This window comes from Burkholderia catarinensis (genome assembly GCF_001883705.2).
In the GTDB taxonomy this organism is placed as follows: Bacteria; Pseudomonadota; Gammaproteobacteria; order Burkholderiales; family Burkholderiaceae; genus Burkholderia; species Burkholderia catarinensis.
The window spans coordinates 336022-391516 of the sequence record NZ_MDEQ02000006.1; the positions used below are offsets into that span (position 1 = coordinate 336022).

Annotated in this window: 50 protein-coding genes; 17 read left to right on the forward strand and 33 right to left on the reverse strand. The window is 66.1% G+C overall.

Annotation, left to right across the window (positions count from 1 at the left end; translation table 11 throughout):
* Positions 1–589: 589 nt before the first annotated feature.
* Positions 590–1237 carry a hypothetical protein gene (locus tag BFF94_RS12570; protein WP_128850334.1) on the forward strand — a complete coding sequence of 216 codons (648 nt, stop codon included), beginning with the start codon at positions 590–592 and terminating at the stop codon, positions 1235–1237.
* Positions 1238–1322: 85 nt separating this feature from the next.
* On the opposite strand, the gene BFF94_RS12575 is transcribed toward BFF94_RS12570, so the two are convergent.
* From BFF94_RS12575 to yfiR, 7 genes are all read right to left on the reverse strand, one after another.
* Positions 1323–1544 carry a SymE family type I addiction module toxin gene (locus BFF94_RS12575; protein ID WP_128850331.1) on the reverse strand — a complete coding sequence of 74 codons (222 nt, stop codon included), beginning with the start codon at positions 1542–1544 and terminating at the stop codon, positions 1323–1325.
* Between the two features lie 607 nt (positions 1545–2151).
* Positions 2152–3894: a zinc ribbon domain-containing protein gene (locus BFF94_RS12580; protein ID WP_128850329.1), complete on the reverse strand. Its 1743-nt coding sequence runs from the start codon at positions 3892–3894 to the stop codon at positions 2152–2154.
* Positions 3891–4595: a hypothetical protein gene (locus tag BFF94_RS12585; protein ID WP_128850327.1), complete on the reverse strand. Its 705-nt coding sequence runs from the start codon at positions 4593–4595 to the stop codon at positions 3891–3893. The genes BFF94_RS12580 and BFF94_RS12585 overlap by 4 nt, the downstream gene beginning before the upstream one ends.
* A gap of 346 nt (positions 4596–4941) precedes the next feature.
* The gene (locus BFF94_RS12590; RefSeq protein WP_128850325.1) at positions 4942–5883 is read right to left on the reverse strand and encodes a hypothetical protein; all 942 of its coding nucleotides are present in this window, start codon (positions 5881–5883) and stop codon (positions 4942–4944) included.
* A gap of 534 nt (positions 5884–6417) precedes the next feature.
* Positions 6418–6933, reverse strand: coding sequence for an outer membrane lipoprotein YfiB (gene yfiB / locus BFF94_RS12595; protein WP_128850323.1), 516 nt, complete (start codon positions 6931–6933; stop codon positions 6418–6420).
* Positions 6934–7017: 84 nt separating this feature from the next.
* Positions 7018–8286: a diguanylate cyclase DgcN/YfiN gene (gene dgcN, locus BFF94_RS12600; RefSeq protein ID WP_128850321.1), complete on the reverse strand. Its 1269-nt coding sequence runs from the start codon at positions 8284–8286 to the stop codon at positions 7018–7020.
* Positions 8283–9062, reverse strand: a complete 780-nt coding sequence (gene yfiR / locus BFF94_RS12605) for a regulatory sequestration protein YfiR (RefSeq protein WP_128850319.1) — start codon at positions 9060–9062, stop codon at positions 8283–8285. The genes dgcN and yfiR overlap by 4 nt, the downstream gene beginning before the upstream one ends.
* 531 nt (positions 9063–9593) lie before the next feature.
* Here yfiR and BFF94_RS12610 point away from each other — a divergent pair.
* From BFF94_RS12610 to BFF94_RS12630, 5 genes are all read left to right on the forward strand, one after another.
* Positions 9594–10481 carry a LysR family transcriptional regulator gene (locus BFF94_RS12610; RefSeq protein WP_128850315.1) on the forward strand — a complete coding sequence of 296 codons (888 nt, stop codon included), beginning with the start codon at positions 9594–9596 and terminating at the stop codon, positions 10479–10481.
* A gap of 157 nt (positions 10482–10638) precedes the next feature.
* Positions 10639–12093, forward strand: coding sequence for an N-acyl-D-amino-acid deacylase family protein (locus BFF94_RS12615; RefSeq protein ID WP_128850312.1), 1455 nt, complete (start codon positions 10639–10641; stop codon positions 12091–12093).
* A 63-nt stretch (positions 12094–12156) separates the two neighbouring features.
* The gene (locus tag BFF94_RS12620; RefSeq protein ID WP_128850309.1) at positions 12157–13497 is read left to right on the forward strand and encodes an MFS transporter; all 1341 of its coding nucleotides are present in this window, start codon (positions 12157–12159) and stop codon (positions 13495–13497) included.
* 14 nt (positions 13498–13511) lie between these two features.
* Entirely contained in the window at positions 13512–14867 is a 1356-nt protein-coding gene (locus BFF94_RS12625) for an amidase family protein (RefSeq protein ID WP_219139410.1), read from the forward strand.
* A gap of 166 nt (positions 14868–15033) precedes the next feature.
* Positions 15034–16275 carry an NAD(P)/FAD-dependent oxidoreductase gene (locus BFF94_RS12630; protein ID WP_219139396.1) on the forward strand — a complete coding sequence of 414 codons (1242 nt, stop codon included), beginning with the start codon at positions 15034–15036 and terminating at the stop codon, positions 16273–16275.
* Positions 16276–16298: 23 nt separating this feature from the next.
* Here the strand turns inward: BFF94_RS12630 and BFF94_RS12635 are convergent, their stop codons facing one another.
* From BFF94_RS12635 to BFF94_RS12675, 9 genes are all read right to left on the reverse strand, one after another.
* Positions 16299–17066: a FadR/GntR family transcriptional regulator gene (locus BFF94_RS12635; protein ID WP_128850307.1), complete on the reverse strand. Its 768-nt coding sequence runs from the start codon at positions 17064–17066 to the stop codon at positions 16299–16301.
* 68 nt (positions 17067–17134) lie between these two features.
* Entirely contained in the window at positions 17135–18025 is an 891-nt protein-coding gene (locus tag BFF94_RS12640; RefSeq protein WP_219139397.1) for an L-fucono-1,5-lactonase, read from the reverse strand.
* Positions 18026–18088: 63 nt separating this feature from the next.
* Positions 18089–19030 carry an ABC transporter substrate-binding protein gene (locus BFF94_RS12645; RefSeq protein WP_128850305.1) on the reverse strand — a complete coding sequence of 314 codons (942 nt, stop codon included), beginning with the start codon at positions 19028–19030 and terminating at the stop codon, positions 18089–18091.
* A 70-nt stretch (positions 19031–19100) separates the two neighbouring features.
* A complete protein-coding gene (locus tag BFF94_RS12650; protein WP_128850303.1) occupies positions 19101–20138 on the reverse strand; it encodes an ABC transporter permease in 1038 nt (345 codons plus the stop codon).
* Positions 20139–20157: 19 nt separating this feature from the next.
* Entirely contained in the window at positions 20158–21696 is a 1539-nt protein-coding gene (locus tag BFF94_RS12655; RefSeq protein WP_128850301.1) for a sugar ABC transporter ATP-binding protein, read from the reverse strand.
* A gap of 12 nt (positions 21697–21708) precedes the next feature.
* On the reverse strand, positions 21709–22485 hold the full coding sequence (locus BFF94_RS12660; RefSeq protein ID WP_128850299.1) for an SDR family oxidoreductase: 777 nt from the start codon (positions 22483–22485) through the stop codon (positions 21709–21711).
* 70 nt (positions 22486–22555) lie between these two features.
* On the reverse strand, positions 22556–23833 hold the full coding sequence (locus BFF94_RS12665; RefSeq protein WP_128850297.1) for an L-fuconate dehydratase: 1278 nt from the start codon (positions 23831–23833) through the stop codon (positions 22556–22558).
* A 23-nt stretch (positions 23834–23856) separates the two neighbouring features.
* The gene (locus BFF94_RS12670) at positions 23857–24699 is read right to left on the reverse strand and encodes an ureidoglycolate lyase (protein ID WP_128850295.1); all 843 of its coding nucleotides are present in this window, start codon (positions 24697–24699) and stop codon (positions 23857–23859) included.
* A gap of 43 nt (positions 24700–24742) precedes the next feature.
* Complete coding sequence (locus tag BFF94_RS12675; protein WP_219139398.1) at positions 24743–25507, reverse strand: SDR family oxidoreductase; 765 nt, start codon at positions 25505–25507, stop codon at positions 24743–24745.
* A gap of 660 nt (positions 25508–26167) precedes the next feature.
* Between BFF94_RS12675 and BFF94_RS12680 the strand changes: the two genes are divergently transcribed.
* The 3 genes from BFF94_RS12680 to BFF94_RS12690 all read left to right on the forward strand — a co-directional run bounded on the left by BFF94_RS12680 (position 26168) and on the right by BFF94_RS12690 (position 28129).
* Complete coding sequence (locus BFF94_RS12680; RefSeq protein WP_128850293.1) at positions 26168–26458, forward strand: DUF3331 domain-containing protein; 291 nt, start codon at positions 26168–26170, stop codon at positions 26456–26458.
* A gap of 167 nt (positions 26459–26625) precedes the next feature.
* On the forward strand, positions 26626–27612 hold the full coding sequence (locus BFF94_RS12685) for an oxidoreductase (protein ID WP_128850291.1): 987 nt from the start codon (positions 26626–26628) through the stop codon (positions 27610–27612).
* A 214-nt stretch (positions 27613–27826) separates the two neighbouring features.
* Positions 27827–28129, forward strand: a complete 303-nt coding sequence (locus BFF94_RS12690; protein WP_128850289.1) for a DUF4148 domain-containing protein — start codon at positions 27827–27829, stop codon at positions 28127–28129.
* Positions 28130–28306: 177 nt separating this feature from the next.
* Here the strand turns inward: BFF94_RS12690 and BFF94_RS12695 are convergent, their stop codons facing one another.
* From BFF94_RS12695 to BFF94_RS12720, 6 genes are all read right to left on the reverse strand, one after another.
* The gene (locus tag BFF94_RS12695) at positions 28307–29503 is read right to left on the reverse strand and encodes a TauD/TfdA family dioxygenase (RefSeq protein ID WP_128850287.1); all 1197 of its coding nucleotides are present in this window, start codon (positions 29501–29503) and stop codon (positions 28307–28309) included.
* Between the two features lie 22 nt (positions 29504–29525).
* On the reverse strand, positions 29526–30491 hold the full coding sequence (locus tag BFF94_RS12700) for an alpha/beta hydrolase (protein WP_219139399.1): 966 nt from the start codon (positions 30489–30491) through the stop codon (positions 29526–29528).
* A 33-nt stretch (positions 30492–30524) separates the two neighbouring features.
* The gene (locus tag BFF94_RS12705; protein ID WP_128843564.1) at positions 30525–31013 is read right to left on the reverse strand and encodes a thioesterase family protein; all 489 of its coding nucleotides are present in this window, start codon (positions 31011–31013) and stop codon (positions 30525–30527) included.
* A 2-nt stretch (positions 31014–31015) separates the two neighbouring features.
* On the reverse strand, positions 31016–31981 hold the full coding sequence (locus BFF94_RS12710) for an L-carnitine dehydrogenase (protein WP_128843565.1): 966 nt from the start codon (positions 31979–31981) through the stop codon (positions 31016–31018).
* Between the two features lie 84 nt (positions 31982–32065).
* On the reverse strand, positions 32066–32995 hold the full coding sequence (gene cdhC / locus BFF94_RS12715) for a 3-dehydrocarnitine:acetyl-CoA trimethylamine transferase CdhC (RefSeq protein WP_122170219.1): 930 nt from the start codon (positions 32993–32995) through the stop codon (positions 32066–32068).
* Between the two features lie 79 nt (positions 32996–33074).
* Positions 33075–34028, reverse strand: a complete 954-nt coding sequence (locus BFF94_RS12720) for a choline ABC transporter substrate-binding protein (RefSeq protein WP_128843566.1) — start codon at positions 34026–34028, stop codon at positions 33075–33077.
* A 467-nt stretch (positions 34029–34495) separates the two neighbouring features.
* Here BFF94_RS12720 and BFF94_RS12725 point away from each other — a divergent pair, with 467 nt between their 5' ends.
* From BFF94_RS12725 to BFF94_RS12745, 5 genes are all read left to right on the forward strand, one after another.
* Entirely contained in the window at positions 34496–35440 is a 945-nt protein-coding gene (locus tag BFF94_RS12725) for a GlxA family transcriptional regulator (RefSeq protein WP_128843567.1), read from the forward strand.
* Between the two features lie 185 nt (positions 35441–35625).
* Positions 35626–35790: a hypothetical protein gene (locus BFF94_RS12730; RefSeq protein WP_158061963.1), complete on the forward strand. Its 165-nt coding sequence runs from the start codon at positions 35626–35628 to the stop codon at positions 35788–35790.
* A gap of 138 nt (positions 35791–35928) precedes the next feature.
* Positions 35929–37641, forward strand: a complete 1713-nt coding sequence (locus tag BFF94_RS12735) for a M36 family metallopeptidase (protein ID WP_219139400.1) — start codon at positions 35929–35931, stop codon at positions 37639–37641.
* A 78-nt stretch (positions 37642–37719) separates the two neighbouring features.
* A complete protein-coding gene (locus BFF94_RS12740; RefSeq protein ID WP_128843568.1) occupies positions 37720–38973 on the forward strand; it encodes a M20/M25/M40 family metallo-hydrolase in 1254 nt (417 codons plus the stop codon).
* Positions 38974–39215: 242 nt separating this feature from the next.
* Complete coding sequence (locus BFF94_RS12745; protein WP_128843569.1) at positions 39216–39578, forward strand: YbjQ family protein; 363 nt, start codon at positions 39216–39218, stop codon at positions 39576–39578.
* A gap of 6 nt (positions 39579–39584) precedes the next feature.
* On the opposite strand, the gene BFF94_RS12750 is transcribed toward BFF94_RS12745, so the two are convergent.
* The 4 genes from BFF94_RS12750 to betC form a co-directional block, all read right to left on the reverse strand.
* Positions 39585–40835, reverse strand: coding sequence for an MFS transporter (locus tag BFF94_RS12750; RefSeq protein ID WP_219139401.1), 1251 nt, complete (start codon positions 40833–40835; stop codon positions 39585–39587).
* Between the two features lie 268 nt (positions 40836–41103).
* Positions 41104–42243 (reverse strand): porin, encoded by a 1140-nt coding sequence (locus BFF94_RS12755; protein WP_128841287.1) that lies wholly within the window; start codon positions 42241–42243, stop codon positions 41104–41106.
* A gap of 257 nt (positions 42244–42500) precedes the next feature.
* The gene (gene choX / locus BFF94_RS12760) at positions 42501–43466 is read right to left on the reverse strand and encodes a choline ABC transporter substrate-binding protein (protein ID WP_219139402.1); all 966 of its coding nucleotides are present in this window, start codon (positions 43464–43466) and stop codon (positions 42501–42503) included.
* Positions 43467–43511: 45 nt separating this feature from the next.
* Complete coding sequence (betC, locus tag BFF94_RS12765; protein WP_219139403.1) at positions 43512–45047, reverse strand: choline-sulfatase; 1536 nt, start codon at positions 45045–45047, stop codon at positions 43512–43514.
* A 262-nt stretch (positions 45048–45309) separates the two neighbouring features.
* Between betC and BFF94_RS12770 the strand changes: the two genes are divergently transcribed.
* Entirely contained in the window at positions 45310–46215 is a 906-nt protein-coding gene (locus BFF94_RS12770) for a choline sulfate utilization transcriptional regulator (RefSeq protein WP_219139404.1), read from the forward strand.
* A gap of 170 nt (positions 46216–46385) precedes the next feature.
* A complete protein-coding gene (gene purU, locus BFF94_RS12775) occupies positions 46386–47270 on the forward strand; it encodes a formyltetrahydrofolate deformylase (protein ID WP_128841284.1) in 885 nt (294 codons plus the stop codon).
* Positions 47271–47327: 57 nt separating this feature from the next.
* Here purU and BFF94_RS12780 read toward each other — a convergent pair whose 3' ends face one another.
* The 6 genes from BFF94_RS12780 to BFF94_RS12805 form a co-directional block, all read right to left on the reverse strand.
* Positions 47328–47981, reverse strand: coding sequence for a nucleoside/nucleotide kinase family protein (locus tag BFF94_RS12780; RefSeq protein WP_246637288.1), 654 nt, complete (start codon positions 47979–47981; stop codon positions 47328–47330).
* Entirely contained in the window at positions 47978–48871 is an 894-nt protein-coding gene (locus BFF94_RS12785) for a sugar phosphate isomerase/epimerase family protein (protein WP_128841283.1), read from the reverse strand. The genes BFF94_RS12780 and BFF94_RS12785 overlap by 4 nt, the downstream gene beginning before the upstream one ends.
* On the reverse strand, positions 48868–49926 hold the full coding sequence (locus BFF94_RS12790; RefSeq protein ID WP_219139405.1) for an ABC transporter permease: 1059 nt from the start codon (positions 49924–49926) through the stop codon (positions 48868–48870). Before BFF94_RS12790 ends, BFF94_RS12785 begins: the two co-directional genes overlap by 4 nt.
* Complete coding sequence (locus BFF94_RS12795; protein ID WP_128841282.1) at positions 49923–50936, reverse strand: ABC transporter permease; 1014 nt, start codon at positions 50934–50936, stop codon at positions 49923–49925. Before BFF94_RS12795 ends, BFF94_RS12790 begins: the two co-directional genes overlap by 4 nt.
* Positions 50929–52488 (reverse strand): sugar ABC transporter ATP-binding protein, encoded by a 1560-nt coding sequence (locus BFF94_RS12800; protein WP_128841281.1) that lies wholly within the window; start codon positions 52486–52488, stop codon positions 50929–50931. Before BFF94_RS12800 ends, BFF94_RS12795 begins: the two co-directional genes overlap by 8 nt.
* An 84-nt stretch (positions 52489–52572) precedes the next feature.
* Complete coding sequence (locus BFF94_RS12805) at positions 52573–53565, reverse strand: substrate-binding domain-containing protein (RefSeq protein WP_128841280.1); 993 nt, start codon at positions 53563–53565, stop codon at positions 52573–52575.
* 212 nt (positions 53566–53777) lie between these two features.
* Between BFF94_RS12805 and BFF94_RS12810 the strand changes: the two genes are divergently transcribed.
* Complete coding sequence (locus tag BFF94_RS12810; protein ID WP_219139406.1) at positions 53778–54851, forward strand: substrate-binding domain-containing protein; 1074 nt, start codon at positions 53778–53780, stop codon at positions 54849–54851.
* A 131-nt stretch (positions 54852–54982) separates the two neighbouring features.
* Here the strand turns inward: BFF94_RS12810 and BFF94_RS12815 are convergent.
* On the reverse strand, positions 54983–55495 hold a 513-nt coding region (locus BFF94_RS12815; RefSeq protein ID WP_219139407.1), incomplete at its 5' end, for an amino acid permease.

The following is a 55495-nucleotide window of genomic DNA, read 5'->3' on the forward strand; positions in this document are numbered from 1 at the left end:
GTCTTGCATTGCGCAAGCGTTTCGCCTGCCCCGCTTGCCAAATCGCTGGTTCGGAGGGATGGTCCGACAGCCGTTGGCAAGGCAGTCGAAATTATATGAGCGTTTTTAAATCGTCTGTCAAAAATGCCGAGGGACCGAGGGAAAACACGTAGGTTTTTCGGGGTAGGTGGTGGCGACGGGGGCGCAACCTGGTGGGGGTGGGAACGTTTGCTGCGGGTGCTATTTGGTTGCTATGGGGTGGGTCGATTTGGTTGGTTGCCTTGCTGTGTATGGCGCTCGTGGATCGTCGATTGCCTGCGGCAGGCTTTTGGTCTGCTACGGGGTCCGATCGTTGAAAATCAATCGACTGATGATTGCACGGACCGGCACCAACACGGGGCGCTCGTGCAAGGTGCACGATCTTTCTGTTTACACACAAAACTAAACATTTGGAAGCTAGTTGTTATTTTCATGAAATAATACGAATTCGCTTCTGCAATCCAGCCAGCCTTCCTGCAAGTCGCCCCCGCCGCGCCTCGCAGTCGCCTCAGGGCCGCTTCGACGCCCGTCCGTCGCCCAGCCGCCAGCCAGTGATCTGCCGTTTTTCTCAATGCATATCACCTGCTTCGGAACGCTGATGAATCACCCCTTCCGCTTTTCTTCCGCCGCCGCGATTGCGTGTGCGGTTTCTGTTTCTGCTGCCGATGCTTCGGGTCGCGATTCGCTAACCGATCGGTCGGCTGGCGCCAATGTGTTTCGCTCGGAGCGGCGTGCTGCTGCTCGGGATGATGGGCATGCGGCGCGCATGGGCCACCGTCGCTCGCAGTACGTTGCGCCCGCTGAACGCAGTCCGTTCGATACGCCTGATACGCGGCCGTTGCGGGTGTCGGGCGATACGCTCGCGCCGCAGCCTTCATCTGAACACGAATCCGATTGGGTATTGCCCGCGAACCGCGTCGCGCTCGGCGCGGGTGGCAGCGACAGTCTTGGTCGCGCGTTGCCCGGATATGAGCAGCGCGAGCAGAACTGGAATGAATACCTGCGGGCTAACGGCTCGCGGCCGGCGGGAAGTGGCGGCTCGTATGCGCCGACGCGGCCGTACGATGCCGCGCGCGGTCCGCATGGCACGCCGAATCCGTTTGATCCGTCCGTGCCGCAGCCGGAGACGCGCACGTTCTATGACAACGGCGCGGGTACGCATTGCACGGCCACCGGTGGTGCGGGGACGTCACGGTCGTCTTGCAATATCGCCTGGTGATGCACTGGGGCGGCCGGCAACGGCTGCCCTACCCGGCGCGCTGCGCGACTTCGCGCAGCGCGGCCGCATCCCGCGGCGTTGCCTCTTACAACTGCGTGATGATCAGCCTGCCCGGCTCAATGATGATCTGCGCCTTTCGGCCCGGAACAAAACACGCATCGTTGACCAGCCACATTCCACCGATCTTCATGTACGGATAAAACGTCTCCGGCCTGGGTTCCATTGTTTTCGGACTCCCCCAGGATTCCTGGATCGTTACGAAACGTTCCGTCTTCGGTGGACGTGCTTTATGATTCGGCTTAGCCATGGGCAACTCCTGTCTAGTTGGCTGTGGTTAGCGGGTCGTGAGTGTTCCTAGCACTTGCGGCCCGCGCTCGTTTACCGCGGTGGTTTGATGGTTCGGATTCCTCCTTTGTTGGTGGGTCGATGTAACGAATTCGACAGTGATCAGAGCACGCAGCGTATCCATTCGCGCGCACACGACGTGAACGCGATCATCATTCGTTGGACATTGCCTATTAGACCACCGTCGACGCCTACTTGGCTGCACGTTAGCCATTAGGTATAGGCACACGACTTCATCTGTGACCGAAGTCATTCGCGAGATGATGGCGATGGAGAACGTGAACCGAGGTGAACGTCAATCGGCCTCAGCGTGCTGACGATTCGAAACAATTCGAATAAATCAGACTCACTATAGAGCGCGGTTCGATACAGAAGCGATTTTTGCTCCGTCATTTGGCCGCTTGGATAACCAAGGAAGCTGGCAGGAACGATCGCCTCTGGCATCTGCCGCGGACCTCTACCGCCCCAGAGGCGACGTTCGATGAAGCGCCGCCTTCATGACCGTAAGCGACTTGCAACGGTCATGAATCGCGTCACCCACAGCGCATGCGACGGCCACTTCTGCTGCCTCAGCCGGATATGAACTCGTCTGCGGCGTTCTTGATCATTCGCGACCGCACCTCCTTGATGTACTGAACTCGCATTAGCTCTTCCCGAGTCGCCTGCACGACATCACCTACTTTAGGGAACTCAGGCGACACTCGTTGTATCAATTTCTCGCTGACTGAAAGTTTTTGGGTGGGTTCGTCCAGCAGTCCTGCAATTATCGAACCTTGCTTTTCCACTCGCTTGCCACAAGCGCTACAAAATTTCGCGTTGGGCGTGAGGTTCGCAGAACAGTGAACGCATGATTCGGATGACGCTTGAATCTTGCTCAGGAAACCCTGAATTTCGGTGTCGTTACTGGAGAATTCACGATAATCTCGCAAGCTAATGAGATCCAGTGACTCTTTGATTTTTGCTGAGAAAAATGCACGTTCATTAATCAGAAGTGCAATGTTGACCATATACCGAAGACTTGTCTTTTGAGCCGAGTTTTTCACTGTGCCTTTATTTATCAATATGCCGGAATAGCACATGATATCCAGAGCAAGACGCAGATTCGGAGAAAGATCGCCCGGGACCGCGAAAAACGCTGCTTGAAACCGATTGACTGACTTCGATCGATTCTTTTTTGCAATCTCTGGCACGATGTAGCCACGCAAAAGATCAAGCCCTACATTCACATGCGCAGCATACTTCGGCAATCGCTTCGCGAGATTCGCATGATACGGTAGCAACTCACGCTCGACGTAATCCTGTGCAGCAAGCGATACAGCTCGATCATTCCATGCTCTACTCAGCGTCGCATTCAGAATATGAAGGAACGCCCTCGGATTCCCGCTGGACACGTCAATGCATAGGTCCAGCACTTCGCCGTGCCCAAAGACGTCTTTCCTCTTTCGTGACGCTTTCGGAAGTCGTTTATCGACGATGTCGCGAAATTGAGAGCGATACAGTCGCTTCCCGTGTCCCGCAGGATCATATCGATCAAGCGGCAAAACGATCGCATCTTGACCAACTTCGAAATTCCTTCCGTAGCTAGTCACTGTAGGATAAACCGCTGCCTTGCAAGAAATAATACCGCCATGCACGAGTTTGAAAATTTCGAAAAAAGTCTCCTGCTGTGATGGTATGAAGGTGTGCGCCGCCTCATCGAATAGAAAAACAATTCTTTCTAGGTGAAATTGACGAACAACATCCTTGAGAACCTCGGAGAGTGAGGCGGGATCAAATAACTTGTCCAGGAAGTCACTGCCAATTTCGTTCAGCACGGCGTCTTTGTCGTCTGCAAATGCGAGTTTTTGCAGTTGATGCAGCTTTTCCGTCAGAAAAGTGCCGGTCTTTTCGACGCTTGCAATTCCAAAGACCTGCTTATAGGGATCCGCGGTGCCCGCGCCACTGAGAAGTTCATGTACGATGAGCTTTTCATGTAATGCTTGTAGAATTTTTGTGTTTACCCATATCTGGAATGCACTCTTCTGCCCTGCCGCGATACCCTCGAGAAGGGTGCTAGTCTTGAAGTTTACGTAAACGCCGAGAACGCGATTATTTCTGAATGTCGCGTCGAGTTCGATTTCAGTGTATCGAAGGAGGGTGCTCTTACCGACGCCTCGTGCGCCTTGGAGAAGATGGGCGCCCGCTGACTTCAAGCTGTCAATTATGCGACGTTCAAAATCGGCAACCACGGAGAGGTCTTTGACTTCTTGCGACTGCAAATCCTCTGATCTCGCTGCCTCAAGATACTCATTCGCGTTTGATTGGCTTCTCATGATTGTAGTCTATCCTTAATCTTCGGATCAATCTTTTCAGCGTGTTCGAGGGCAAGGGGAAACCGACAAAAAATCAAAACCAGTAGCCCTTTGTGAATCGTATCCTGCAAGCTCAACACATTCTGCAAATGCGGAGCACTAAATCGAAATGCGTCGTCAACAGTTGTTTCAAAATTGTAAGGCTTGGGATGAACAACGTTGCTCAGTTCGCTATATGCTGACCGCAGGGAAAGAATCGTTTTGCGATAGTTAGTGACATCAATCTTGGAAGCGTGTGACAAAAAGGTGATATAACCTTCGCTTCCGAGCGTAGATTCAAGCTCGGAGAAGGAGATATCCTTGTCGTTAGAATTCCAGTCCCAGAATTTTGCTGGATTGTCATAATATGCAAGAACTACGTAGCCTAGTTCGAGCATACGACGAAGAAGAACTCTTGCAGGTGTATCAAGCCCAGAGAAAGCGAGATAGGTAGCGCATACGCCGTCCGCGAACACTTCTTTAAGATATTGCGCCAGGAGTTTCTCATGTACAGCGGAATCTTTCTTCCCGTACAAGAACTCGCTCACATGGAAGAAAAGAGCGGGCAGGGCGTCTGCCGGCCGCATTTCACGTGTGTAAGCGATTGCCTCAGCTTGGTTTCCGGCAAATTTCGCGTGCAGCGCGGCCAGGATCGTCTCAAGTTCTACGCTCTTCGTATCCACCAATTCCTCTCTAGCGCGGTGACTGGCTTTTAATGATTTGACCACACTATAACGGCACGACAAGACAAATCTTTAGCTCAGCTAGACGGACGACCGCACAGGTCGGATGCCCTTGGGCATCTGGCCGGTTTCAGACTTTACCCGTCTTTCCAGTGATGGCTGCGTGCAATGGGCCAGCGGCGGCAATTGGCCGACTACTGCCGGAGGCGATCGGTCGTAGCCAACCCGTTGCCGCCGGTCGGGGCGTTGAAGTTCCACGGGCGCCGGGGCGAAACAGTCATTCCAGACCTTAGATCGCGGATAGCTCATCGGTTTTACCGGTCACTATTTCACATTAATCGAGCAATTACTTAGCCACCACTTCCTTCAGCGCACGCATGAGTCTCTTTGCCTCACGATCTCTCGACAAATGATGCCGCCTCAACCATATAATTAGATTATTTAAGACTTCTGGGTGCTGTATCTCTCGTGCAATCTTCTGAAGCTTTACCTCGCTAGTTCTCTGCAAGTCGTAACCGAATTTGTTGATATAGGCAGCCAATATCAAGTGTAGTGCAGCCAGTCTATCCCATCTGTAGCGGTTTTCATTTTTTTGCAGACCATCGAAGAAATTCAAAACTGGCAGCGTGTCGGCCAACGCGTATTGCTCCGAGCGAAACATGTCATAGGACACGACTTTGCCGTCAACCCAGCACGGCTTAGTGTAAACTCGAAGACCGTCAGAGAAGAAGTGATCTCGTTGAATTGACACATCGTACTGAAGACCATCAAATAGGCTAACATCTGTAATCACCCAACGCATGATTGACAGGTATTTGATGAACGCGTAGTCGGTCTTTCGTGCGATAGCAGTATCCAAGAGGATAGCCTCTGCATCGGCTTCGAGTATCAATGTGAACAGACTAAGAAAACGGTAGACCGTACTAGTAAAATAATATCCGTCGCCACTCGCTGACGTCTCTTTAGTCATCCATCCGCTTTGCCAGTTCGAATAGAGATTCCACTGGCGATTTGTCAACTGAACCGCTTCGCGAAGAATACGACCTTTGTAGCGCGCGATGAGCTCCCGGCTTGCCTTCTTTTGTTCATATTCATAATCCAGATTCGCCTTGTGGCGATTTTCGCCACGCTTGAATATATAGTTAACAGCTGCGGACACGACGAGAGAGATAACCCCTGCACCTATCGCTGTTGTCGGTGTGTTTATCAGGTTAATGATTTCTTTCGGCATTCTTTTGTAAGCCCCGATGTGGTCACGGTCGCAATAATATCTTGTTCTCGCAGGCATGACCCTTGATCGGGCTCGCGTATGTCCGTAGCGCAGCCGCTGGACTCCGGTCCAGCGAGAAGAACCAGTTTCGCCGCAGTCATAAGGTCACAAGGCATCGACGCGCGTGCCTGCGGTTCAAGGAAGCCGCCCCACGAGTAGATTGCAGTCGACGACCATCTCGTCGCGGTCTGATTGCGTCCAACGGGCCGCGGGGATTACTCGCAACCCGGTCCAGCACAATTTTGCTATTCTCGCTGCCTCAATGGGAGACGACCGGTACTGGCATTAGCGGCAAATCTGCGAGTAACCGCAATGGCCGAGACGTTTCGACAACACATCCGGCAGGGTCCGAACTGAACCAACCGTTGGAACGACAGAATTCTGAGTTTCGCGAGCGGCAACTATTGGCCGTACCTAGACGCCCCATTTCCGTCTCGATCTGAAACAGCTAATCGATTTGATTGTCAAATGGCAATTTCCGTCAATCGACCCTGCATAGATGCACATCTTACGCCGCTGTCCTGCCTCCCGACGCTAAGAGCCCCCCGCCCCTCACCTCGGCGAAACCACAATCGCCGCCCGCCGATTCTGCGCCCTCCCCGCCGGCGTCCTGTTATCCCCCACCGGATCGCTCTTCCCTTTCCCGACGATCGCAATCCGCTTCGCATCCAGCCCGACGTCAACCAGCTCAATGGCAACGACTTCAGCCCGCCGCCTTGACAACTCAAGGTCGTATTTCTCCGTCCCGTTGTCATCCGAGTACCCATAAACCCGCACCCCGTTAATCCCCGCCGACGTGAGTGTCCGCCCGATCCTTTCCACAATCCGCCTCACATCCGGCTTGAGGTTATACCGATCGAAGTCAAACAGAATCGGCCCGGCCGATCCGAACTCGAACCCCTGCTGGGTTTCCTGGAACCCGGCCGACTTGAGCACCGTCACCTGCGTCTGCGTCAGCCCGCGATGAAGCGGCGGCGGCGGTGTCTTGCAGCCTCCCAGCAGCATGCACAGAAGCAGCGCGCTCCCGATACACATCCGCCCAATACTCACAGGAAACGAGTTTTCCATCATTGACCCCTTCGTTTGCGCCCGCGTCGCGTGCGCTGCTTCATCCACTGCTGCAGCCTCGCCCGCAGCGCGAAACGATCCCCCTCAAGCCGCCCCCGCGACGCCTTCCGCCAACTGCCACGATCCCGGCCGCGCGCGCTTGGCGCGGTACATCGCGGCATCCGCCGCCCGCAGCAAGCCGCTCGCATCCGACGCGTGATCGGGATACAGCGCAACGCCGGCACTCATCATGGTGGCCACCACGCGGCCGTCGGACAGCTCGATCGACGGCGTCATGCCGGACAAAATCTCTTCTGCGATACGACACACGCTCTCCGCTTCGCGCACCGCCGGCAGCATCACCGCAAATTCATCGCCGCCCAGGCGAGCAACCAGATCGGCTTCGCGCACCTGCGAGCGCAGCCGCGACGCGATGCCGATCAGCACCGCGTCCCCGGCGTCGTGGCCGAATCCATCGTTGATCTCCTTGAAGTGATCGCAGTCGAGATACAGGACAGCGACCCGCTGTCCCGTCACCACGGCGTCGCAAAGGGCAAGCGAGAGGCGCGACTCGAACTGCACGCGGTTGGGCAAGCCCGTAAGCGCATCGTGGGTCGCCTTGTGTTCGAGCGACGCGTTTTCGTCGCGCAGCGTGTTCTGCCAGTCTTCCAATTCGTCGAGCAACGCATTGAAGTCGTCGCCGAGCTGGTTCAGTTCGGCGATCGCCACCGGCTCGACCCGCCGCGCGAACGCGCGCTCGCGCCGCACGGCGTGGGCGACGCTGGCCAGCGCGCGCAGCGGCGAAACGATGTTGCGCATCAGGCGCTTCGAGCTGACATACGCACCAAGCACGCTGACGGCCAGGCAGCCGAGAATGCCGCTGACGCCGCCGATCAGGAAGCCGAAGAACTGGTGCCCGCGGCCGCGCACGACGACGTGCCCGACGACGATGCCGTCGTGCATCACCGGGGCGTACACGGGCCCGGGCAGCGCAACGTCGGCGACGCCGCGCTCGAGCCGGGCGATCCCGCTGCCGGCAGGCAACTGCCACGTCGCGAACGGCTGGCCGTTGCTGTCCGTGACGACCACCTGCGCGACGTCCTCATCGCCGGCGATCAACCCGATCGCCTCGGCCGCCGCGACGCGGTCGCCGAACACGAGCGCCGCCTCGACCGTATAACCGAGCGAGCGGGCGAGCAGGTTCAGGTTGTTGCCGGCATACGCACGCAAGGCGATCACGGCGACGACGATCAACGACACGGCGGCCATCGCAACGGCGACGAACGCGAGGCGCAGGTGCGCGCGGCGCAACACGCTTTGCAGCGTCGGGCGCGACACGCGCGAAAGGGAGACGGGAAGCGTGTGCCGTGTCATGGTGCCCCCGGCCGCCGCGCGAGATTGAGCACATTCGGGTGCACGCGCACGCCGCTGCGCGCGACGGCGTCGAGATTGATGTCGAACGACACGCGTTCACCGTCGACGTTGAGACAGAACATGCCGCCAGCGGTGCAGGACGGATCGTGTTCCGCGATCGTCAACACCGGATGGCCGGTCAACGCGGTTCTCACCCGCGCTCTTTCATCATTGCTCAGGGCACCGAAATAGACGACATCGCAGGCCATACCGAGCGCGGGATCGTCGAAACGGACACGCTGCACGTCGAGCAGCGTCGAGCCGGCCTGCAGCGTGTCGGCCAGGCCGCGCGCGTAGTCGGGCCGGCCGGTGACGCACAGATGCAGGCGAACGGGCGTCGTCGGCCAGCGCGTGAAGCTGATGATGCCGAGCACGACCTGACGCACGGCCGTGTCGTGTGACGAAGCAGCGGGATCGGTGGGATCAGCGGGGCTCGTGGCGGCGACGATACGCAATGTGTCGATTGGATCCTCCGTATCGGCGGGAACCCCGGCGAGCACGGCGGGCGCGGCGGCGGCGATGCGCACTGTGTCGATTGGATCTTCCGTATCGGCGGGAACCCCGGCGAGCACGACAGGCGCCGGCCCCAGAACGCAAACGATTGCGAGCAACGCATGGCGCAGCGAAGCGATTCGGCCGAGGCGGCCGCACGCCGTACGCGCGGCGATTACCGCCGCGCCCGCTAGCGTCGCTGCAGTCGCAAGACAGACAGCAGACGCGCACACTTTCGCATCCATCATGGCAACATCCGCTGGCTTCGCTCCGGCGCTGCCTCCCGCCTCCTTCCATGCGCGTGCAGGCACCGAATTACGCGCATTATTGCTCCATCTTAGGTAAAAATTCGCGTGACCAAACAGTGGGAAACATCCCCGAAAAACGTCGGAAAATATGCGGAATCGGTGCCGTACACAACGATACGCACGAACGCGTTTGCCGGCGTCGAGCCGGTGTCGGCACCAGGAAATTGATCAGCGGATTGGCCGCCCGCGCACCGCAAACTTCATATCTTCTCGCGCACTACGCCACCGCCGACAGATCGAACGGCGTCTCCGTCAACCGCTTCCCCGTCAGCCTGAACACCGCATTCGCAATCGCCGGCGTCACAGCCGTGCCCGACAACTCGCCCACTCCGCCCGGCTTCGCCGGATCGCCCTGCCCTGATCCCCCCGCCGGCCAACGGCGTGCCGCTTGTGATTTCGACGACAATGGCGGCTTGATGCCGGCGTGCCGTTCCATGCCGCCGGAGCAGACACGGAGCGCGCAGCGCCATGAAAGTCGAAAACTCGGAACTCGAAGCGTTCGTCGCCGTGGCGGAGCTCGGCACGTTTCATCGCGCCGCAGAAAAGCTGCACCTCACGCAACCGGGCCTGTCGCGGCGCATCCAGAAACTGGAACAGACACTCGGCGTCGAGCTGTTCCACCGGACGACCCGGAGCGTCACGCTGACCGGCGTGGGCCGCCAGTTCCTGCCGATGGCCCGCGAACAGATCGCGCAGCTCGGCACGATGCTGTCGTCGATCCGGGAAATCGCGGAGAAGCGCTACGGCAAGGTGCGGCTCGCCGCCATCCCGACCGTCGTCGCGCGTGCGCTGCCCGACGTGCTGCGCCATTACGCGGCCAAATACCCGCAGGTCGCCGTGCAGATTCTCGACGGCAATCACGACTTCGTGCTGTCGCAGGTCCGTGCCGGCATCGCCGAATTCGGCGTGAGCCTGCATCCGGGCGACGACGACGATCTCCTGTTCGAACCGCTGTTCACCGACCGCTATGTGCTCGCCGTCCACGACAGCGATCCGCTCGCGCGTGCCGACAGCGTCACGCTCGGCGAACTCCGGCAGGCGAAGCTGGTGATCGGCGGCCGCGACAGCGGCAACCGGTTGCTGCTCGAAATGCTGATGGGCCAGGAAGCCGTGCGGACTCGCTGGTTCTATGAGGTCGAGCACATCTCGAGCGTGGCGGCGCTCGTCGCGTCGGGCGTCGGCTGCGCGATCCTGCCCGAAAGCGCACTGCGCGCATACGGCACACCCGCCGTGCGCGCCGTGCCGATCGCGAGCCCGACGATCGAGCGCACCGTCGGCATCGTGCGGCACCGCGCGATCTCGATGTCCAGCTTCGCGAGCGACCTGCACGCCCTGGTGAAAGCGTCGCTCGCGTAACCCGCACACACCGCATGCGACGCCGCGGGCATTGATGACGACCGCGCATGAATCGCTTGCGCAATCGCATTGGACGACCGGATATTGGCCGGGGACGATCGGTGGCACATCACCCGAAAACCGGCCATCCAGGCGGGCGGGGACAGGAGAAGCCACCATGCATTTCGACGTCATCCTGCGCGGCGGCGCGCTGATCGACGGCACGGGCGCCGCGCGCTTCGACGCCGATCTCGGCGTGACCGGCGCGCGCATCGCCGCCATCGGCGACCTGCGCGATGCGACGGCCGCGCACGTGATCGACGCGAGCGGCCACGTCGTCGCGCCAGGGTTCATCGACAGCCACACGCACGACGACGCATTCGTGCTGACCGATCCGGACGTCGAGCCCAAGGTCGCACAGGGCGTCACGACCGTGATCGCCGGCAACTGCGGAATCAGCCTTGCGCCGCTGCTGGCGCAACAGGATGTCCCGCAGCCGCTCGACCTGCTCGGCGCCTGGCAGACCTTCCGTTTCGCATCGTTCCGCGCGTATCTCGATGCGCTCGACGCGGCGCCCGCCGCCGTCAACACGGCGGCCCTCGTCGGCCATTCGACGTTGCGCGTGCGGCACATGGACGACCTCGACCGCGCCGCCAATGCCGCGGAAATCGCGGCCATGGCCGCCGACGTGCGCGACGCGATGGCCGCCGGCGCATTCGGCGTCTCGTCGGGCACGTTCTATCCGCCCGCGGCGGCAGCCACGACCGACGAACTGATCGACACGTGCGCGCCGCTGCGCGACACGGGCGGCGTGTTCGCCACCCACCTGCGCGACGAGGCCGACGCGATCATCGCATCTCTCGACGAGGCCTTCTCGATCGGGCGCGCGCTCGGCGTGCGCGTCGTGCTGTCGCATCACAAGGTGGCCGGCAAGGCCAACCACGGCCGCTCGGCGGAAACGCTCGCGCACATCGACGCGCAGCGCGTGCTGCAACCGCTGTGCCTCGACTGCCACCCGTATCCCGCGACGTCGACGATGCTGCGCGCCGACCGCATTCGCCAGTCGTCGCGCGTCCTCCTTGCATGGTCGCGGCCGCACCCCGAACTCGCGGGCCGCGATTTCCACGAGCTGCTGCCGCTGTTCGGCGATTCGATCGACGCCGCGATCGACGCATTGCAACCAGCCGGCGCGATTTACTTCGTGATGGACGAAGCCGACGTCGAGCGCATCATCCGGCACGATCTCGCGATGGTCGGATCCGACGGCCTGCCGAACGATATGCGCCCGCATCCGCGCCTGTGGGGAACGTTCCCGCGCGTGCTCGGCGAATTCTCGCGCGAACGCGGGCTGTTTCCGCTCGAAACGGCCGTGCGCAAGATGACGGGCCTCACCGCCGAGCAGTTCGGCATCGTCGATCGCGGACGGCTCGCGGTCGGCCACTACGCGGATCTCGTCGTGTTCGATGCCGCCCGCGTGATCGATCGCGCGACGTTCGCGAGCCCGACGCTGCGCCCCGAAGGCATCGAGCACGTATTCGTCAACGGGCAGGCGGTGCTCGAACACGGGCGGCATACCGGTGCGCGCCCGGGCCGCGCGCTGCGCCGCACGAGCCAGGCGCCTGCCTCTTTCTAGCCATGCCGGCGTGAGGCCATCCGCGATACAACGGCCGCCCGCCTCAACCCGTACGGAGTCCCCATGACGAATTCCAATGGCGCCGCCGCGCCGCGCGGCATGCAGACCGGCACCGACACGAGCGCGAGTGCTTCCGCGCCCGACATCGACGCACTGTATGCACGATTGAGCCGGCGCATCATCCCGCTGATCCTCGTCTGCTACTTCTTCGGCTATCTCGACCGCGTGAACGTCGGCTTCGCGAAACTGCAGATGGTGGCCGACCTCCATCTGTCGGATGCCGCGTACGGCGTCGGCGCGGGCCTGTTCTTCGTCGGCTACCTGCTGCTTCAGGTGCCGGCCGGCTGGCTTGTGCGCAAGATCGGCGTGAAGCGCTGTCTCGCCGGCTCGATGCTGGCGTGGGGGGCGGTGTCGGTCGCCACGCTCGCGACCCGCGACACAGCCAGCTTCTACGCACTGCGCTTCCTGCTCGGCGTGACCGAGGCCAGCTTCTTTCCGGCCGTGATCGCCTATTTCAGCGTGTGGTTTCCGTCGCACCGGCTGGCCAAGGTGATGGCGCTCCTGTTTCTCGCGATGCCGCTGGGCGTGATCGTCGGTGCGCCGCTATCCGGGTGGATCATGGATGCGACGCACGGCGGCTTCGGGCTGCGCGGCTGGCAATGGATGTTCGTGCTCGAAGGCCTGCCGGCAATGGGGCTCGGCCTGTATCTGCTCGTTCGCGTGACCGAGCGGGTCGACGATGCGGCGTGGCTGACCGACGCGGAAAAACGGCTGATCCACGCGGAAATGGCGCAGGAAGCAGCGGGCAAGCGCACGCAGCTCGGCGCCGCGCTGCGCGAGCCGACGCTGTGGATCCTGGTCGCGACGTCGTTCCTCTACAACGTCGGCAACTATGGCCTCGTGTTCTGGATGCCGACGATGATCAAGGCGCTCGGCGCGCTCAGCAATCTCGCGATCGGCCTCGTCAGTGCGATTCCGTATCTCGTCGCATCGATCGCGATGATCGCGAATGCGCAGCATTCGGTGCGCACCGGCGAACGCCGCTGGCATACGGCGCTGCCCGTCACGCTCGGCGGCATCGCGCTGCTCGCGAGCCTAGGCATGCACGCGCATCCGGTGCTGGCGGTTGCGTGCCTGACCATCGGCGTGGCCGGCATCATGAGCACGCTGGCCATGTTCTGGAGCCTGCCGTCGCGGATTCTCGCCGGCGAGGCGGCGGCGGGCGGCGCGGGACTCGTCAACATCGGCGCGGCCGTGGCGGGATTCGTCGGCCCGACGCTGATGGGCTACGCGACGGGATTGACCGGCAGCACCGAGCTCGGCGTCGCGCTGCTCGCCTTCACGCTGTTCGCCGCGGCCGCGCTGATCCTGTCGATTCCGCGCCGGGTGATGGAGCGCGCATGACCGCGCCGTCGTCGATGCGCAGCGCGCTCGCGCTGGCGGCCGCGATTCGCGCCGGACAGATCGACGCCGTATCGACCGTGCAGGCCGTGCTCGACGACATCGCATCGCGGGACGGGCGATATCGCGCCTGTTCGCAGACTTTCGACGTGCGGGCGCTGCACGACGCGCGGCGTATCGACGGTCTCGTACGAGGCGGGCGCGATCCGGGCCCGCTCGCAGGCGTGCCGTTTCTCGTGAAGGGCAATTTCGACGTCGCGGGCTACGTCACCGTCGCCGGATCGCCGGTGCGTGCCGCGCTGCCGCCGGCAGGCAGCGACGCCGCGATGGTCGCCCGACTCGCCGCGGCCGGCGCGATTCCGGTCGGCGCCACGCACATGGACGAGCTCGCCTGCGGCGCCACCGGCGTGAATCCGCATTTCGGCGCGGTGCGGCTCCCGGCCGATCCGTCGCGCATGACGGGCGGCTCGTCGAGCGGGTCGGCCGCCGCGGTGGCGGCCGGCTACGTCCCGCTCGCGCTCGGCAGCGACACCAACGGTTCGATCCGCGCCCCGGCCGCATTGTGCGGCGTCTGGGGCATCCGGCCCGGCACGCAACGGCTGTCGCGCACGGGATGCGTTCCGTACGCAACCACGCTCGACGCGGTCGGCGGATTCGCGAACGACATCGACGATCTCGCGGCGCTCTACCGTGCGCTGCTCGGCGCCAGCCCGTTGCCGACACAACGATCGGCGCACGATCCGGCCGCCCCGCTACGCGCCGCCGTGCTGACCGGCGATTTCGAGCGGCACGCCGATACGGCTGCATGGCAGGCTGTCCGGCACGCGGCGGCCGGCCTGCATGCGGCTGATGCCATCCCGATCGATGGCGCAGAAGCCGCGCGCGTGCGCGAGGCAGCAGTCGTCGTGTCCAACGTGGAGCTCGCCCGTGCACATCGAGCGCTGCTCGACGCGCCCTCAGCCTGCGTATCGGAACGATTGCGGACCCGCATTGCCGCCGGCGCGGCAACGCCCGATGCCGTCTACGCGCAGGCACTGGCCTGCCGCGCCGCGTGGCGTACGCGCATCGCGGCGTACTTCGAGCGCTACGACATCCTGATCGCGGCCACGACGCCCTATGCGGCGCCGCGATTTACGGACGCCACCGTCGACGTCAACGGCATCGCGCTCGAACCGGCAAAGTCCCTCGGCATGCTCACGCAACCGATCTCGTTTGCCGACCTGCCGGTGATCGCCGCACCGTGTTTCCGGCCGGGCGAACTGCCGGTCGGGGTGCAACTGATCGGCGCGCCGGGGGACGAAGCCGCCTGCTTCGCCGCTGCCCGCCGCCTGGCGTCGGCGTCGCGCGAAGCGGGCCACACGAACGGGATCTGATCCGGCGCGCGGATAAGCGAACGGGCCACCGGCCACGCGCCGGCCGCGCGTCCCGCTTGGTGCCCCACGCCGCCGCGAGTATGCTTGCAGTTCGAACGATCTCCAACCTGGGCGCGCACACCGTACCGCGGGCGAGCGCACCGCTAACCGTCTTTCACCACCACCGATGGACTTCGACGTAATCGTTCTGGGTGCCGGCATCGTCGGCGTCTCCGCCGCGCTGCACCTGCAGGATCGCGGACGCAAGGTCGCCCTCGTCGATCGCGGCGCGCCCGGCGAAGGCACGAGCTTCGGCAACGCGGGGCTGATCGAGCGCTCGTCGGTCGAGCCGTATCCGTTCCCGCGCAGCCCGTTCACGCTGATGCGCTACGCGCTGAACCGCTCGACCGATCTCTACTGGCACAGCACGTCGCTGCCGGCCTTCGCGCCGTGGCTCGCGCGGTTCTGGTGGGAATCCGCGCCGCTGCGTCACGCGGCGGCCTCGCGCGACATGCTGCCGCTGATCGAGCGCTGCCTCGTCGAGCACGACGCGCTGATCGCGCGCGCCGGCGCCGGCGAGCTCGTCCGTGCAAGCGGCTGGCTGGAAGCGTTCCGCACGCCGGCCGCATTCGAACGCGGCGTGGCCGAGGCCGGCCTCACCGCGCGCCGCCACGGGCTCGGCATCACGCCGCTCGATGCGGCCGCGCTGCTCGCGCACGAACCGAGCCTCGCCCAAGGCTTCTGCGGCGCGCTGCACTGGCTCGATCCGAAAAGCGTCGTCGATCCGTCCGCGCTCGTCAAAGCGTACGCGCAACTGTTCGTGCAAGGCGGCGGCACGCTGCTCACCGGCGACGCCGCAAGCCTCGACGCGCTGTCGCCCGGCTGGCAGGTCAGCACCCAGGATGGCCCGGCCGCCGCGCCGGCCGTCGTCGTCGCGCTCGGCCCGTGGTCCGACACGGTGTTCGGCAAGTTCGGCTACAAGATTCCGCTGCGCGAGAAGCGCGGCTATCACATGCACTACGCGCCGTCCGCGCGCGGCGTGCCGTCGGCGCCGATCGTCGATCGCGAATACGGTTACGTGATCGCGCCGATGCGGCGCGGGCTGCGGCTGACGACCGGCGTCGAGATCGCGCGGCGCGGCGTGCCGCCGACCGGCGTGCAGCTCGAACGCGCGGAACGCGTCGCGCGGCCCATGTTCGGCTTCGGCGAACGGCTCGACCCGCAGCCGTGGCTCGGCTTCCGGCCGTGCACGCCCGACATGCGCCCGGTGATCGGCCCCGCGCCCGCGCATCGCGGGCTGTGGTTCTCGTTCGGGCACAACCATCACGGGCTCACGCTCGGCCCCGTCACCGGCCGCCTGCTGGCGGAGATGATGACGGGCGAAGCACCGTTCACCGATCCGTCGCCGTATCGCGCGGATCGCTTCTGAACCTGCCTCGCGGAAAAGCGCGCTCAGTCGAGCGCGCGGCCGAAGATGCGGATCACTTCGTCGAGATGCTCGGCCATCGCGCGGCGCGCGGCCTCCGGGTCGCGCGCGCGGATCGCATCGAGGATCGCACGATGTTCCCGTTCCGACCGGTGCGGCATGTCGTTCGGCATGTACAGCGACTGCAGCCGCTGGAACATCAGGTCGTACTTGTGCGCGAGCAACTGCTTGATCATCAGCGCATACGCGGGGTTGTCGCTCGCTTCCGCGATGCGGATATGGAACAGCCGGTCGCCCGGATGCGTGAGCGAGCCGCTGCGGTTGTCTTCCTGGTTGCGCAGGAACGCTTCGTGGATCCCTTCGATCTGCTCGTCCGAGCCGTGCTTCGCGGCAAGCGACGCGGCTTCCGGCTCGATCAGCCGGCGCGCCTGCAACAGCGCGAACGGCGGGATTTCGGTGTCGAGATCGAGCGCGATGCCGAGTTCGGGATCGATCTCGACGATCGTGAAAGGCGCGACCTTCGCGCCGGGTGCGGGTGCAGGTGCAGGTGCGGCGGCGGTTTCGGGATGGCGCACCTTCACGCCGTCGCCAACGCGCACGCTGACGAGCCCGCTCACTTCAAGCGCGATCAGCGCTTCGCGCACCGACGTGCGCGATACGCCGAACTGTTCGGCCAGCTCACGCTCGGGCGGCAGATAGCTGCCCGGCGGAAAATCGCCGGACTCGATCATCGCACTGAGCTTGTCGGCGATCTGCTGGTATAGGCGGCGATTCTGAATCGGCTGGATGGACATACGTTGATGCAGGTGATCGGTTTCGTTGCGGACGGCCTGACGAATCGAACAGGCCGTTCGCGCCTATTTTATATGTCGCGCTTCACATCGCCCGGCACCGCGTAGCAACGCGCGGCGGTGCCGCCCCACAGCGCGCCGCGTTCGGCCGCCGACAGCCGCGATTCGGCCCAGCGCTCGACCAGCGACGCGACTTCGTCATACGACGCGGCAAGCAGGCACACGGGCCAGTCCGACCCGAACATCAGCCGCTGCGGCCCGAACGCGTCGAGCGCCGCGTCGAGACACTGCTCGATATGCCGGATGTCCTGCGCGCGCAGGCCGTGCCGCCAGTCGGCCTCGGTCACGAGCCCCGACAGCTTGCACGCGACATGCGGCAGCGCGCCCAGCTCGCGCAGCGCGGCGCGCCAGCGCGCGAGCGCCGTCTCGTCGCGCTCGAACTCGGCGAGCGCCGGCTTGCCGACATGGTCGAGCACGAGCCAGTGCGCGTCGTGCCGCGCGCAGAACGCATGCACGTCCGGCAACTGGCGCTCGAACACGAGCACGTCGTACACGTACCCGTTCGCCTGCAGCCACGCAATGCCGCGATTGAAGCCGGGATCCGCGACGAACGCGCCGACATCGGCCTCGTCCTGCACCTGGTGACGAAAGCCGCGCAGCTTCGGGCTGCGCCATTCGGCGACACGCTCGGCAAGCTGCGGCGCACCGAGATCCTCCCAGCCGACCACCGCCGCGATGCGCGCGTCGTCGCGCGCGAGATCGATCAGGAACGCCGTCTCGTCGCGCCCGGCGCGCGCCTGCACCGCGATCGACGCGCCGAGCGCCTGTGCGTGCATCAGCGGCCACAGCGCATCGGGCAGGTAGTCGCGCGCAAGCACGCCCATCCCGGGGCCGATCCACGGATAGTCGGCCGCGCGATAACGCCAGAAGTGCTGATGGGAATCGATACGCACTGCGCTCATGGTGTCCTCGTGTTTCGTTCGCCGTGCGACGGCCGCCGCGATACGCGCCGCCGCACGCAACGCTCAGTCGTACAACACCGCCGCAATCTTCGGGTCGCCGATATTGGTCTTGTCGTACCAGTAGAAACCGGTATCGATGACCTTCGGCAGCTTCTCGCCCTTGATTGACTTCACGGCCGCCTCGACCGTCTTGTAACCGATCCCGATCGGGTTCTGCGTGATCGCGCCGGCCATCAGCCCGCTGCGGATCGCGTCCTTCTGCTGCTTGCCGGAATCGTAGCCGACGATCACGACCTTGCGCTTCATCTCGCGCACGCCGTTGACCACGCCGATCGCCGAGCCTTCGTTGGTGCCGAACAGCCCCTTGAGCTTCGGATACGCCTGCAGGATCGACTTCGTCACCTCGGTCGACTTCAGCTGGTCACCTTCGCCGTACTGCACGGTCACGACCTGCACCTTCGGGTGCGCCGACTTCATCCGCTCGAGAAAACCGTCGCGGCGGTCGATGCCGGTGCGGCTCGTCTGGTCGTGCGCGACCACGGCCACCTCGCCTTCGTCGCCGATCAGCGCGGCGAGCTTGTCGGCGGCAAGCGATGCGGCGGCCTTGTTGTTGGTCGCGGCGGTCGTCGCCGGGATATCGCTGTCGACGCCCGAGTCGAACGCGATCACCGGGATCTTCTCGGCCTGTGCCTTCTTCAGGAGCGGCAGCGCGGCCTTGCTGTCGAGCGCCGCGAAGCCGAGCGCGGCCGGCTTCTTCGCGATCGCGGCCGACAGCATGTCGATCTGCTTGTCGACCATCGCCTCGGTTTCGGGGCCTTCGAACGTCACCTTGACCTTGTAGTCCTTCGCGGCCTGCATCGCGCCCGATTTCACGGCCTGCCAGAACTGATGCTGGAAGCCCTTCGAGATCAGCGGGATGTAGGTTTCCTGCGCCTGCGCGCCGGCCGTGACGCCGACGGCGAACGTCAGCCCGACGATCGCGTTCAACACCTTGCTCCTGATCACTTCGCGTCTCCTTGGTTGGTATCTACCGGGATGCCGGCCGGGCCGGCGGTGAAGCACCTGCTTATGCGTGTCAGCGGCGCCGCCGGCGCAGGATGTCGACGTAGACGGCGAGGATGATGATCACGCCCGTCACGACCGTCTGCCATTCCTGCGCGACCGACATGATGCGCAGGCCGTTGGTCAGCACGCTCATGATGAACGCGCCGATGATCGTGCCGACGATGCTGCCCGCGCCGCCCGACAGCGACGTGCCGCCGATCACGACGGCCGCGATCGCATCGAGCTCGTAGCCCTGCCCGAGCGCGGGCTGCGCGGAATTCAGGCGCGACGCGATCAAGAGGCCGGCGATCCCGCACACCGCGCCGCTGAACGTATAGACCGCGATCTTCCACGCGTCGACGTTCACGCCGGACAGCCGCAGCGCCTCCTCGTTGCTGCCGAGCGCGAACGTGTAGCGGCCGAAGATCGTCCGGTTCAGCACGATCGACGCGCCGATCGCGACGAGAAACAGGATCAGCACCGCGTTCGGAATTGGCAGCGCGGGAATCAGGTTACCGATCAGCGAATCCTGCGCGATCGACGTGAAGCCCGGCGTGTCGTTGAAGTAGATCGGCCGCGTGCCCGAGATCACGAGCGACAGCCCCTTGAGCAACATCATCATGCCGAGCGTCGCGATGAACGGCGGCACCTTCATCTTCGCGATCACGAAGCCCGACACGCTGCCCGACAGCGCGCCGAACCCCAGCGCGGCCAGGATCCCGAGCGGCAGCGGCATCCCCCATTTCGTCAGCACAACGCCGGCCATCACCGCGCAGAACGTCATCAGCGTGCCGACCGACAGGTCGATGCCCGACGTGATGATCACGTACGTACAGGCAACGGCCAGCACGCCGTTCACCGCGGTGGCCTGCAGGATCGACACGAGGTTGTCGACTTCGAGGAAGTTCGGCGACGCGAAGCTGAAGAATGCGATCAGCAGCACGAGGCTCGCGAACGCGAGCAACTTCTGCCGCGCGGCCGGGTTGAAGAAGCGCGCACGGAAGCCGGCAGCGCCGGCCGGCGTGTCGCCGGAAGCAAGGGGCGGAACGGGATGCGTATCGTTGGACATGATCGGGTAGACGTCAGATTCAGGACAATACGGTCGACTCGCGCTGCGTCGCGAGCTGCATGATCTTTTCCTGCGTGGCGTCGGCCGCGCGCAGTTCGCCCGTGACGCGGCCTTCGCACATCACGAGAATCCGGTGGCTCAGCCGCAGCACCTCGGGCAGCTCCGACGAGATCATCACGATCGCCTTGCCGTCGGCGGCGAGCGCGTCGAGCAGCTTGTAGATCTCGCTTTTCGCGCCGACGTCGATGCCGCGCGTCGGCTCGTCGAAGAACAGGATGTCGCAGTCGCGCAGCAGCCACTTCGCGATCACGATCTTCTGCTGGTTGCCGCCCGACAACAAACGCGCGGGCTGTGCGACCGACGGCGTGCGGATCGCGAGCTGCCGCACGTACGCCTGCGCGGTGTCGCGCATCTCGCGTGCGTCGAGAAACACGCCGCGGCGAACGAAGCGGCGCATGCTCGACAGCGCGATGTTGTTCTGCACGTCCATCCCGACCGCGAGCCCGAAGTGCTTGCGATCCTCGGACAGGTAGCCGATGCCGTGCCTGACCGCGTCGGCCGGCGTGCGGATCGTCACGGTCTTGCCGTGCACGCGGATCTCGCCCGCATCGACCGGGTCGGCGCCGAACACCGCGCGCGCGACCTCGGTGCGGCCCGCGCCCATCAGCCCAGCAAAGCCCAGGATCTCGCCACGCCGCAGCGTAAAGGCGACGTCGCGGATTGCACGGCCGCGCGACAGCCCGCGCACTTCGAGCGCGACGTCGTTCGCGGACGTATCGGGCGGCGTGCGGAATTCGGTATCGAGCTGGCGGCCGACCATCATCGCGATGATCGCGTCCATCGAGGTTTCCGCCATCGGCACGGTCGCGACATACTTACCGTCACGCATCACGGTCACGCGATCGGCGATCTGGCGCAGTTCGTCCATCTTGTGCGAGATATAGACGATGCCGACGCCGTGCGCGCGCAGGTCGCCGATGATGCGGAACAGCTCGGCGATCTCCGCGTTGTTGAGCGCGGCGGTCGGCTCGTCCATGATCAGCACGCGCGAGTCGAACGACAGCGCCTTCGCGATCTCGACCATCTGCTGCTTCGCGACCGTCAGCCGGCCGACCGGCGTGCGCGGGTCGAGATCGAGCCGCATCCGCGCGAAGATCGCGGCCGCGTCGCGGTTCAGCTTCTCTTCGTCGACGAACACGCCGAAGCGGCCGCGCGGCTCGCGGCCGATGAAGATGTTCTGCGCGACGCTCAGGTGGTTCATCAGGTTCAGTTCCTGATGGATGATGCCGATCCCGAGCGCCTGCGCGGCGCGCGGATCGGCGATCTCCACCGCGCGGCCGTCCATCCGGATCTCGCCGTCGTCGCGCTGGTAGACGCCCGCGAGGATCTTCATCAGCGTCGACTTGCCGGCGCCGTTCTCGCCCATCAGTGCATGCACTTCGCCGGCACGCAGGTCGAAACGGCAGTCGTCGAGCGCCTGCACGCCCGGAAAGCGCTTGCCGATGCCGGTCAGCGCAATCAGCGGCGGCACGGTGTTCGGGTTCGGGTCGGGTTGCATGGATCGCCGCCCTTAGCTGATCGCACGGTCGAGATGCGTATAGCCGCCATCGACGAACAGCCACTGGCCCGTCGTGTGCGATGCACGTTCCGACAGCAGGAACACGGCCGTGTCGGCGATCTCGTCGGCTGTCGTGAAGCGCTTGCCGAGCGGCACCTTGCCCGCGATGCCGGCAAGCTTCGCGTCGGGATCGTCAAAGCCGGCGAGCCAGTTCCGGTACAGCGGCGTCATCACCTCGGCCGGGATCACCGCGTTCACGCGCACGCCATCGTCGCGCAACGCGACGGCCCATTCGCGCGTCAATGCGAGCTGCGCGCCCTTCGACGCGCAATAGCCGCTCGTGTTGCCCTGCCCGGTCACGGCCGTCTTCGACGAGATGTTGACGATCGCGCCGCGCGTCGCCTTCAGGTGTGGCACGCAGTAGTGCGCCATCACGTAGTAGTGGATCAGGTTGCGTTCGAGCGACGCGACGAACGCGTCGCGCCCGGCGTCGAGCCCGATGCTGTCGTTGATGCCCGCGTTGTTGACGAGGCCGTCGATGCGGCCGAAGCGCGCGACGGTCTGTGCGACCCCATCGCGGCATTGCGCGTCGTCCTGCAGTTCGACTGTCACGCACTCGGCACGCGGCTGCTTCCGCGCGAGTTCGCGCCGGAACGCATCGTCGGGCGCGTGGCGCGCGAACACCACCGGTATCGCGCCTTCGCCGGCGAGGCGCATCGAGATCGCGGCGCCGATGCCCGACGCGCCGCCGGTCACGATCACGACCTTGTCTTGCAGATTCAAATCCACTTCGCGTCTCCGTCGTTCATGTAGTCGCCGCGCACGACGCGCGTGGCGCGTCGCCGTGCACTGCCATGCTTCAGCCGCGGAACCGGTACTGCTCCAGCGATTCGGGCTTCATCTCGATCGAGAAGCCGGGCGCCGTCGGCGGCATGTACGCCGCGCCGCGCACGACGCACGGCTCCACGAAATGCTCGTGCAGGTGATCGACGTATTCGGTCACGCGCCCTTCCTTCGTGCCGGAAATGCACACGTAATCGATCATCGACAGGTGCTGCACGTACTCGCACAACCCGACGCCGCCCGCATGCGGGCACACGGGCAGCCCGTACTTCGCGGCCATCAGCATCACCGCGAGAATCTCGTTCACGCCGCCGAGCCGGCACGCGTCGATCTGCACGACGTCGATCGCGCCGCGTGCGATGAACTGCTTGAACAGCACGCGGTTCTGGCACATCTCGCCGGTCGCGACCTGCACGGGCCCGATCGCCTCGCGGATCTTGCGATGCCCTTCGACGTCGTCGGGGCTCGTCGGCTCCTCGATGAACCACGGCCGCGCGAACGCCAGCTCGCGCACCCAGTCGATCGCCTCGTCGACTTCCCACACCTGGTTCGCGTCGATCATCAGCTTGCGGTTCGGGCCGATCACCTCGCGCGCGATCGTCACGCGGCGGATGTCGTCTTCCAGGTTCGCGCCGACCTTCAGCTTCACGTAGTCGAAGCCTGCGTCGACGGCTTCTCCGCACAGCCGGCGCAGCTTGTCGTCGCTGTAGCCGAGCCAGCCGGCCGACGTCGTGTAGCACGGGTAGCCGTCGCGCTCCAGCGTCGCGATCCGCGCGGCCTTGCCCGGCGCCTGCCGGCGCAGCAGGTCGAGCGCTTCGTCCGGGCTCAGGCAGTCGGTCAGGTAGCGGAAGTCGATCGCGCGCACCAACTCCTCGGGGCTCATGTCGGCGACGAGCCGCCACAGCGGCTTGCCGACGGCCTTCGCCCACAGGTCCCACACCGCATTGACGACGGCGCCCGTCGCCAGATGGATCGCGCCCTTGTCGGGGCCGATCCAGCGCAACTGGCTGTCCGACGTGACGTGCCGCCAGAAGCGGCCCATGTCCTCGCGGATCCAGTCGAGGTCGAGGCCGACAACCAGGTGACGCATCGCGTCGATCGCCGCGCAGCAGATCTCGTTGCCGCGCCCGATCGTGAACGTGAGCCCGTGACCTTCGAGCCCGTCGCGGTCGGTTTCGAGCACGACATACGCGGCCGAATAATCGGGGTCCGGATTCATCGCATCGGAGCCGTCAAGCTGGCGCGAGGTCGGAAAGCGCACGTCGAGGACGCGCATCGATCGAATGATAGGCATGACGAACCGTCCGTTAAAGGAAATCAGGCCTGCACGGTGCGCTGGCGCTGCTCGCCGAGCCCGTCGATGCCGAGCGTGATCACCTGCCCGGCGCGCAGATAGACGGGCGGCTTCTGCCCGAGGCCGACGCCCGGCGGCGTGCCGGTCGAGATCACGTCGCCCGGCTGCAGGCTCATGAAGCGGCTCAGATAGCTGATCAGGTGCGGCACGCGGAACACCATCGTCGCGGTCGTGCCGTTCTGGTAGCGATGGCCGTCGACGTCGAGCCACAACCGCAGCGCGTGCGGATCGGGCACTTCGTCGGCGGTCACGAGCCACGGGCCGAGCGGCCCGAACGTGTCGTTGCCCTTGCCCTTGTCCCACGTGCCGCCGCGTTCGAGCTGGAATTCGCGCTCCGACACGTCGTTCACGACGCAGTAGCCGGCGACGTGCGACAGCGCGTCGGCTTCCGCGATATAGCGGCCGCCCTGGCCGATCACCACGCCGAGTTCGACTTCCCAGTCGGTCTTCTCGGAGCCGCGCGGAATCTCGACGTCGTCGTTCGGGCCCGAGATCGCACTCGTCCACTTGCCGAACACGACGGGCTCCTTCGGCACCTCCATCCCCGATTCGGCCGCGTGATCGGAATAGTTGAGCCCGATGCAGATGAACTTGCCGACGCGGCCGACGCACGCGCCGAGCCGCGGCGTGCCTTCGACGAGCGGCAGCGACGACGGCGGAATGTCGCGCAGCCGCGCGAGCGAGGCCGGCGCCAGCGCGTCGCCGGCGATGTCGTCGATCACACCGGACAGGTCGCGGAGGTGGCCCTGCGCATCGAGCAGGCCCGGCTTTTCATGGTGTTTGTCGCCAAATCTCAGCAGTTTCATATCGTCTTCTGAATGGAAGCGGAAAGTGAATGGGAAGGTGCGGTTAGTTTGACCAGCCGCCGTCGATCAGGTGAATCGCGCCGGTCGTGAACGACGCTTCGTCGGACGCCAGGTACAGCGCGAGCGCGGCCACCTCGTCCGCGCTGCCGATGCGGCCCATCGGCTGGCGCGCGACGAACGCCTGGCGCACCTCGTCGGTCGACACGTGGCGCGTTCGCGCCTGCTCGGCGATCCGCGCCTCCAGCGACGGCGATTCGATCGTGCCCGGGCAGATCGCGTTGCAGCGGATGCGCTGCTCGACGAAATCGGCGGCCACCGCCTTGGTCAGGCCGATCACGGCCGCCTTGGTCGTGCCGTACACGAAGCGGTTCGGCACGCCCTTCACGCTCGACGCGGCCGACGCCATGTTGATGATCGACGCGCCGCCGGCTTCGAGCATCGCGGGCAGCAGCGCACGGATCAGCCGGTACATCGACGTGACGTTCAGGTTCAGCGAGAACGCCCACGCGTCGTCGTCGCAATCGAGGATCGACCCGTGATGCACGTAACCCGCGCAGTTGAACAGCACGTCGAACGCGCGTTCGCTCGCGGCGAGCGCCGCGACGTCGTGCGCATCGGTCACGTCGAGCCGCCGCGTGGTCAGCCGCCCGCCCGCGCGTTCGGCGTCGGCCTCGAGCCGCGCCAGCGCGGCTTCGTTGATGTCGGTCGCCAGCACGTCGGCGCCCTCGCTCGCGAACCGCAGCGCGGTCGCGCGGCCGATACCCTGCCCGGCCGCCGTCACCAGCGCGCGTTTGCCCTGCAATCTCATGAGCAACTCCCGAAAAAGCCGGCCGCCAGTCGGCCGATTGGCACAAAGGACTAAAGGTCCAACCAATCATAGGAAGAGATCGCGCGCTTGTCACGAACTCGGGATTCAGTATTTACCCGGGCGGGTCAATCCGGTCGCTGGATAAAAATCCGGTGGTCGGCCAGCCCCGGCCGTGCGCCCATGATTTCGCTCAAACCCAATGCCGGCAGGCCTCCCGGCCGTTTTTCCGCACGCACTTGGCACGCCGACCGCGCCAAACTGACAAAAAAGTCATGTTCGCGTCAGGGTCTCAACGGGATGCGCGCGCCATCATGGCGTACCGGACCGCGCTTCCGGACCATCGCCACCGCCCGCGTTCGATCCCTGCGGGCACCTCCGTCCCCCGGCGATGGGCTCCGTGACTGGGCGAGCAGACACGGTGCGCGGGCCGATTTCCCGCCCCGGACTTCCCGTCCGGGGCGTTTTTGTCTGTGGTTTCCAAGAAAATAAGCGTGGATTGTTTCTAAATCGGCAAAAGGTAATTTGATCTAGACAGGATGTTTTTTCCGGTCACAGACGCTTACATTTAGCGCACCACTCATGGAAACCGCTACGGATTCGCCATCGGGTAGTGACAACCACTGCCACGGCCGAAACCGCACGAGCTTTAGGAAACGGCAAATGAAGGCCTCCAAATCCCTGCCTGCGCTCGATCCCGCCGACGTCCACGTCGAAATCCTCGAACGTTCCGATACGCTGCTCGTCGTGCGCTGGGTCGAACCCGGCCGCTGTCACTACGGTGAACAGCGCTGGCGCCGCCGCTTCGCGCAACGCACCGGCACCTGCGCGCTGTCGCGCCAGATCATTCATCGCGGCGACGAAGTCTTCCGCCCGGCCGAACGCCCGGCGCCCGCGAACGCGGCCGCGATGATCTCCGCCGCCGAAGTGCTCGCCCTCGCCGGGGGCAGGTAAATCCTGCCGGCCGCACGCCGCGGCACACGGCACCACGCAATGCGCCAGCCCTAGAAGCACCGGTCTAATTCCCCCGCTTGTCTGCCACGCCCGCGCACACTATCGTTACATTATTCAATGTAATGATTACGTGCTGCGGCCGACCGGCCGCGCCGATGGAGGCAGACATGCATGCATGGAGCGCGCGCCACGTCCCGGCGCAGGGCGGCAAGGTCGCGGTCGTGACCGGCGCCAACAGCGGTCTCGGCTGGCAGCTCGCGGAAACGCTGGCCGCGAAAGGCGCGACGGTCGTGATGGGCTGCCGCGACGCCGCGCGCGCCGCGCAGGCGGCCGATGCGATCCGCCGGCTCCATCCCGATGCGCGGGTCGAAGTCGATCCGCTCGACCTCGCCGATCTCGCATCGATCGCACGCTTCGCGGGCGACGTGGCCGACCGCCACGGCCGCGTCGACATCCTCTGCAACAACGCCGGCGTGATGTTCCTGCCGCTGCGGCATACGCAAGACGGCTTCGAGATGCAGTTCGGCACCAACCACCTCGGCCATTTCGCGCTGACCGGCCATCTGCTGCCCGCGCTGCGCGCCGCGCGGCGCCCGCGCGTCGTGACGATGTCGAGCGGCCTCAACCGCGGCGGCCGGATTCGCGTCGACGACCTGCGCGCCGAACATCGCTACAACCGTTATCTCGCCTATTGCGACAGCAAGCTCGCGAACCTCGTGTTCGCGATCGAGTTGCAGCGCCGCTTCGACCGCGCGGCCTTCGCCGGGATCAGCGTGGCCGCACACCCCGGCTACGCGGCGACCAACCTGCAGTTCGCGGGCCCGGCGATGGACAGCTCGCCGGCCCGCGCGGCGCTGATGCGCGCCGCGAACCGTTATCTCGCTCAGCCGGCCGACCAGGGCGCGCTGCCCGCGATCCATGCGGCGACCGCGCCCGATCTCGAGGGCGGCGCGTACATCGGCCCGTCCGGCTGGTTCGAGTCGCGTGGGCTGCCGGCGCCCGCGAGCGTGCCGCGCGCGGCGCGCGATGTGGCGTCGGCCGCGTTGCTGTGGGAAGCGTCGGAAGCCGCGACGGGCGTGCGCTTCCTCAGCTCGGACGCGCCGGCCGGGCGCTCGCCGGGCAGGCCGTTCGACACGACGGCCGAGGCGCGCTGAACCGCGCGCCGCCACCCGCAACATTCCTCGCGCTTATTACGCCAACCGAAAAGAAAGCCGATTGAAAGACTGATTTGACCGACCACTGTTACCGCCCAGGAAACAATTTATCGTCAAAATCAGCGTTTACCCTCAACCATCCGGTGACTAAGATTTGATCAATCGCTTAAGACATGGTGTCGAGAGCGAACTCAATAAAACACCGGAGGTCACCATGAAATCGCTCGTTTCCGCAGTCGTTGCCGCTGCCGCCCTGTCCGCTTCGTTTGGCGCATTCGCTCAAAGCACCGTGACGCGCGCTCAAGTGCGCAACGAACTCGTCCAGCTCGAACAAGCCGGCTACAAGCCGGGCGTGTCGAGCCCGTACTACCCGAACGACATCCAGAGCGCCGAAGCACGCGTCCATGGTGCCGACGCCAGCGGCTACGGCGCGCAACCGGCTCCGGCCGTCCACTCGGGCGCCCCGGTTGCCGCAGCGTCGTCGAACGCGCGCGACTCGATCTTCTTCGGCCAGTAAGCCGACGCGCCCCCGGCGGGCGCCGCGCGATGAAGCAAGGAAGTCCGGACGAGCCCCTTTGCGGGGCTCGTCTTTTTTATGAAACGCATACCTCCGCCGCCCGGCAGCGGGTGGCTTCGCCCGGGCGCCTTGCGTCCGGGCGCTTTTTCGTCTGCGTGGCGAAGCCGGGTGTGCCGGTCAATGCCCTGCGGCCGCAGCCGGCGCCGAACGCGACAGCACGCGCCAGCGCGACAGCAGTTCGTCGCGATCGACGTAACAGCCCTGCAGGTGCCGGCGGCCGGTCGACGGATCGAACTCGGTGCGCGCATGCAGCACGCGCCGGTTGTCGAACGCCCACATGTCGCCCGCCCGCAGCCGGCGCTGCACGCGGAAACGCGGCTCGCGCGCGAGCGCAAGAAACCGCCGGTACGCGCGATAGACGGCCGCGACCGAGCCGGCCGGCGCATCGAGCGGCCCGCGCAGGAAGTTCGCGACGCGCACCTCGGTCACATTGCCGCGCGCATCGAGCCCGATCACCGGCGCTGAACAGCGGTAGTCGCTGTTCGCACTCTTGTTCCAGAACTCGAACGGGGTCGACGCGAGTTGTTCGAAATCGGCCGGATGCTCGCGCCGCAGCGCATCGGCAAGCGCAAAGCCGTCGAGGAACACGCTGTCGCCCCCGGTCGCGTCGTTCGCGAGGCAATGCAGGAACTGCACGCCCGGCTGCAATTCGCGCGTCGGCAGATCGGTGTGCGGCGGCAGGTTCAGCGACGTATACGCATTGCTGTCCGGGCGCGGCTTCGATTCGACGTCGAACAGCACGCCGAAATTGCTTTCGCGGATCAGGCCGATCCGGCGCGCGATCTCGTCGACGCGGCCACGCTCGGCCGGCACGCCTTCGACGAGCGTCAGCCCCGTGCGCTGCAATGCGGCGAGCCACGCGAGCAATGCGCGGTCGTCCTCCATCACGTCGCGCCACGCGAACACGCCGATCGCCGTCGCATCGTCGCCGGCCCACACGTGCCGCCCGTGCGCGGCCAGACGCTCCGCTCGCGACGCGTCGTCGTATGCATGCGCACGCAACCAGCCCGGCGACCACGCGCTGCGATGCCCGTCGTTCCACTCCACATGCAGCGCGCCGTCGGTTTCGACATGCACGGTGAGTGCGGACAGGTCCTCGCGCGCGTCGGCGATCTCGAACACCTGTTCGCGCGTGACGGCATGCACGCACGCGGAACACGCGCAGTTGTCGCGCAGCCAGTCGAAATGGAACGGCGATCGTCGCGTGTCGCTCCACTCGACGTCCACCGCTCCGTCGCCGATCGTCGCCATCCTGATGGCCGCGTCGGCCGAAAACGTCCGCCAGTCCTCGATACGGTGTTGCGCTGCCTGCATCGTCGCCTCCCGGAAACGCCCGCTACGCATGTGGTGCGTGTGGTGCGAGCAAAAAACCGCCGACCGTCCGGTGCATCCGTGCCGCCTGCGGGCTCGTCCCGAGCGCGCGCCAGCAGCCGTGCACCAGCCCCTCTCCCATCCAGTAGTGCGCGCCGCCGCCGGCCGCGCGAATCAGTTCGACGTACACGCGCGCATCGTCGCGCAGCGGATCGTGTTCCGCGCCGATCGCGAGCACGGGCGGCAGACCGTCGAAACGCTCGGCCGCGAGCGGCACCGACGCGCGCAACAGCGGGTTGCCGTCCAGCAGCGCATCGGACAGGTCGCCTTCCCAGTACAGCGCGCGATAGCGACGGACGTCGTCGAGCGTCAGCATCGGCGCGTGCGCTTCCGTTTCGCGCGCGGGCGATTGCGGCTCGAACCCGAGCATCGGATAGACGAGCGCGATGCCGTCGATGCCGCCTTCGCCCGCATCGCGCAGCGCGGTGGCCACCGCCGCCGCGAGCATGCCGCCCGCGCTGTCGCCCGCGAGCGTCAGCGGAGGCGCGCACGGCCCGAACGGCCAGCGCGCATCGCGCGCGGCGCGCGTGACGGCCACGCAATCGTCGAGCGCGGCCGGCGCGCGGTGTTCGGGCGCAAGCCGGTAGTCGACCGCGATCACGTCGAGCCCCGTGTCGGCCGCCAGTTGCGCGGTGATCAGCGCATGACTGTCGAGCGAGCCGACGACGAAGCCGCCGCCATGAAAAAACAGTACCGTGCCGCGCGGCGTGCCGTGCGCGGACGTGTAGCGCCGCAGTGCGATCGCTTGTCCGCCGGGTGCATGCCACACGGCATCCTGCTGCACGATGCCGGCCGGCAGCGCGGCCGGGGTCCATTCGGCCGCGAAGCGGTCGTAGAGGCGGCGCTGCTCGCCGGGCGAGCGCGCCGCCGCGTCGGCCGGATACCACGCGTCGACGGCTGCGACGAACGCCGCGATTTCCGGTTCGAGCATCGTGTGCGCTCCGCGGTTGAAGATTGCCGCCGGCTAGCGGCGCGGCGGCAGGCCGATCACGCGGCCCGCATACGCGGGCGCCGCGCAATCGCGCTGCAATGCATGCAGCCCGGCCACGCGCGCGGCAACGTCGTCGTCGAACGGCGCCGATTTCGCGCCGTCGCGCGTATCGACGTGCAGCAGCATTTGCTCGCTCGCCGATACCGCGTCGTCGTGCCCGTCGGCGAACAGTTCGAGATAAAGGTGCAGTCGCTTCGCGTCGTGCGCGAGCACGCGCGCATCGACGCGCACCGGCGTGCCCTCCTTGATCTCGTGCAGGTAGTTCACGTGCGCTTCGAGCGTATAGACCGAGCGGCCCCGCTCGCGACGCGCGGCGTCGTCGAGGCCGATGCGATCCAGCAGCGCATCGGTCGCGAAGCTGAAGATCAGCAGGTAGAACGCATCGCGCAGGTGGCCGTTGTAGTCGACCCATTCGGGCCGCACCACGTCGCGGTAAATCGTCAGCGGGGTATCGCCCGTCATGTCTAGTCCTCGAATCGCATCCCGTGCCGCGCCTTCACCGCGGCGATCGACTTCAGCACCTCGGTGATGCACTCGTCGCGATAGCGTTCGAGCTCCTTGATGCTGCGCGTGCCCTGCTGTTCGGTCGTGCCTTCGACGACGCTGTCGATCAGCGCATCGGTCAGCGTCGGCGCGACCAGCTTCGTCCACGGCAGTTCGAGCGCGGGGCCGAACTGCTGCATGAAGTGTCGCATGCCCGCGTCGCCACCCGCCAGCGTGTAGGTCAGGAACGTGCCCATGAACGACCAGCGGATACCCGCGCCGAAGCGGATCGCGTCATCGATCTCGCCGGTCGTCGCAACGCCTTCGTTCACCAGGTGCAGCGCCTCGCGCCACAGCGCTTCGAGCAGGCGATCGGCGATGAAGCCCGGCACTTCCTTGCGCACGTGCAGCGGCCGCATGCCGAGCTTGCGATAGATCTCCATCGCCGCTTCGACCGCCTCCGGCGACGTGCGCGCGCCGCCGAGCACTTCGACAAGCGGCAGCAGGTAGACCGGATTGAACGGGTGGCCGACCACGCAGCGCTCCGGGTGCGTCGCCCGCGCATAGAAATCCGTCGGCAGCAGCCCCGACGTCGACGATGCGATGATCGCGTCGGGCTTCGCCGCGCGGCTGATCTGCTCGTGCAGTTCGAGTTTCAGTGCCTCGCGCTCCGGCGCGCTTTCCTGGATGAAATCGGCATCGGCCACGCAGGCCTCGATCGTCGACACGAACCGCAGCCGCGCGGGATCGGCGCCCGGCGCGAGGCCGACGCGCTCGAGCGCGGGCCATGCATTCGCGACGTTCGCGCGCAGCCGCTCTTCCGCGCCCGGCGCGGGGTCCCACACGACCACGTCGAGACCGTGCGCGAGCGCGCGGGAAATCCATCCGCTGCCGATCACGCCGGTGCCGATGGCGGCAAACGTCTTGATGTCGGTCTTCACAGCCATGTCAACGCATCCTTCGAATCAGGTGAAATCGGTGAGCGGCCACGCCTGTGCGTGCCGCCCTGTCATATCGGTCAGGGAGAAAGCTCACGCGAATTCGGCGATCGCGCGGCGTTCGAGCGCACGCTCGCCGCGCGCCGGCAGGCCGAGCTTGCGGCGGCCTTCGGCCGGCGTCAGCACGCGGCCGCCGAGCCGCTCGACGATCTCTCTCGCGCGCTCGACGAGCGTGCCGTTGGTCGCATGCACGCCGCGATCGAGCCAGATGTTGTCTTCGAGGCCGACGCGCACGTGGCCGCCGAGCAGCATCGCCTGCGCGACCATCGGCATCTGCATGCGGCCGATCCCGAAGCCGGCCCAGTGCGCGCCCGGCGGCAGGTTGTCGACCATCGCCTTCATCGTGCCGGTATCGGCCGGCGCGCCCCACGGAATGCCGAGGCAAAGCTGGAACAGCGGCGGATCGTCGAGCAGCCCTTCCTTCAGCAACTGCTTCGCGAACCACAGATGGCCCGTGTCGAAGATCTCCAGCTCCGGCTTCACACCGAGTTCCTGGATGCGCTTCGCGCCGGCGCGCAACTGCGCGGGCGTCGATACGTAGATGTAGTCGCCGTCGCCGAAATTCAGCGTGCCGCAATCGAGCGTGCAGATCTCGGGCAGCAGTTCCTCGACGTGCGCGAGGCGTGTGAGGCCGCCGACCAGATCGGTACCCTTGCCGAAGCGCATCGGATCCTCGCCCGGGCCGATCTCGAGATCGCCGCCCATGCCGGCCGTCAGGTTGATGATCACGTCGACGTCGGCCGAGCGGATGCGGTCGACCACTTCGCGGTACAGGTTCGGGTCGCGGCTGCCGCGCCCCGTCTGCGGATCGCGCACGTGGCAGTGCGCCACCGTCGCGCCGGCCTTCGCGGCCTCGATCGCGGCGGCCGCGATCTCCTTCGGCGTGACCGGAATCGCCGGATGCTTGCCGACCGTATCGCCCGCGCCCGTGACGGCGCAGGTGATGATGACATCATGGTTCATGCTGATTGCCTCGCTTGAATCGGGTTATTTCGCATTACATATCTTTCATCGGTGCGCGCGTGGTGCCGCGCACGGGCCGTCACAGGCCGAGATAGGCCTTCACGGCAGGCAGGCCGTCCTTGCCGTCGAACGTTCTGACGCCCGCGAGCCACGAATCGAGCACCTGCGGGTTCTTCTTCAGATAGGCCTTCGCCGCATCCGCCGGTTTCGTCTTGCTCATCACCGACTGCATCAGCTGGTTCTCGAGCTGCGTCGAGAAGCGCAGGTTCGTGACGAGCTTGCCCGCGTTCGGGCAGCGCGCGATGAAGTCGGGCGCCGTCAGCGTGTACACGCGCGCTTCGCCGTAGTTCGGCCCGAACGACGCGTCGCCGCCGGACAGGTAGTTTATGCTGAGCTGGATGTTCATCGGATGCGGCTCCCACCCAAGGAACACGACCCACTTCTTCTCGCGGATCGCGCGCTCGACCGTCACCAGCATCCCGGCCTCGCTCGATTCGACGAGCTTGAAGCCGCCGAGCCCGTACTGGTTCGTGTCGATCATCTTCTGGATCGTCGCGTTCGCGCTGCTGCCCGGCTCGATCCCGTAGATCTTGCCGTCGAGTTCCGCGCGGTGTTTCGCGATGTCGTCGAAGGTCTTCAGGCCGGCCTGGTATTCGTAGCTCGGCACCGCGAGCGTCGCCTTCGCGCCCGACAGGTTCGGCGGCTCGACGACGTTGATCGACTTGCTGTCGAGGAACGGCTGAAGCTGTTTCTGCTGCACGGGCCACCAGTAACCGAGCGAGATGTCGAGCTGCTTGCTCTTCAGGCCGGCGAACGAGATCGGCACCGACGCGATCGTCGTGGTCGGCTTGTAGCCGAGTGCCTCGAACACGGTCGACGCGAGCGCCGTGGTCGACGTGATGTCGGTCCAGCCGATATCCGCGAAACGCACGGTGCGGCAGGTCGCGGCTTCCGTTTCGGCAAGCGCCGCGTTCGTGAACACGCCGGTCGCCAGCACGGCCGCGACAAGCGCGGCGATCTTCGTCGACTTCATGGTTCGGTTTCTCCCGGTTGATCTCGTGGCAGCCGGTGCGCGGGGTGTGCGCCGGCCTGCATCGTGGGAGTAAAAGTAACGAGCCATATTGGCCGCGAGAAGACCGCCGGCGACCTTTTCTTGCCTGTTTGCGACTATGGGTGGAAACCACTATGCGCGTGTAGTGTCTTGTGTGGCGGGGGTTTGAGCCGAATCTCGGTGAACAGGGGTTTGTCCAGATACGGCGTGGGGACTGCTCCTGCATCTCGCCGGGAAATTCGCGCTGAAGGAAAGCTTTGGCATCGACATCTCTTGCCATCGACCACCGCGCGCCGCTCCGTGCGCGGCGCAAAAACGCGCTGAAACCACGCAAAACCCGCGATAATCTCCCGCTGACTGCTCGGAACCTGCGAGCCGGCGCGGCGTGCGCCCGTCCGATCGCTGCGCCGTACGATGCGTGACAACCACCGGATTCCGTCCCTGCCCCGATGCCCGAGGATTTCCACTTCCTGTTGCTGCCCGGCTTCTCCGCGCTCGGCTTCATGTCCGCGGTCGAGCCGCTGCGCGTCGCGAACCGCTTTCGCACCGAGCTCTATCGCTGGCACGTGATCAGCGCCGACGGCGCGCCCGTCGCCGCGAGCAACGGCATTCCGGTCGCCGCCGAAGCGGCGTGCGCGGACGTCGCGCAGGTCGATACGGTATTCGTCGTCGCGGGCTTCGATCCGCTCGTGTGCTACACGCGCACGCTCGGCGACTGGCTGCGCCGCCAGCACCGGCACGGCGCGACGCTCGGCGGCATCGACACCGGCAGCTTCATCCTCGCGGAAGCCGGGCTGTTCGACGCATCGCAGCCGCTCACGCTGCACTGGGAAGCGCTTGCCGCGTTCCGCGAACGCTATCCCGGCCTGAACGCGACGCAGGAGTTGTTCGAGATCGACGACCGGCGCATCACGTGCGCGGGCGGCACCGCGTCGATCGACATGATGCTCGACCTGATCGGGCGCCGGCACGGCGCCGATCTCGCGGCGGCGATCTCCGAGCAGTTCGTCGTCAGCCGCATCCGCCAGCGCTCGGACAGCCAGCGGCTCGAGATCGCCGCGCGCTACGGCGTGCACAACCGCAAGCTGATCCAGGTGATCGGCACGATGCAGCGCCACATGGAAAATCCGCTCGGCTCCGACGCGCTCGCTCAGGATGTGTCGATCACGCGGCGCCAGCTCGAACGGCTGTTCAGCGCGACGCTGAACGACACGCCGACGCATTTCTACCTGAACCTGCGCCTCGATCGCGCACGCGAATTGCTGCAGCAGACCGACATGAGCATCACGTCGGTGTGCGTCGCATGCGGATTCGAATCGCCGTCGCATTTCTCGCGCACGTATCGCGCACGGTTCGGCATGAGCCCGCGCAGCGACCGGCGTGCGACGCGCTGATCGCCGCCGGTTTCAAGCACAATCCAGCGCGGTATTACGCGTTTCGACAGCGTTTCCTGCCGTTCGCTGAACAATTCCGGCGATTGATCGACGGACCGAGGCGTTCATCGAAAATAAACTGGAATGTCGTTGAAAATATTCTGTAACATCCTCGAAATTAGATAGGCAGCCTAACGAGCCGAGCAATGTGGCTCGACGAACTTCGGGCCACGCAGGTTGCCAATCGATATCAATGCCGATCCGAGGGGTATGACATGACGATGCTCGATTCGCCGTCGCCGCACCTGCCTGCCGTTCGCTTCCCCACTCGCTTCTCCGCCTCTCCGCCCGCCTGTTTCTTTTCGACCTGACATTTAGGGCTCCTTAGTCAGTCGACACTCCCAACACCGCTTCGCCGCACCGGTTCCATCGAACCGGCGCGCGGGCCGTGTCGTGCCTGCGCGCCACGAGCGCGCGGGCGTGTCCAACCGTTGAGATGAGGATCACGTATGCAGACATCACGCAAAGCACTACCGCTCGCCCTGGGTCTCGCGCTCGGTTTCGGCATCGTCGGCGGCACCGCGGCCGATACGAAAGTGTCGAATCCGCAAGCAACGAGCCTGCGCGAAAGCCTGACGCGCGGCGTCGCGCCGCCGGCCGCGAAAGCCGATACGGCCGCCGGGCAGTTCCGCGCGGACGGCGTCGCCGTCACGCTGTACAACCCCGCGTATCGCGCCCGGAAGGCCGCCGCGACGCCCGCCGCCTCCGCGCGCGACTTCGTCGCGTCGCAGGCGACGCAGCTCGGGCTCGACCCGGCCGCGCTCGCAAGCCTCACCGTCACGTCGGAGCGCAACGATGCCGACTTCACCGTCGTGCGGCTGCAGCAGCAGGCAGCCGGACTGCCCGTGTACGGCAGCGACATCGCGGTGACGGTCGCGCAGGACGGCCGCATCCTGTACGTCGCGAGCAATACGATCAACGGCGTGGTCGCGACGACGCGCAAGTCGCAGGCCGTCGACCAGCAGCAGGCGCTCGACCGCGCACGCGCGTATCTCGGCGTGAGCGGCTTCACGAATCTCGATGCGCAGCTCGTCGCGTTCGTCGACAAGGCCGGCACGCACACCGCGTGGAAAGTGCGCGGCCGGCCGCAGGACGGCCCGAAAGGCGACTGGGAACTGCTGATCGACTCGGGTAGCGGCGAAGTGCTGCGCGCCGAGGACAAGGCGTTCTACGCTACCGACGGCACGGGCTTCGTGTTCCGCCCGGACCCGCTGTCGTCGACCAAGAGCAGCTACGGCAGCACAGGCTACAAGGACAACAACGACGCCGATTCGACGCAGCTCACCGCCGCGCGCGTGCGCGTGACGCTGAAGGATCTCGCGCAGTCGGGCGCGCGCTACGCGCTATCGGGGCCCTACGCCGCGTGCGTCGATTTCGACGCGCCGCGCGACAACGCATGCCCGCTGCAGTCGACGCCCGCGTTCGAGTTCACGCGCGGCAACCTGTATTTCGAGGCCGTGAACGTGTATTACCACATCGACACGTTCCTGCGTTACGTGAACCAGACGCTCGGCATCAAGGCGCTGCCGTACCAGTATGCGGGCGGCGTGCAGTACGACCCGCACGGCGAATCGGGCGACGACAACTCGTCGTACTCGTCGAGCAGCGGCCGGCTGACCTTCGGGCAAGGCGGCGTCGACGACGCGGAGGACGCGGACGTCGTGATCCACGAGCTCGGCCACGGCATCCACGACTGGGTGACGAACGGCGGCCTGTCGCAACAGGAGGGCCTGTCCGAAGGCACCGGCGACTATCTCGCGGCCGCGTACAGCCGCGACTTCAACCAGTGGAGCCCGTCGGATGCGCAGTATCACTGGGTCTACAACTGGGACGGCCACAACGAGTACTGGGGCGGCCGCGTGACCAACTGGAACGTCGGGCGCACCTATGCGCAGGCGCGCGGCGCCGAGATCCATACGGCCGGCCAGTACTGGGCGTCGTGCAACCTCGTCGCGCGCGATGCCATCGGCGCGCAGGCGATGGACAAGGCGTTCCTGAAGGGGCTGTCGATGACCAACAGCTCGACCAACCAGAAGGCCGCCGCGCAGGCCGTGCTGACGGCCGCGTCCGCGCTCGGCTACAGCAACGCGCAGCTCACCGCGATCGGCAATGCGTACAACCAGAGCTGCACGTACGGCGTGACCGTGCCGCAGAAGTCGTAATTCCGCATCAGGCAGGGCGCATCGCACGACCTGCGGCGCGCCCTCTTCCTCGACATCGCCATCCTCACGAGATCGAACATGCCTACTCTGAAATTGACCCGCCTGAGCGCCGCGCTGGGCGGCATGCTGCTGACCGCCGCCGCGCACGCGACGCCCGTCTGGATCACGCTCGGCGACCCGGCGTTCCGCCAGCTCCAGCGCATCGATGCGGGCGCCACCGCGCAATACAGCACGACCGTCGATGCCGGCAAGACGGCCGACGGCGCCGCACGCCGCGAAACCGTTCATGTCGTCGAAATCGACGATTCACGGCTCGGCGAGCTGGCCCATGCCGTCCACCACGCGCGCGGCCACGGGCCCGGCTATGTCGTGCACGACTCGTTCGACGAAGCGCGCCAGGCGCTGCAGCCGTTGCCGCCGGCGCTCGCGAAGCAGGCCGCGGCCCCCGCGTACAAGATATCGAACGCGCCGCAGATCGGCACCTGGATCCAGCAACTGCAAGCCAGCAACATCGTCGGCACGATCACGTCGCTGTCCGGTTTCACGAACCGTTACTACACGACATCGCACGGCGTCGCCGCGTCGGACTGGCTCGCGCTGCAGTGGAAGCAACTGGCGGGCTCACGCGCCGACATCACCGTCGAACAGTTCGCGCACACCGGTTTTCCGCAGAAATCCGTGATCCTGACGATTCGCGGCAACGACCCGGCCGCAGGCACCGTCGTGCTGGGCGGCCACCTCGATTCGACGGTCGGACGCACGACGGAGAACACGCGCTCGCCCGGCGCGGACGACGACGCGTCGGGGATCGCCAGCCTCACCGAAGCGCTGCGCGTGCTGCTGGCGAACAACTACCGGCCGAAGCGGACGATCAAGTTTGTCGGGTATGCGGCAGAGGAAGCCGGCCTGCTCGGCTCGAAGGCGATCGCGAAGCAGTTCCGCGCGCAGAATGCGAACGTGGTCGGCGTGCTGCAGCTCGACATGACGAACTACAAGGGCGATCCGAAGGACATCTACCTGATCACCGACTACACGAACGCATCGCAGAACACCTACCTGACAAATTTGGCGAAGACCTACCTGCCGGAACTCGGGATCGGCACGTCGCAGTGCGGGTATGCGTGCTCGGATCACGCGTCGTGGAATGCGCAAGGCTATCCGGCGTCGTTCCCGTTCGAGGCCGACCAGAACGACAGCCCGTATATCCATACCGTGAACGACACGCTGGAGAACGCCGATCGCCAGGCGAATCACGCGCTGAAGTTCGGCAAGCTGGCGCTGGCTTATGCGGTCGATCTCGGTGGCGATGGCGGGGCAGCCGCGAAACCCTGACGGCGCGCGGCCGGGAAGGAAGCGTGTGCTCGCGGTTCGCACCCGCTTCCTCGTTACTGGTGACTTCGATCAGACGACCTCGTCCAGCATCCCGTAGAGACGCATACCCGACGCCGGCGCGACCGCCGCGGACACCGGTTTGCCGAGCCGGCACCGGTACCGCGGCTCCAGCCTTTCGTGCCGCGCCGCGCGCCCGTCCGGATAGAATCGTCGTTCGACCACTCCGCCACACGCTTCCCGCCATGACCGATACCCCTCGCTCCCTCGACGATCTGTCGCCCGTCCGCGTCACGACCGCATTCGACCTGCCCGGCCACACGACCGTTCGTTCGCTCGGCGTCGCACAGGGCATCATCGTGCGCTCGCGCTCGATCGTCGGCTCGTTTGGTGCATCGCTGCAGACGATCTTCGGCGGAAACATCACGCTCTATACGTCGCTGTGCGAGAAAGCTCGCCAGCAGGCATTCGACAAGATGCTCGCGGATGCCCGCAAGCTCGGCGCGAATGCGATCGTCGCGATGCGTTACGACTCGACCGAGATCGGTTCGGGCGTGACGGAGGTCATCTGCTACGGCACGGCCGTGCGCGTGGCGCAGGACGCGTGACGCGCGTCACACGTCACGCTCGAGCGACTTCATGTTCGTGAGCTGCGGAAACAGCCGCATCCACGTGAGCGCAACGGCAATCGTCGCGGCGCCGCCGACGACGATTGCCGTCGGCGCGCCCCACCATGCGGCCGTCACGCCCGATTCGAATTCGCCGAGCTGGTTCGACGTGCCGATGAACAGCGAATTGACCGCGCTCACCCGCCCGAGCATGTCGTCGGGCGTGCGCAGCTGCACGAGCGACAGGCGCACGACCACGCTGACCACATCCGATGCGCCAAGCGCGGCCAGCGCAACGAGCGACAGCGCGAAGTGCCGCGACAACCCGAACACGATCGTCGCGATACCAAACGCGATCACGCCGCCGAACATCGCGCGGCCCGGCCGCCCTTTCAGCGGGAAACGCGTGAGCCACAGCGTGCCCGCGAGCGCGCCGACCGCGGGCGCCGCGCGCAGCGCGCCGAGCCCCCACGGGCCAACCTGCAGGATGTCGCGCGCGTAGATCGGCAGCAGCGCGGTCGCGCCGCCGAACAGCACCGCGAACAGGTCGAGCGACAGCGCGCCGAGAATCGCCGGTTCGCGCCGGATGAATGCGATCCCGGAAAACACCGAGCGCAGCGTGACCGGCTCGCGTGCGGGCGGCGCGCTGCGCAGCGGAATCGTGCCGCTCAGCACCGCGGCGATCGCGAACGCCACGACGCTCGTGCCGAACGCGAAGGGCGCACCGACACCGTAAAGCAACCCGCCGAACGCGGGACCGAGGATCTGCGCGGCCTGGTTCGCGGACGTCGACAGCGCGGTCGCGCGCGGCAGGTCGGTGCGCGGCACGACGGCCGGCAGCAGCGACGATACCGACGGCGACTCGAATGCGCGCGCCGTGCCGACGATCGCCGCGAGCGCGTACACGGCCGGCGCGGCAAGCCACCCTTGCACGGCGCCGAGCAGGAACACGCCGGCCGCCAGCGCCTCGATGCTCTGGCAGATCGTTGCGATGCGCCGGCGGTCGTAGCGGTCGGCCACCTGCCCGACGACGAGCGTCAGCGCGAACATCGGCACGAACTGCGCGAGGCCGACGAGACCGAGGGCGAACGCGCTATGCGTGAGCGCGTAGACATACCAGCCGATCGCGACCGACAGGATCTGGAAGGCCAGTGACGACATCACGCGCGTGCCCCAGAAGCGCTGGAACGGTGCGTGGCGGAACAGGTTTGCGGGTAACAGGGAGGGAGGACTGGGTTCGGGTAACGGGGTGGTCATCGGGGTCTCGGCGATCGGCGGTGCGCGCTTGCGCGACGCGTTGCCCATCGAGACACGATGTCGGCCCCGCATGAAGGGGCTATCGGCTGGACGGCGCGAACGCGGCCAAACCGCGATGATATGTCAACCGCGCAAAACCGGCCGGGCGGTCATCCGGAGCCGAAGCGAACGACGCCGGCGCGCCCGCCCCTGCAAAAAAAAAGCGCGAACCACGGTTCGCGCCAAAGAGAGACCTCGCTGAAGACGTCGCTGCCCCACACCACCCTACTCAGAACGAATGCCGCATCCCGATCCGCACGTCGGCCTGCGTCTGCGTCGTCGACGGCGTGAAGCTGTAGCCGATCACCGCATCCACGCCCTGCGACGCACGCAGGTAATCGCCGGAGATGTATACGTCGGTGCGCTTCGACAACAGGTAGTGCAGGCCGGCCGTGCCCTGGTTCCAGTGGTGGCCTTCGAAACGCGTGTGCTGGTAGCCTGCGATCAGGCTCAGCGCCGGCGTGAACTGGTACAGGCCGCCGCCTTCATACACCTGCATGTGCGACGACTGGCCGAAACCCTTGATCGTCGTGTACGAGAAGTTCGCGTCGAGCGACAGCTTGCCGATCGTGTAGCTCGTGCCGATGCCGAACGTGCCCTGGCTGTCGACGTCCATCGCGGTGTTCGCGAACAGGTCGGTGCGCGCACCGGTCGCCGGATCGACGGTGACGGTCTGCTGGCCGAGGAACGTATGCGTGCCGATCATCGCGTACGGGTCGAACGCATAGATGCCGTTCGGGTTGTTCAGGCGCGTGTACGCGGCACCGATCGAGAAGTCGCCCTTCGTGAAGCTGGCACCCGCGCTCCATGCGCTGTTGCGATGGAAGTTGCCGGCGACGTTGCCGAACGAGTACATCGCGCCGAACTTGAAGCCGCTCAGGTCGTTCGACATGAACTTCACCGAGTTCGGCAGGCGGTCGCCGTTGAAGCGGTCGAAGTCGCCCTGGTGGATCGCATAGCCGCTGCCCCACGCCGAGATGTTGTAGATCGATACCAGCTCGTTGGTGATGTCGAGCTGGTTGCCGAACGACAGCGTGCCCCAGTCGTTCTGCAGGCCGACATAAGCCTGCCGCCCGAACTCCGACCCGCCGAAGCCGAGCTGCCCGTTGCCGAGGTGGAAACCGCTCTCGAGCGTGAACACGGCTTTCAGGCCGCCGCCGAGATCTTCCGTGCCTTTCAGGCCGAAGCGGTTCCCGTATGCGACACCGTCGTCGAACTTGACGACATGCGAGCCGCCCGTGTTGTTCACGTAAGTGATGCCCGCGTCGAGAATCCCGTACAGCGTCACGCTGCTCTGCGCATGCCCGATGGCGGGAATGCAGGCCGCGCATGCAAGCGCGGCAGCCACGGCAACTTTCTTTTGCTTCATTGTCGACCACCCTCCCTGAACCGTTCTATGGAAAGAATCTCGTCCCGGCGCGCGCCGCGATGCGCCGGTGGATTCGAATTCAGTACGCCCGATGGCTTCGGCATTTCGTTTTGCGCAATAACGCAGCCATTGGCGAAAAATACAAACCCATATTTCCGGTCACCCGTCTGAAGGCGACACTAAATGGTCACGATGCGACCGGTCGGGAAAACACGTAGACGGGCGGCACGGCAAAACCGGCCGCCCGGACGCCAGGGTCATTGGCCGCCGAGGGCCGCGCGCACGGCCGGCAGGCCCGGTGCGCCGGCTGCCGTCGTCACGCCGTCCAGCCAGCCGGCGACCAGCGTCGGATCGGCCTTCAGCGCATGCTGCGCGGCGAGCGCGGGCGACGTCTTGTGGTCGAGCATGTCGGCGATCATCCGGTTCTCGACGTCGACGGAGAACGTCATCTGGCGGAACAGCCGCGCGAGGTTCGCGCACTGGCCGGCGAACCCCGCACGCGTGACCGTATTGACCGTCGCGCCGCCGTAGTTCGGGCCGAAATACGCATCGCCGCCGGACAGGTAGGTCAGGTGGAACTTCGTGTTCATCAGATGCGGCTCCCACGCGAGAAACACGATCCAGCGCTTGTCGCGCACGGCGCGCTCGACCTGCGTGAGCATGCCCGTCTCGCTCGATTCGACGAGCGACCAGTTCGCCTGGCCGAGCGCGTGGTCGGACAGCATCCGCTTGATGTTCTGGTTCGCGGGCGCGCCGGGCTCGATGCCGTAGATCTTGCCGCCGAAGCGGTCCGCGTAGCGCGCGAGATCGGCGAACGTATGCACGCCGGCGGCCGCCACATAGTCGGGCACCGCGAGCGTGAACTTCGCGCCGCTCAGGTTCGCGTGCAGCACGTCGATCGACTTCTCGTCGACGAACGGCTTCACGAGCGGCGCCTGCGCGGGCATCCAGTTGCCGAGGAACACGTCGACCTGCCCTTTCTTGAGCCCCTGGTACGTGATCGGCACCGACAGGTTCGCCACGTCCTGCCGGTAGCCGAGCGCCTTCAGCACGACGCCCGCCATCGCGTTCGTCGCGTCGATGTCGGTCCAGCCGGGCGCCGCCATCTTCACGTCGCTGCATGTCTGCGGGTCGGCCGCGTGCGCGGCCTGCGCCGTCATCAGGCACGCGGCCGCGGCGAGCGCCGCGCCGATCCGGATTGCTGCATTGCATTGCCGTTCCATCGTCCGCTTCCTCCGTCGTTCGTCAATGTTCGCGATGCGGGACGCTCAGCGCCCGACACGCGGAAAACGCGCCATCGCCTCGAGCGTGTCGAGTTCGATGTGATTGCGCATGTAACGCTGGCTCGCGTCCGTGAACGGCTGCCAGTCCCACGCCTGGATGCGGCCCTGTGTCGTCGCCGCGTAATGGAAGCGCCGGCGCCGCTGGCTCGCGCGCACCTGCCGGTCCAGCTCGGGCAGGTTCCAGCGCTGCGCGGCTTGCGCACGGAACGCCGCGAGCACGTCGGCGGCTTCCGGCGCGCCGGCCAGGTTCGTCAGCTCGCGCGGGTCGTCCGCCAGGTTGTAGAGCTGGTCGGGATCGGCCGGGCAATGCACGTACTTCCAGTCGCCGCTACGGATCATCACGACCGGCGCGAGCGCGCCTTCCGCGAGGTATTCGCCGAGCGCGACGTCGTGCGCGGGCGTGCCGTGCAGGTGCGGCACGAGGCTCGCGCCATCGACCGGATCGGGCCAGCCACCAGCGGGCGCGACGCCGGCCAGGTCGACGAGCGTCGGCAGCAGGTCGACGTGCGACACGGGCCCGCGCACGCGCGCGGCGTCGAAGCGGCCCGGCGCATGGACGATCAGCGGCACGCGGCAGCCGCCTTCGAAGAACGTCATCTTGTACCAGAGCCCGCGCTCGCCGAGCATGTCGCCGTGGTCGGACGTGACGATCACGATCGTGTCGTCGGCGAACCCGCACTGTTCGAGCGCGGCCAGCACGCTGCCGAACTGCGTATCGACGTAGGACGTCGCGCCGTAATACGCGCGGCGTGCGGCGCGGATCTGCGCGTCGGTCGGCGGCGTGCGGTCGTTCTCGCAGACGAAGCGCAGCCGCTGCGAATGCGGGTCGCTGTCCGCCGCGCCGAGCCGCACGGCCGGCATGTCGATTTCTTCGTCGCTGTAGCGATCCCAGTATTCGCGCGTGATCGCATACGGATCGTGCGGATGGGTCAGCGACACGACCATGCAGAACGGCCGCGCGTCGTGTCCGGCCGCGCGTTCGCGCGCGACGTCGTACAGCTTCTGCTTCGCGGTGAACGTGACCTCGTCGTCGAAATCGAGCTGGTTCGTGCGCACGCACGGGCCCGCCTCCAGCACCGAACTCATGTTGTGATACCAGCTCGGCCGCTCGGTCGGGCTGTCCCAGTCGGGCACCCAGCCGAAATCGGCCGGATAGATGTCGGTCGTGAGCCGCTCCTCGAAACCGTGCAACTGGTCGGGGCCGCAGAAATGCATCTTGCCGGACAGCATCGTCCGGTAGCCGCCCGCGCGCAGGTAGTGCGCGAACGTCAGCGTTTGCGCCGGCAATTCGGCGGCGTTATCGTAGGCGCCGATCCCCGACGGCAGCTTGCCGGTCAGCAGCGAGAAACGCGACGGCGCGCACAGCGGGCTCGCGCAGTACGCGGCGTCGAACACCACGCCTTGCGCGGCGAGCCGGTCTAGCGTCGGCGTGCGCGCGACGCGGTTGCCGTAAGCCGGCAACGCGAACGGCGTGAGCTGGTCGGCCATCAAGATCAGGATGTTGGGTGTCGGGTTCGTCATCGGCGGTCGTGGGGAAAACGGTGTTCGAATGGAACGGCGCGCCGCTCGGGCAGCGAGACGTCCGGCATGACGGAGGCGGCCCGAAGAAAGTGCCGCGCGTGCGGGCCGCACTGGCTAGAATCGCGGAATGCCTTCGCGGCGGCCGTGAAGCAGGCCATGAAGCGGGCCATGAAGCGCGTGTGCCGTACCGTCCGGTGCACTATCGCCCGCCCGAATTCGCGCGGGAAGGCGTCCGGCCCTTATGGGGCCATTAGAAGGACTTATGTCGAAACCCGAACCGTTACCGTCGATGCAGGCACTGCGCGCGTTCGAATCGGCCGCCCGGCTCGCGAGCTTTACGGCCGCCGCGCGCGAGCTCGGCTCGACGCAGCCGGCCGTGAGCCAGCAGGTGTTCCAGCTCGAGGCCGAGCTCGGCGTGCCGCTGTTCGAGCGCAGCCCGCGCGGCGTCACGCTGACGGCCGACGGCCAGTGCCTGTACGAAGCCGTGCGGCTGAGCCTCGACACGCTGCGCGGCGCCACCGCGACGCTGCGCGCGCGCCGCGAGCACGGCGCGCTCACGATCGTCACCGACTTCGGCTTCGCGACCTACTGGCTGATGCCGCGCCTGGCCGGCCTGAAGCGCGTGATGCCGGATGTCGACGTGCGCGTCGTCACGTCACAGGATTACGACGCACAGCGCGACCACGGCGACATCGCGATCCTGTTCGGCGACGGCCACTGGCCGTCGTGCACGGCCGCGCGGCTCTTTCCGGAATCGGTCACGCCCGTGTGTTCGCCCGCGTTCCGCGACGCGCATCCGCATGTCGGACGGGCCGACCACCTGCTCGCGCTGCCGCTGCTGCATGTGCAGCCGACGCAACCCGAGCGCTGGCTGTCATGGTCCGGCTGGTTCGACGCGCACGGCCTCGATACACCGGCCGCCGCGCGCGGCGTGACCTTCAACAGCTATGCGCTCGTGATCCACGCGGCGCTGCTCGGCGAAGGCGTCGCGCTCGGCTGGTCGCCGCTCGTCGACGAGCTGGTCGCGTCCGGCCAGCTCGTGAAGCTCGTCGACGCGCCCGTCGTCACGTCGCGCGGCTACTTCCTGGTGCGGCCGCCGCAGCGGCCCGAGCCGGACGCGACCCACGTGTTCCGGCGCTGGCTGCTCGACGCGTGCGCGAGCGCGTGACGGGCCCGGCCCGCCCCCGCGCGCTGGCGCGCCGATACCAGCCACACGGCGCGTTGGTTCTATCCTCCCCAAAATCGTCCTGATTTACTTGAGCCTCCCGCTACCCGCGCGGTGCGGCGCTGTCGTGCGCCGCCGCACGGCCGTGCGCCCCATGCCATCCGAGGAGCCTCATGACCGCCGAGCACCGCCCCGATCAATTCGTCCTGACACTGTCGTGCCCGAGCGCGGCCGGTCAGGTCGCCGCCGTCGTCGGCTTTCTCGATCGCCATCGCTGCTATGTCGATGCGCTGAACGTGTTCGACGACGATCTCAGCAACCGCTTCTTCGTGCGCTGCGTCTTTCATCCGACGGATGAGACGCTGCAGATCGACGCGCTGCGCCAGGAATTCGCGCCGATCGCGGCCGGCCTCGGCGGCCAGGATGGCGACATGCAATGGGCGATCCACGACGTGAACGCGCGGCCGAAGGTGCTGATCATGGTGTCGAAGCTCGAGCACTGCCTCGCGGACCTGCTGTTCCGCTGGCGGATGGGCGAGCTGAAGATGGACATCGTCGGCATCGTGTCGAACCACCCCGATTTCGAGCCGCTCGCCGCGCAGCACGGGCTGCCGTTCCGGCACTTCCCGATCACGGCCGACACCAAGGCGCAGCAGGAAGCGCAGTGGCTCGACTTCTTCGAATCGAGCGGCGCCGAGCTCGTGATCCTTGCGCGCTACATGCAGGTGCTGTCGCAGGAGACGAGCGCGAAGCTCGCGAACCGCGCGATCAACATCCATCATTCGTTCCTGCCCGGCTTCAAGGGCGCGAAACCGTACCACCAGGCGCATGCGCGCGGCGTGAAGCTGATCGGCGCGACCGCGCACTTCGTCACCGACGATCTCGACGAAGGCCCGATCATCGAGCAGGTCGTCGAGCGCGTCGATCATGCGCTGCGTCCCGAGCAACTGCTCGCGGTGGGGCGCGACGTCGAATCCATCACGCTTGCGCGCGCGGTGAAGGCGTTCATCGAGCGGCGGGTGTTCTTGAACGGGGACCGGACGGTGGTGTTTTCGTAACGGTCGAACGGGGGCCCGGCAAGCCATGCAGCCAATGCAGGCCGAGCCGCTCCCCCGTCAGCCGTTATCGACGCTGAAATCCGCGCGGACGCTGCGCGATAACACCGTATCGACATTGACGAGATCGTTGCCGTCCAACTTCGCGCACAATGCCGCGTCGTCTATCCCGTAACCGCGCCATCGCGCGGTCAGCCGCTCGACGAGCGTCGCGCGCGGCACATCGAGCATCGCGGTGACGTCGAACGACGGCCGCAACGCATCCCACGGCGTGTCGTCGAGCAGCAGGTAGTTACCTTCCACCAGAATCAGGCGGGCCGAGGCCGGCACGACGTCCGCACCGGCCCGCGCAATCTCCAGCGACCGGTCGAACACGGGCACCGCGATCTCCCGGCCGTCGTCCGCGCGCAATCGCGCCAGCAGCGCCGCGAGGCCGTCGACGTCGAACGTATGCGGCGCGCCCTTGCGTGCGCGATCGCCACGCACACCCAGCACCCGATCGTCGTAATGGAAGCCATCCATCGCGACGACGGCCGCGAGCCCGGGCGCATCTTCGTCGATGCGCGCACGCAGCCGCTCCACGAACGTACTCTTGCCGGCGCCCGGTGCGCCGGCGATCGCGACCACGCGCCGCGCCGCCCGCTGCGTACGGAGCAGGTGCGCGGCCAGTTCCGCACAATCGACGCGGCACCCCGCCATCGCCGCGCCGCTCACGGCAGCCGGCTCCGTTCGGCCTGCTTCAGCGCCTCGTGCGCGGACTTGAGCTGTACGCGCATGAACGCGAGCGCGTGCGCCGCGAGATCGTGGCTGTCTTCCCACAGGTTGCGCCAGATGGCGAGAATGCCTTCGAGCGGCTGGCCGACGACGCGCGACGAAAAACTCTCGAACGCGATCGGCCCCGTATAGCCGCTGAACACCAGCGCGCGGAACACCGCCGTGAAATCGACGTTGCCCGAGCCCAGATAACCGCGATGCGAATCGCCGATGTGCACGTAGCCGAGATGCTCGCCCGTGTCGCGGATCGCCGACGTCACGTCCGACTCCTCGATATGCATGTGGTACGTGTCGAGATGCACCTTCACGTTCGGCCGGCCGATGCGCCGGCACAGCTCGACGCCCTGCGACGCGGTATTGAGCACGTTCGACTCGTAGCGATTGACGACCTCGAGCCCGAGCGCGACGCCGCTTTGCGCGGCCGTCTCGGCCACTTGCGCGAGGATGTCGGCGGACATCGCGACACCGTCGGCCGTTGTCGGCGTGAAATTCTTCTGGAACGCCGAATACAGGATCCCGCACATGTGCTTCGCGCCGCAGTCGCGCGCGACGCGCAGCGCGGCCTCGAGCTTTTGCTTGCCGCGCGCGGCTTTCTGCGCATCGCCGCTCGAAATGTCGGAGTCCGCATCGAGCCCGAGCGAAAACGTGATGCCGAGGCCGTTTCGTTCGAGTTCGCGCCGCGTGAAAGCCGTGTCGATCGAATCGGGATCGAGTGCGGGCACCTCGATGAAATCGAAGCCCGTCTCGGCCGTGCTCGCGATCGCGCGCGCGCACGCTTCGCGGCTCCAGCCGGCCTCCCAGACCAGCGCATGTACACCGAGCTTGTTCATTTCGTCTCCTTCCGTTGAGCGTGTTCGAGGCCGCCGCGCGTGGCCGTTGCCGTGCGCTCGCGGTGACGGGGTCGCGACGCGCGTTGCGCCCATGCCCAGCGCACGAGCATCACCGCGAGCAGGAAAGCCCCCCACAGCGCGGTCGCGAGATGCTGGCTCGCGCCGAGCAGGTTGAGGCCCGACGCGATCACCTGCAGGATCACGAGCGCGATCACGACCGGCACGACGCGACCGAAGCCGCCGAACGGATCGACGCGTCCAAGGAAGCAGGCGAGCACCGAGATCAGCAGGAACGCTTCGCCATGACCGACGCGCACCGAGTTGAAGCGCGACAGCATCACGACACCAGCCACGCCACACATCAAGCCCGACAGCATGTAGATGCGCGTGATCGCACGCGTGGTCGAGATGCCCGAGTAGCGCGTCGCCTCGACGTTCGAGCCGATCATCCGCGTGACGAAGCCAAGCCGCGAATACGTCATCGCCACGTGCCACAGCAGCGCGCAGCCCGCGAAGATCCATAGCGGAACCGGCACGCCGAGCCACAGTCCGTTGCCCATCGCGCGCACCACCGGCGGAAACCCGGAAATGTCGCCGCCGCGCGTCACGAATTCGCCGAGGCCGCGCAGGAAGATCATCGCCGACAGCGACACGAGGATCGGGCTCGCGCCCGTATGGGCAATCACGGCGCCGATCAGCCAGCCAGCCGCGGCCCCGGTCGCGAGCGCCGCCGCGATGCCGAGCGCGACCGCCGCGAGGCTGGCCTCCGGGCCGCCGTGCGACTGGATCACCCACGCCATCGCGAGCCCCGCGATGTTTGCGGTGAACGTGACGGCCAGATTGAAGCCGCCGGAAACCAGCGGCATCAGCATCGCGAGCGTGAACAGCCCGAGTTCGGGAAGCTGGAACGCGATCGACACGAACGTGCCGCCCGTGAGGAAGTGGTCCGATGCGACACTCATCGCCGCCACGACACAGGCGAAGAAGCCGAGCAGGCCGGCCACGTCGGCCGGCACGGACAACGCCGGGAAATGTCGGGAATCCGCATGTTTCATGATCTAGCCCTCGCGCGTGACGACAGGAAGCGCGAGCCGACCAGCCGGGCGACGCCGTCGCTCGATACGGTGATCGCGACCAGGATGACCGCGCCGACGATCATCTTGAATGCATACGGCGACACGCCGAGCAGGTTGAGCCCGTTCGCGGTGATCGACACGAGCAGGATGCCGAGGATCGCCCCGAGCACCGTGCCGCGCCCGCCGCCGAGCCGAGCGCCACCGAGCACGACGGCCGCGAGCACGTCCAGCTCGCGGCCGTACAGCGCGTTCGGCACGACCTCCTGCACGTAGTGCGCCTGCATCAATCCGGCGATGCCGGCCATCATCCCGAGCCAGCCGTACGCGACGTAATGCATCGTCGCGAGATCGATGCCGACGCGCCGCGCGGCTTCCGGGTTGTCGCCGGTCGCATAGAGCTGGCGGCCGAGCGTCGTGCGGCGCAGCAGGAACCACGTCGCGACGACGGACGCCGCCATCACCGCGACCGGCAGCGCGAGCGACGCGACGCCGCTCGGCGTATCGACCTGCACGAGCGTGACGCGATTCATCCACCAGTCTGGCAAGTCGTAGATCGATACGCCGCCCGTCGCGAACATCAGCCCGCCGAAGAACAGGTTGAAGGTCGCGATCGTTGCGACGATCGACACGATACGGAACCGGTAGATGAGCGTCGCGTTCACCGAGCCGAGCAGGATGCCGAATCCGGCCGCGACCGCGAAGCCGAGCGCCCAGTTGCCGCCGCCGAGCCGCATCACCGTCAGCGCGGTGAGGTACTGCACCACCGACGCGCCGACCGCGAACGAAATGTCGATGCCGCCCGCGATCAGCACGATCAGCAGCCCGACCGCGAAGATGATGTTGACCGAACTCTGGTTGAGCAGGTCGAACAGGTTCGACAGCGTCAGGAAGGTCGGCGTCGCGATGCCGAGGCCGGCCGCCATCGCGACGATCACGGCGAGCAGCCACGCTTCGGTCGCGCCGATGCCGAATGATCGCGGGTTACACATGAACGTCTCGCTCGATGTAGTCGATCGGCGTGCCGCCCGGCACGTACTCGGCGACGATGCGGCCGTCGCGCATGTGCAGGATGCGGTCCGCGTTGAAGTAGACCTCGGGAATCTCGTCGGAAATCAGCAGGATCGCCATGCCTTGCGCCGCGAGCTGCCGAACGATCGCGAAGATGCCAGCGCGCGCGCCGACGTCGACGCCGACCGTCGGCGAATCGAGGATCAGCAGCTTCGGCCGCGTGGCAAGCCATTTCGCGAGCACGATGCGCTGCTGGTTGCCGCCCGACAGCGTCGACACCGCATCGTCGGGGTTGCCTATCTTGACCGCCAGACGCTCGATCCAGTCGCGGATCAGACCGTCGCGCCGGCGCGGCGAGATCAGCCGCGCCGCGCCGAGCAGGCGGTCGAGCACCGCGATCGCGGTGTTGTCGCCGATCGACTGCGGCTGCACCAGCCCCAGTTGCAGGCGATCCTCCGACACATAGGCGATGCCGGCGCGAATCGCGTCGCGATTGGAGCGCAGCGACAGTGGCCGACCGTCGAACGCGATCGTGCCCGCATCCGGCCGCGTCATTCCGAACAGCGACAGCGCGAGTTCGGTGCGCCCGGCGCCGAGCCGCCCCGTCACGCCGAGGACCTCGCCGCACCGCACGTCGAATGACACCTCATCGTACTCGCCGCGCCGCGACAGCCCCTCGACCCGCAGCATCACGGGCGCGCTCGACAGGTCGGTCGTGCGCACCGCGTAATCGAAGGTGCGTCCCGTCATCAGTTCGGTGAGCCGCGTCTGCGTCATCCCGGCCGTCGGGAACGTCCCGACATACCGGCCGTCGCGTATCACCGTCACGCGGGCGCACACGTCGAGTACTTCCGCGAGCCGATGGCTGACGAACACCACCGCAATGCCGTCGGCCGACAGGCGGCGCACGATCGCGAGCAGCGCTTGCGTCTCGGCGTGACTGAGCGACGCGGTCGGCTCGTCCATGAACACGAGGCGCGCATCGGCCACGAGCGCACGCGCGATCGCCACCACTTGCCGCTGCGCAATCGTGAGCGTGCGCACCGGCCGGCCGAGATCGAGCGCGACACCGAGCCGCGCGAGAATCTGCCGCGCGGCCACGTTCATTCGCCCGTAGTCGACCAGCCGCGGACGCGCACCGAGGTTCTGCTCGAACGCGATGTTCTCGGCGACCGTCATCTCGGGAAACAGCGCGAGGTCCTGCCAGATCACCTGAATGCCGAGCGCGCGCGCCCGCGCCGGATCGAGATCGACGGCCGGCTTGCCATCGAAGCGGATCACCGCGCCGGGTTCCGGACGATGGACGCCGCTCACGATCTTGATCAGCGTGCTCTTGCCGCAGCCGTTCTCGCCGGCCAGGCACAGCACCTCGCCCGGCATCACGTCGAAGCGCACCTGCTGCAGCGCCTGCACGCCGCCGAACGTCTTCGACACGTTGTCGAGCTCAAGCAGCGGCGCGCCGGCCGCGCGCGCGGCCAACGGCTCGGCCGACCGGCCGGACGCCGCGGCTTCTCGGGAATGGGCAGACATCATCGCTACGCTCCGGTGCGGCCTGCTATCGAACATCGGGAGATTCGGACGACTGAATCGCATGCGCATCGCGCCAGCGCGGACTGCTCACAGCCCCTGCTTCGCGAGATCGTCGACGGTTTTCGCGTTCAGCTCGACGAGCTGGTTCACGATCAGGTTGTGTCCGTCCGGATGCACGACGCCGAGACCCGGAATCGTCATGCCGTCCTTCACCGGCTGCCCTTTCGCAAGCATCGTGCCGAGCGTCACGAACACCTCGCCGGCCTGCTCGGGGTTCCACATGTAGCCGCCGCTCAGCACACCTTCGTGCACGAGTCGCCGGCCTTGCCCCGGAGAAAACGGCCCGAGCACGACCACCTTGCCCTTGGCCTGCCGCTCGGCGACCGCGCGCGCGGCGCCGATCGGCCCCTGGCTACCGAACGCCAGGATCGCCTTCAGGTTCGGGTGTGCGCGCATCAGGTCGAGCGCGGTCTTGCGCGAAGCATCCACATCCTCGGCCACACCGTAGCGATCGCCGACGAGCTTCATGTCCGGATAGTTGGCCTTCAGATACGCGATCGCGGCATCGGCCCAGGCGTTGTGCAGCGGTACCGTCAGCGAGCCGACGAACACTGCGTACTCGCCCTTGCCGCCTACCGCCGCGGCGAGTTTCTTCGCATACGCTTCGCCGAATCCCTTCGCTGACGCGAGCTCGAAATTCCAGTCGGTGTTCTTCTGCTTCGGCGATTCGTGCGTGATGACCTTGATGCCCGCAGCCCGTGCACGCTGCAACACCGGCTCGAGCACCTCGGCATCGTTCGGCACCACACCGATCACGTCGACCTTCTGCGCGATCAGGTCCTCGATCGCGCGCACCTGCAGCGCCGGATCCGCGCTGGTCGGCCCGACCATGAACGCCTTCACGCCGAGTTGATCGGCGCGCTTCCTGATGCCTGCGTCCATCGCGTTGAACCACGGGATGCCGCCGATCTTCACGACGACGCCGATCACCGGCTTGTCCGGCGATGCCGATGCGATGCCTGTTGCGAGCGTGAACGCGACCACGCCCGCGCACACCGTGCGCAAGAAATTCACTGACATGTCTCCTCCATCCAGGAAGGCGACCGTCGCCGGGCATTGTGGACGCCGGCATGGCGGTCAGTTGCTAAATCCATTCAGCAAACCGTTTCGTGTATGCTGGATCCATTTAGCTCGGACGGGAAGCAGGGGGAAACCCTAATAGGGAACCGCGCACCGAAGCGCATACCGTCGGCATGGGACAAAAAACAGACTCGACGGGAGAAACGACGCAGATGGCCCGCACCAACCCCGGACGCAAGTCCACGATTTACGACATAGCAAAGGCGACCGGCTCATCGACGTCCACGGTCAGCATGGTGCTGAACGGCACCTGGGCGCGCTACCGGATCAGCGAGGAGACGGCCACGCGCGTTCTCGACAGCGCCAAGGCGCTCGGCTACAACGTGAACCTGAGCGCGCGCGGCCTGCGCCTGTCGCGCTCGGGGCTGGCGGGAATGGTTATCCCGCACTACCGCAACCGCTTCTTCGCGGGGCTCGCCGAAACCTTCGAGGACGAGGCGCGCCGGCGCGGCCTGTGCCCGATCGTCGTCGGCACGCAGCGTAATCAGGATGTCGAACTGAATGTCGCACAGACGCTGCTCGCGCAGCGCGTCGAACTGCTGTTCATCGCCGGCGTGCGCGATCCGGCACCGCTCAATGCGCTGTGCGACGCGGCCGGCATCCCGTCGATCAACGTCGACCTGCCGGGAGAAGGTGCGCCGTCGGTCGTGTCGGACAACCGGGCGGGCGCGCGGGCACTGACCGACGTGCTGATCGACAAGATGATCGCGCGCGGCAATGCACCCGACGAACTGATCCTGCTCGGCGGCATCGCCGGCGAATATGCGACCGAGATGCGGATTGCGGGCTTTCACGACGCGTTCGCCGCGCGCGGCCTGCCGCCGCCGCCACGCGACGCGATCGAGCGCTGCGGCTACGCGCCGGCCGCCGCACGCGAGGCGCTCGCGCGGCGCTACGACACGCTCGGCCGGCTGCCGACCGGCATGCTCACGAATTCGATCACCTCGTTCGAAGGGCTCGTGCGCTTCGCATCGGAACTGCCGTGGGACATCTGGCAGCGCACGGCCGTCGGCTGCTTCGACTGGGACCCGTTCGCCGCACGCCTGCCGTTCGACGTCACGATGCTGCGGCAGGACGTGCAGCGGCTGATCGCCGAAGCATTCGCCCTGCTCGATACCAGCGACGCCAGAAGCAGCACACCGCATCCGGTCGTGATGGTGCCGACGCGCTTCATGCGCACGCCCGACGACGACATGCGCGCCAGCGACGAAGAACCGGCCGGTTGATCGCGCACGCGGCACGAAAAAAGCCCAGCCGGTCGCGAGACCAGCCGGGCTTTCGTCGTGTTGGGCAACCTCGCATCGCTTTGCCGGGACCGTGTGCGGTATCCGTTCCCGGCAAGCGACGCGTCAGATGCTCACTTCACCCACGCGAAGTAATACGACAACCAAATCGTCAGCCCCGCGCCGATCAACGCCGCATAAGGCATCAGGTTCAGCCACATCGCGCGCTTCGGCACTTCGAGCTCCATGTCGCGCTGCATCTGCTCCGGGAACCGGCCGCGATCCTGCCAGTAGTGGCGGAACACGAATACCGGCACGATCAGCAGCATCGCGGTCAGCCCGTTGCGCAGCGTGCCTTCGCCCTGCAGGTTCGCACCGGCGCCGACATAGACGAGGTTCGCGTAGCCGCAGATCGCGCCGGCGACCAGCAGCCACGTCGGGCAGCGGAACGGCCGATCCCAGTTGCCGCGATCCATCCGGTGGATCCAGCCCGACTGAAGATTCAGGAATACGAACAGCATGTAGCAGACGTTCGAGATCGACAGCACCGTCATGTAGTCCGACATCATCAGCAACACGAGGTTGAAGCCGAGATCGGTCCACATCGCGCGCGTGGGCGAGCCGTGCTCGTTCACGTGCGACAGGTA

Coding starts and splice junctions, on each gene's coding strand:
- BFF94_RS12750 (WP_219139401.1), bottom strand. CDS start 40,835: ATGACCACCCCGTTACCCGAACCCAGTCCTCCCTCCCTGTTACCCGCA.
- BFF94_RS12745 (WP_128843569.1), top strand. CDS start 39,216: ATGACCGATACCCCTCGCTCCCTCGACGATCTGTCGCCCGTCCGCGTC.
- BFF94_RS12790 (WP_219139405.1), bottom strand. CDS start 49,926: ATGAAACATGCGGATTCCCGACATTTCCCGGCGTTGTCCGTGCCGGCC.
- BFF94_RS12785 (WP_128841283.1), bottom strand. CDS start 48,871: ATGAACAAGCTCGGTGTACATGCGCTGGTCTGGGAGGCCGGCTGGAGC.
- BFF94_RS12720 (WP_128843566.1), bottom strand. CDS start 34,028: ATGAAGTCGACGAAGATCGCCGCGCTTGTCGCGGCCGTGCTGGCGACC.
- BFF94_RS12575 (WP_128850331.1), bottom strand. CDS start 1,544: ATGGCTAAGCCGAATCATAAAGCACGTCCACCGAAGACGGAACGTTTC.
- BFF94_RS12810 (WP_219139406.1), top strand. CDS start 53,778: ATGGCCCGCACCAACCCCGGACGCAAGTCCACGATTTACGACATAGCA.
- BFF94_RS12710 (WP_128843565.1), bottom strand. CDS start 31,981: ATGGCTGTGAAGACCGACATCAAGACGTTTGCCGCCATCGGCACCGGC.
- BFF94_RS12620 (WP_128850309.1), top strand. CDS start 12,157: ATGACGAATTCCAATGGCGCCGCCGCGCCGCGCGGCATGCAGACCGGC.
- BFF94_RS12610 (WP_128850315.1), top strand. CDS start 9,594: ATGAAAGTCGAAAACTCGGAACTCGAAGCGTTCGTCGCCGTGGCGGAG.
- BFF94_RS12770 (WP_219139404.1), top strand. CDS start 45,310: ATGTCGAAACCCGAACCGTTACCGTCGATGCAGGCACTGCGCGCGTTC.
- BFF94_RS12630 (WP_219139396.1), top strand. CDS start 15,034: ATGGACTTCGACGTAATCGTTCTGGGTGCCGGCATCGTCGGCGTCTCC.
- BFF94_RS12800 (WP_128841281.1), bottom strand. CDS start 52,488: ATGATGTCTGCCCATTCCCGAGAAGCCGCGGCGTCCGGCCGGTCGGCC.
- cdhC (WP_122170219.1), bottom strand. CDS start 32,995: ATGAACCATGATGTCATCATCACCTGCGCCGTCACGGGCGCGGGCGAT.
- yfiB (WP_128850323.1), bottom strand. CDS start 6,933: ATGGAAAACTCGTTTCCTGTGAGTATTGGGCGGATGTGTATCGGGAGC.
- BFF94_RS12795 (WP_128841282.1), bottom strand. CDS start 50,936: ATGTGTAACCCGCGATCATTCGGCATCGGCGCGACCGAAGCGTGGCTG.
- BFF94_RS12590 (WP_128850325.1), bottom strand. CDS start 5,883: ATGCCTGCGAGAACAAGATATTATTGCGACCGTGACCACATCGGGGCT.
- BFF94_RS12670 (WP_128850295.1), bottom strand. CDS start 24,699: ATGAAACTGCTGAGATTTGGCGACAAACACCATGAAAAGCCGGGCCTG.
- BFF94_RS12685 (WP_128850291.1), top strand. CDS start 26,626: ATGCATGCATGGAGCGCGCGCCACGTCCCGGCGCAGGGCGGCAAGGTC.
- BFF94_RS12740 (WP_128843568.1), top strand. CDS start 37,720: ATGCCTACTCTGAAATTGACCCGCCTGAGCGCCGCGCTGGGCGGCATG.
- dgcN (WP_128850321.1), bottom strand. CDS start 8,286: ATGACACGGCACACGCTTCCCGTCTCCCTTTCGCGCGTGTCGCGCCCG.
- BFF94_RS12705 (WP_128843564.1), bottom strand. CDS start 31,013: ATGACGGGCGATACCCCGCTGACGATTTACCGCGACGTGGTGCGGCCC.
- BFF94_RS12725 (WP_128843567.1), top strand. CDS start 34,496: ATGCCCGAGGATTTCCACTTCCTGTTGCTGCCCGGCTTCTCCGCGCTC.
- BFF94_RS12755 (WP_128841287.1), bottom strand. CDS start 42,243: ATGAAGCAAAAGAAAGTTGCCGTGGCTGCCGCGCTTGCATGCGCGGCC.
- BFF94_RS12635 (WP_128850307.1), bottom strand. CDS start 17,066: ATGTCCATCCAGCCGATTCAGAATCGCCGCCTATACCAGCAGATCGCC.
- BFF94_RS12680 (WP_128850293.1), top strand. CDS start 26,168: ATGAAGGCCTCCAAATCCCTGCCTGCGCTCGATCCCGCCGACGTCCAC.
- BFF94_RS12615 (WP_128850312.1), top strand. CDS start 10,639: ATGCATTTCGACGTCATCCTGCGCGGCGGCGCGCTGATCGACGGCACG.
- BFF94_RS12675 (WP_219139398.1), bottom strand. CDS start 25,507: ATGAGATTGCAGGGCAAACGCGCGCTGGTGACGGCGGCCGGGCAGGGT.
- BFF94_RS12570 (WP_128850334.1), top strand. CDS start 590: ATGCATATCACCTGCTTCGGAACGCTGATGAATCACCCCTTCCGCTTT.
- BFF94_RS12655 (WP_128850301.1), bottom strand. CDS start 21,696: ATGCAACCCGACCCGAACCCGAACACCGTGCCGCCGCTGATTGCGCTG.
- BFF94_RS12700 (WP_219139399.1), bottom strand. CDS start 30,491: ATGCTCGAACCGGAAATCGCGGCGTTCGTCGCAGCCGTCGACGCGTGG.
- BFF94_RS12730 (WP_158061963.1), top strand. CDS start 35,626: ATGTGGCTCGACGAACTTCGGGCCACGCAGGTTGCCAATCGATATCAA.
- purU (WP_128841284.1), top strand. CDS start 46,386: ATGACCGCCGAGCACCGCCCCGATCAATTCGTCCTGACACTGTCGTGC.
- BFF94_RS12690 (WP_128850289.1), top strand. CDS start 27,827: ATGAAATCGCTCGTTTCCGCAGTCGTTGCCGCTGCCGCCCTGTCCGCT.
- betC (WP_219139403.1), bottom strand. CDS start 45,047: ATGACGAACCCGACACCCAACATCCTGATCTTGATGGCCGACCAGCTC.
- yfiR (WP_128850319.1), bottom strand. CDS start 9,062: ATGGATGCGAAAGTGTGCGCGTCTGCTGTCTGTCTTGCGACTGCAGCG.
- BFF94_RS12625 (WP_219139410.1), top strand. CDS start 13,512: ATGCGCAGCGCGCTCGCGCTGGCGGCCGCGATTCGCGCCGGACAGATC.
- BFF94_RS12735 (WP_219139400.1), top strand. CDS start 35,929: ATGCAGACATCACGCAAAGCACTACCGCTCGCCCTGGGTCTCGCGCTC.
- BFF94_RS12640 (WP_219139397.1), bottom strand. CDS start 18,025: ATGAGCGCAGTGCGTATCGATTCCCATCAGCACTTCTGGCGTTATCGC.
- BFF94_RS12580 (WP_128850329.1), bottom strand. CDS start 3,894: ATGAGAAGCCAATCAAACGCGAATGAGTATCTTGAGGCAGCGAGATCA.
- BFF94_RS12665 (WP_128850297.1), bottom strand. CDS start 23,833: ATGCCTATCATTCGATCGATGCGCGTCCTCGACGTGCGCTTTCCGACC.
- BFF94_RS12695 (WP_128850287.1), bottom strand. CDS start 29,503: ATGCAGGCAGCGCAACACCGTATCGAGGACTGGCGGACGTTTTCGGCC.
- BFF94_RS12805 (WP_128841280.1), bottom strand. CDS start 53,565: ATGTCAGTGAATTTCTTGCGCACGGTGTGCGCGGGCGTGGTCGCGTTC.
- BFF94_RS12650 (WP_128850303.1), bottom strand. CDS start 20,138: ATGTCCAACGATACGCATCCCGTTCCGCCCCTTGCTTCCGGCGACACG.
- choX (WP_219139402.1), bottom strand. CDS start 43,466: ATGGAACGGCAATGCAATGCAGCAATCCGGATCGGCGCGGCGCTCGCC.